The following is a 48,924-nucleotide window of genomic DNA, read 5'->3' as shown; positions in this document are numbered from 1 at the left end:
GAGACCTATAACAACGTCCGGCCGCACCAGGCGCTCGGCTACCTGACTCCGAACGAGTACATCCGCCGCTGGAAGGCGGCGCAGCCTGCCACACGCTCATGAGGAGGCAAAGTCTTTCGGATCTACTGGACCAGTACATGTTATTGACACGCGCTCCGGCCGTTCCTACAATCACAGGGTCGGCGCTCCTCGGTAGCTCAATGGTAGAGCATCCGGCTGTTAACCGGAGGGTTGTAGGTTCGAATCCTACCCGAGGAGCCAATTCTTTGTGGCTTTCATCTTTCCGTTCGCCCGTCTGTCCGTTCTCGCGCCGACCTTCCGCCGCCTCGTTGCATCGACGTTACGAGCCGCTGACAGATCCGTGATGCGGCAGGCGCATCCTGGGTGCGGTAGGGGCGAATCTCTGGGAGGTGGGAGCCGATGGAGCGACGGACGACCGCAGTGCTGGCGGCCGTGGCGGGCCTCGTGCTGCTCGCGGCGGCAATCGGCCCGGCCGCGTTCGGCGCCGCGAACACGGTGGACACCGCGGCGATCATGGTCAAGGGAGTGTCGACGAAGGTCCTGACCGACGCCAAGGGCATGACGCTGTATTACGTGGCGAGCGACACGCCGACGACAAGTTCGTGCACGGACGGCTGCGCGAAGATCTGGCCGCCGCTCCTCAGCACGTCGGCGCCGGCGACCGGGGAGCCGCTTCCCGGCAAGCTTGCGCTCGTCACGACGGCGAACGGCTCGCAGGTGAGCTACAACGGACACCTGCTCTACGTGTACTCGGGCGACAGCGCGCCGCACCAGGCCAACGGCCAGGGCGTCGCCGGGAAGTGGTGGGTAGCGAAGGTCGACCTCAAGCCGGGGGCTGCCGGAGGGTCCGGACAGCCGAAGCCCAGCAACAGCGGGTACGGCAACGGGGGCTGGTAGGCTCGACGCAGCGGCGCGTTAGCGCCGCGGTTTGACCGCCTCGCGCGCGGCCGGGCGCCTGCCGATCGGGAACCCGGCCGCCGCGCAGGCGCCCCGCACGACGGCGAACTCCCGCTCGTCAAGCAGCTGCTTCGTCTCCTCCGCGGCGAGCGCGTACAACTCGAGCGCCGCGCCGCAGGTCTGCTCCAGCGTCTCCGCCTGAACGCCCAGCGCGCGGCGGTGGGCGCGGCGCCACGGCTCGCCCATGCCGGCGACGATCGCCTCGTACAACTGCGAATCACCGTCGTACAATGTGCGGCGGTGCACGGCCAGCACGCGAGGCAGGCGGAGGGCGAGCACCGCGCGCTGGACCGCGGCCGCGCTGTAACGGCTGGCCCGCAGGCTGCCCACCAGCTTGAAGACTTCTTCGGCGTAGTCGGTAATCTGCTCGGCTACCCACGCGTCGGGCCGGGCGCCTAGCGCGTCCCACGCCCACGCGAGCGCCTCACGCTTCAAGCCGGCGGCCTGTTTCTTCGGATCGTGGACGATCACGGCGCGCCGCCAGCCCGGGATCGTGCTGAGGTCGGCCAGGTCCGAGAAGCCGTCGCGGACCTGCGCCGCGGTCCGCCACTGCACCGAGACGACAAAGGGTTCGTGGATCTCGAGCCGGCGGACGGGTCCGCGGCCGAGCGCGATCAGGTCGAGGTCCGAATGGTCGTGGGCGTCGCCGCGCACGCGGCTCCCGACGAGCGCCACGGCCTCGGCCCGCTCCTGCGCGAGGCGCTCCGCGACCTCGCGGGCGGCGCGCACAACGTCCGGCGCCACAGAGTCCGCGCGGCCTGCCGGGAAGGGGCGGGCGGCGGCGCGTCCTGAGGGCGTGGTCCGCGCGCGCACGACCCCGGGTGCGCGCGGACGCGAGGATGGAACCATCGTGACGGAAAGATTCGCCGCCCTGCGGGGAACCCCTCACCGCCGCCGGGGCGGCGGATCGTCGCAGGCGCGGCCGGCTTGGCTACGTGGGGGCGCGATCAGGCCGTCTTCGCGTTGTATCTGCCGGTAAACCGCGTCCAATACCGGCGGACGTCGTGGCCGCCAGCGCGCCGCATGGCGCGCCAAATCTCAGAGCCTTCGCGGTCTTCAACCCGAACAGCCACCAGCGCTTCGCCGGCCCGAATCCGATCTTCGTACCAATATACGTCGTCCGGCGGAGGGCCCTCCGCTTCCATTTCCGGTCGCGGCCCGGCCGCATCGAACAGCCACTCGCCCCACCCTCTGATGCCGCGGGGCGCCGCGGCGTAGGTTTTCACACGGTAGTCGTCGTCACGCAGACCGAGGCTCCGTAGGACGCCGGCCGCCCGCTCTGCCGTCGCTTCGTCGGGAAAGAGACCAAGAACATACTCCACGGTTGGGGCCCTCCGTTACCGGCATGGCCGTGCCGTCAATTGATTTTCCCCAAGGCGCCCGTGGACGTTTCACGTTGCCGGCGTCGACCCGGCGTGGCCAACTTAGATTTTCTCGCTCAGCAGGGCGGCGATCTGCCGCTCCGTCACGTCATACTCGCCTTCGCCGACGTGCGTGTACCGGATCTGCCCGTGCTTGTCGACGAGGTACAAGGCCGGCCAGTAGGCGTTGTGGTAGGCGTTCCAGATGCGGTAGTCGTTGTCCATGACGACCGGGTACGTGATGCCGAGGCGCGCGATTGCCGCGCGCACGTACTCGACCTTGCCTTCGTGAGCGAACTCGGGCGTGTGCACGCCGACGAGCACGAACCCCTGCCCGTGATACTTCGCGTACCACTGCTTCATGTAGGGCAGGACGTTCAGACAGTTTTCGCAGCCGGCCGTCCACATTTCCACGCCGACGACTTTGCCGCGCAGCGACGCGATCGTCACCGGCCGCCCGTCCGTATTGAACCAGGGACCGCCGCCGGCGAGGTCGGGGGCGTTCGCCGCCGCGAGGCCGGGGAGCGCATGAAGGCCCAGCATCCCCGCCGTCAGAACAGCCACGCACGACGAGACCACTAGCAATGTCCGCATGGGTATCCTCCGCGGTGCGTCAGCGATCAACCCCACCCTATCGGGCGGGTGTAAATTTTTGATAAAGCCCAGGGGCGGCGGCGTCCTGCGGCGCTTAGACGAGCCGGTCGATCACCATCGCGGTGAAGAGCAGACCGAGGTACAAGATCGAGTACCCGAAGAGCGCCATCTCGAGGCCGGGCCGGCGGAGGGCCAGGACGGCCCACGCCAGGCCCACGAAGACCGCGTCGAGCGCGACGGCGGCAATGGCGTAGGCCGGTCCGAGCGCGTGGAGCGGCACGTAGAGCGCGAGGGTGGCGGCGGCCAGGACGAGCGAGTAGACGAAGATCTGCCGGCGCGTCTCCGCGTCTCCCCGCACCACCGGCAGCATCGGCACCCCGGCCGCGCGGTAGTCGTCGGCCTTGCCGAGCGCCAGTGCCCAGAAGTGCGGCGGCGTCCACAGAAATACGATGGCGAAGAGCGCCACGGCCGGCGCCTCGATGCGGCCCGTCGCCGCGGCCCAGCCGACCAGCGGCGGGACGGCGCCCGCGGCGCCGCCAATCACGATGTTCTGCGGAGTCGCGCGCTTGAGCCACAGGGTGTACACGCCCACGTAGAACAAGATGCCGGCCGTGGACAGCGCGGCCGCGAGCAGGTTCACGCCGAACGCCATTACCGCCATCGAGAGGCAGCCGGTGACCACCCCGAAGGTCACCGCCTGCGACGGGCGGACGCGGCCGGCCGGCACCGGGCGCAGGCACGTCCGGCGCATGATGGCGTCGATATCCCGGTCGACGTACATGTTGAATGCGTTCGCGGACCCCGCCGCGAGGGTCCCGCCGAGCACCGTCAGGATGAGCGCCGCGAGCGGCAGATGGTGCGGCGAGGCGACGATCATGGTCGTGATCGTCGTGATCAGCAGCAGCAGGATGATCCGCGGCTTCATCAATGCGAGGTAGTCGCGCGCCGTGGCGGCCGCCCGCGCAAGGGGGGTCCGGTTCTCTTCTTCAGCCCAGCCGAGCGCATCGGCGGCGATCGGTTCGTCGATGGACCCGCCGGCGATCGTCGGCATTGGCCGCCGCGCGCCGGCCGGCGAGTGGGAGCGGCGGGACGCGGCGGCCGCGGGCTCCGGTGCCGGCCCGGCGAGCGCCGTGGCGACGACGAGCGCCGCGAACAGCGCGGCCGCGAGCCCGAGGTGTACGCTCTGCACGGCCGGCGCGAGCCGCGTCGCGACGTTCAGCACCCCGGCGGCGATCTGCAGCACGACGCACAGCAGCGCGAGATGCGCCGCGACCACCAGGCGGCGGACGCGCAGCCGCGTCGCCGCGACGGCGGTCCAGACCACGAGCGCGGTCACGACGAGCGCCCAGAATCGGTGCAGCATGTGGATCTGCGAGGGGGCGTCGGGCGGTAGCACGACGCCCCCCCGGCAGAACGGCAGGCTCGGGCATGCCAGCGCGGCGCCGCTCGAGCCGACGTAGCCGCCGATCAAGATCATCACAAAGGTCGCCGCCGCGGCGCCGAGCGCCAGCCGGCGGAATCCGGCCGGTGCGGAGGCGCCGGTGGGGCGCAGCGCGTTGGATGCCTGGGCGAGCAGCCCCGCAAGGAACAGCATCGCCACGCCGAGATGGGTGGCCACGAGGCCCGGCGTGAGCCGCCACTTGACGGTCAGGCCGCCGAGCACGATCTGTACGGCGACCAGCACCAGGACGGTCAGCGCGAGACGCCCGCTTCCCGGTACCGCCCGCCGCACGCGCCACGCCAGCACCGCGGTCAGCAGCACGAGCACGCTCACGGACGCGGCGAGCAGCCGGTGGCCGTACTCGATCAGCACCAGCCCCTCGAGCGGCGGAACGAGGCGGCCGTGGCAGAGCGGCCAGTCGGGACAGGCGAGACCCGCGCCGGTGATCCGCACGAGACCGCCGAGCAGCACGAGCAAATACGCCGCGACGGCCGTCGTCACGGCGAAGGCGCGGAACAACCAGATGGGCGGGGGAGTCGGCTCGATCACGTCGCTCGACGAATCATATCATCAGGCGCAGGGCGCCGGTAGTCCTGCGCCGGGGTCGGCGTCAGGCGGTCAGGTGGCTCCCGTACCAGTCGAGCGACATCTTCCAGGCGTCCTTCGCGGCCTCCGGCGTATAGGCCCGCCGCGTGTCGTCGAAGAAGCCGCGCCCGGCCTTCGGCTCAATCTTGTACGTCCACGGCTCGCCGGATTTTTTCATCGCCGCGTCGAGGTCTTTGAGGTCGTCCGCGTCGTGGCCGTCCCCGTCGCCGTAAATGGCGAGGACCGACGTGCTGATGCGGGGCACCAGTTGGAGGTTCGGCACGCCGCCGTAGCAAATCGTGGCCGCCCGAAGGTCTGAATTGTCCGCCAGCAGGAACCACGAGAAAGCCCCGCCGAGACCGAACGCCATCATGCCCACCCGCGTCTTGGCGACGAGCGGGTGCGTCTCGAGATAGCGTACGGCGCTGTTGGCGTCCTGGATGAACTGCGGGATCAGGATCCTCGCCATCGCGTCGCCGACCTGCGCCGGCGTGCCGGCCTTCGCCGTGCCGCCGGACCGCGACAGGAGGTCCGGCGCGAGGGTGACGTAGCCGATCTTCGCGAAGCGGCGCGCCACGTCGCGCATATGCTCCGACAAGCCGCTGGCGTCGTGCAGTAGCAGGATGGCGGGGTACGTCTCTCCCCCGGCCGGGGTGGCAAGGTATCCCTGGAGCGTCGAGACGAGTCCGGGGAACTCGACCGAGCCGGCGGAGATCGCCGGATCGTCCGGCTTGACCGTGACCCCCGATGTGCCGACTTTGTCCGGAGGCGAACCCGGCGGGGGCGGCGTCTTGGCGGCGGCGGCCCAGGCGTGCGGCGGCCGCACCGCGGTGAGTGCGCCGGCGATCAGGTATCCCAGGAACCGCCGGCGATCCACCCGTGCATTCTTCCCGATCTCACTGCGCATCACTGTCCTCCGGCGACATTGGCGTGTATGCCGCCCATCGAAGTACGCGTCGATTCGACGTCCGGGTTCCGTACACCCGGCGGGTCGGGCGGCAGAAACAGGGCGATCGCGAAAGCGGCGAGCGGCAGCAGCGCTGTGATATCCAGCGCGCGGAGCACTCCCCAGCGATCCGCGACGGCCCCGAGCAGCGTCGTGCCGATGCCGCCGGTGCCGACGGCGAAGCCGATGATCAGTCCCGAAATGAGGCCGATCCGGCCCGGGATGACGGACTGCGCCATGACCATGACGACGGCGAAGGTGCTGACCGCCGCCATCCCCGCAATCAGCGCGGCGATCAGCCCGACGGGCCCCACGGCGCGCGGCATCAGCCACAAAAGCGGCGGCAGGACGAGCATGGAGACGAGCAGCATGCGCCGGCGGCCCCAGCGGTCCGCGGCGACGCCCCCGAGGAGCGTGCCCACCGATCCCGCGCCGAGAAAAAGGCTGATCAAGAGGCCGGCATAGGTCGGGTTCAGGTGATGGACGCCGGTGAGGTACAACGGAATGAAGCTGGACTCGCCGACCGAGACCCAGGAGCGGAGGATCACGAAGCTGACGAGCAGGGTCAACATCGTGCGCGCGGCCATGCCTCCGAACCGCGCCGGCGCCGCGGCCCCGGCCGGCGGGTGGGCCTGGGAATCCGACGAGGCCGTCCGCGAGGTCTCGTGCCATTCGGCTTCGAGCTGGCTTCGCCGCCGGGGCGACGCGACGAACCACAAGATCACGGCCGCCGGGATGCTGAACACCGGCAGGTAGAACAGCCCCCGCGGACCGGCGAGGTGCAGCGCGATGCTCGCGGCGGCGGGTCCGAACCCGAACCCGACGTTGCCGCCGGCGGAAAAATAGGACATTCCCGTGGCGCGCCGTTCGCCGCTCGCAAGGCCGGCGAACTTGTACCCTTCCGGGTGAAACGCGGCCACCCCCACGCCGCACAAGAAAATCATGGCGATCATGACCGCGAAATGGTGGGCGGAGACCGCCAGAATCATGCCGGTTCCGGAAATGAGCGCTCCGGCCGGCATGAGCCAGCGCATCTGGACCCGGTCGCTCAGCACCCCGAATGCGGGTTGAATGACCGAGGAGCTGATATTAGCCATGAGGACCACAAAGCCGACGTCCGTGTAGGATAGATGGTACTGGCTCTTAAACAGCGGCAGGAGCGCCGGCAGCGCGCCCTGCGATAAGTCGGTCGCGAAGTGGCCGTAACTCAACTGGGCGAGAACGCGGCGGTTCACAGACTGAGGTCGTTCGACGGCCGGCTGATGCCGGCCTCCCCCGACGCAGCGCACAGACGAGGTGGGTGGAATGCGAATGAAGCAGATCTCGCGCGCGGCCGGAATTGCCGCCATCGTGCCGGTCGCCGCCGCGCTCACAGCCGCAGCGCCGGGTACGGCGCTTGAACAGGCGGCGCAGCTTTGGTTCGTGCCGCGGGCCCAGGCGGCCGCCCAGCAGACGCCCGTCGCCCGCGTGTCCGGCGAGCGCGCCTACCAGCACGTGCTCGCGCTCTCCCAGAAGATCGGACCGCATCCGGCCGGCTCTGTCCAAGATCGTTCATCGGGCGAGTACATCGCATCACAGCTCACGCGCGACGGCTATGCCGTCGAGTGGCAGCCGTTCACGTTCCCGTACTTCGGCGTGCGCCGGATCGCGCTCACCGTCCCCGACGGCCCGGCGCTGCACCCGCGCGCGATGGAATACTCGCCGTCCACCGCCGACGGCGGACTGACCGCGGAAGTGGCGGACGCGGGGCTCGGGCGTCCAGGCGATTTCGGCGGGCAGACCCCCGCCGGCGCGGCGATGCGCGGCAAGATCGCCCTCGTGCGGCGCGGAGAGTTGATGTTCCGGCAGAAGGCGGAGAACGCCGCCGACGCCGGTGCCGCGGCCCTCATCGTCTACAATTCGCAGCCCAACGACTTCGCCGGCACGCTGGGGCAGGCGGCCCGGATCCCGGTTGTGTCGCTGTCGGGAACCGAGGGGCAGAAGCTTCTCGACCGCGTGCGGAGCGGCCGCACCGTCGCGCACCTCGACGTCCAGACGGTCAACGAGCGCCGCACGACCTGGAACATCGTCGGGACCAAGGCGCCCCCGGCCGGCACGGCCGCGGGAGGCGACGCCGGCAAGATCCTCATCGTGGGCGCGCACCGCGACACCGTGGCCGGCGCGCCGGGCGCCAACGACAACACCTCGGGGGTCGCGACGGCGCTCGAAACCGCCGAGGTGCTGAAGGACGTGCCGCTGGGCGTCACGGTCCGGTTCGTGTTCTTCGGCGCCGAGGAAGACGGCCTCTACGGATCCGCGGAGTACGTCAAGCACCTCGAGCGCGGCCGGATCATCGGCATGATCAATCTCGACATGGAGGGCGTCGGGGAGCGGCTGATCGTCGCCGGCCGGGGCGACGACACGCTTGTGCGCACCGCCGCGCGCCTTGCCGCGGACCTGGGTATCCGCGTCGATGTGCGCGGCGCCGAGGGCGGCAGCGACCACGTCAATTTCGAGAAGGCCGGGGTGCCGGTCGTGTTCCTGTTCCGGCCGGACGATCAGTACTACGACACGCCGCGCGACACGGTGGACCGGGTATCGCCCGCGCTGCTCGAGGCCTCGACGCGCCTCGCGGTCGCGACGGCGCTCGCGGCGGCGCAGACGAAATAGGGCGCCGCGCCTATCGCAGGCTAGTCCCCGCCAGGGGAGTTGGGGCCGAACATCGCGGCCTCGTCGGCGCGTGGGTAGGCGAAGGTCTCGCCCCGTCCGAACCACAGGCCGACTTCGTGCGCGGCTTCCTCGACGGTGCCGGAGGCGTGAATCAGGTTACGGACGGGCCGCTGGGCTTCGTTGGCGACGGTCGGCGCGTCCGTTGCGAAGTCGCCGCGGATGGTGCCGGGGGCCGCGAAGACGGGAAGGGTCGCGCCGACGAGCTTCCGCGTGACGCTGACCGCGTGAACGCCCTCGAACACGGCCGCGATGATCGGCGTCGTCAGCATGAAGTCGATCAGCCATCCGCGGACGCGCCGCCCGATCTCCAGCGCGTCGTCCGTTCCCATGCGCGCGCGCACGTCCCACCCGTAGGTCTCGAAGGCTTCCTTGGTCTTGCCGCCGATCGTCCGCACCCACTCCTCGTCGGACGGGTAGTGGCGCTCGAGCGTCGCCCGCTCGGCCTGCAGCATCCGAAGCCCGACGATCTTGAGTCCCGCGCGCTCCAGCCGCGCCAGTATCTCTCCGGTCAGCGCGCGCTGCACCCCGTCCGGCTTGATGAGAATCAGGGTGCGTTCGTGCCTGACGTCAGCCATGGCCGCCTCCGTAGTGTTAGTAGCCGATCGCGCAGCCGTCGGCGCGGGGGTCCGATCCGCCGGCGTACACGCCGCGCTCCGCGTCTACCTGGATCGCCTGTACGCCGCCGACGCCCGCCCGCGGCGTGAGCACGCGGTGGCCCCGGCGCCGAAGCTCCTCGTAAGTCTCGGCGGGGAAGCCGCCCTCCATCCGCAGCTCGTAGGGCGCGTCGACCGTCTGCGGGTCGGTCGCCGGGAAGCTGAACCAGCGCGGGCGCTCCACCGCGTCCTGAACCTTCAGGCCGTGGGCCGTGATGTTCATCAGCACCTGCAAATCCCACTGCGCCTGCGCGTCCCCGCCGCGCGTCGCCCAGGCCAGCACCGGACGTCCTCCGCGCGTCGCTACGAATGCCATGAGCGTGTGCATCGTGCGTTTCCCCGGGGCGATCAGGTTGGGGTGGTCCGGCACCAGGCTGAAGCCCCGCCCGGCCCGGTTGTTCAATAGAATGCCCGTGCCCTCCACCACCTCGCCGCAGCCGAAGTTCGACGAGATGCTCGTGATCCAAGAAGCCACGTTGCCGTGCCGGTCCGCGACCGCGAACGCCGTCGTATCCCCGGCCGCCTCGGGAAGCGCGCCGGGTGAGGCGGCTTCGACGGCGCGTCCCGGATTGAGCGCGGCGCGCCGCGCTTTCGCGTAGGCCGGATCGAGCAGCCGGTCGAGCGGATTGGCGACGAAGCGCGGATCTCCAACGTAGGCGAGGCGGTCCGCGAAGGCCAGCTTCTTCGCTTCGACCGCGAGATGCACGGCCTCGGCGGAGCCCCACGGCAGCGCGCCGAGATCGTCCCCGGCGAGAATGTTGAGCATCTCGAGCAGCACGAAGCCCTGAGACGGCGGGGGAGTCGTGTGCACGACGAGGTCGCGGTACGGAACCGCGACGGGCTCGGCGATTTCCGACCTGTGCGCGGCGAGATCCGCGTGGGTCACGAGGCCGCCGTGCTCCCGCATGTAGGCCGCGATGCGGTCCGCGAGCGGGCCTTCGTACAGCGCGCGCGGGCCTTCCGCGGCGATCGTCTCGAGCGACCGCGCGAGGTCGCGCTGGACGAGTACCTCGCCCACCGCCGGCGGCCGGCCCTGCGGCAGGTAGACGCGCGCCGACGAAGGATACCGCCGCAGCAGCTCTTCGGACTCGGCGAACCACGACGCCAGCCGCTCGCTCACCGGAAAGCCCGACTGCGCGTAGTGGATCGCCGGCGCGAGGAGGCGGTCGAGGGTGAAGCGTCCGCTGCCCCACCGTGCGAGCGCGGCCGCCATCGCGTCGACGGCGCCCGGGACCGACGGGGAGAGCATGCCCCGCAGCGGCATCATGGTGTGCCCGTGCGCCGCGAACCACGCCGGCGTCGCCGCGTTGGGCGCGGCGCCGCTGCCGAGCAGCGTCGTGACCCCCCGGGATGCGGCGTCATAATACGTGACGAACGTGTCGCCGCCGATCCCGTTCATCATCGGGCACACGACGCCGAGCATGCCGGACACGCACACCGCCGCGTCGGCGGCGTTGCCGTCCTGCTCGAGGACGTGAAGTCCGGCGGCCGACGCGAGAGGGTGGTCGGTGACCACCATGCCCCGCTGCGCCAGCACGACGCTGCGTCCCTGTCCAGCTTCCCTCATCAGCATGGTATTTGACCGGCGCCGTCCGATCACCTCGCTCGCGCGAAGGGAAGGGCCGCGGCAGACGCCAATCCTCTGTGCCGTGCGTTTGTCCGCCGCGATCGCCGCCGTTCTCGCTTCGCTCCTGCCGGTCCTCATGACGCTTGCGGCCCACAGTCCGGCGCCCGCCGGCGCGGCGCCGTCGTTCGTCATCCGCCCGCCCGTGCTGGTCGCGCGCGGAGCGACGAGCGATGCGACGGCCTCCAATAACGAGGTCAAGATGCTGCGCACCCCCGCCGCCCTCGTGGCCGCGTACGCCGGCGGCGCGGCGGACGTGCCTCAGATCCTGCTCGTCGCGTCGCGCGACGGCGGCGCGCACTGGTCGCCGCTCGGACAGGCCAGCGAGGGGCCGGTCGCCTCGCGTCTCGCCGCGCTCGCCGCGGATTCGTCCGGACGCGTGCACGTCGTCTGGACGCGGTACGACGACGGCGTGGGCAAAGTCTACTATCGCGAGTGGGCCCGGCCCGCGCGGGGCGGCGTGGCCGGCGCGTGGACGGCGTCGCAGCGCCGCATTTCGCCCGGAGGCAGCTACGCCGGCTATCCCGCGGTGGCGCTCGACCGCGCGGGCCGTCCCCACGTCGTCTGGTACGGCATTCGCGAAGGCCCGCCGCCGGTTCCGACCAAGCACGGCTCGATCTACGAGATTCTCTACACCGGATACGACGGCCGTGCCTGGTCCCGCCCGTCGCTCATCTCGAGCGGACCGCCCGACTCCATCAACCCCGCGCTCGCCTCCGATTTCACGGGGCGCCTGCACGCGGTGTGGTATCAGTACAACGGCCGCGGTTACGCGGTCCGGTATGCGCAGTACCAGGCCGGGTGGGCGGCGCCCGAGGGCGTCTCGCGCACGTCGAATGACCAGTTCAATCCGGACGTCGCGGCCGACGGACAAGGCCGCCTCTCGCTCGTCTGGGAGGAGCACGACGCCCGCGGCTCGATCATCGACTATGCGCGCCGGACGGGCGGGACCTGGGGGCCGCCCGCCGCGCTGTCGGCGGGCGCCACGCCGGCGTACCACCCCTCGGTCGCGACCGACGCGACCGGAACGATCTGGACCGCGTGGGACGCCCACGACGGGCAGATCTACGCGCGGCGGTTCAAGAACGGCTGGGGGCCGGTGCTGCGGCTCACCGCCGACGGCGGCAACGCGTTCCCCGGCGTGCTGTCCGACGCCGGCGCGCTCGACGTCATGTGGACGCACACCAGCACGGCCGGCGCCTCGGTGTATTTCGCGCGCGTGACCGCGCGCCCGTGACGGCCGCCTCCGTTCGCGCCGCCGCGGGCGCGCTTCCCATCGCCGCCGCGGCCCCGGCCCGCCGCGCGTTCCGGCGGCGGCTCCTCGCCTGGTACCGGCGCCACGGACGCGATCTACCGTGGCGCCGCACCCGCGATCCCTATCGCGTGCTGGTCTCCGAGGTGATGCTGCAGCAGACCCAGGTCGCCCGTGTGATTCCGAAATACCGCGAGTGGCTGCGCCGCTATCCGTCGCTCGGCGCGCTGGCCGCGGCGTCGGCGGGCGAAGTCCGCGAGGCATGGTATCCGCTCGGCTACAACGTCCGTCCGCTGCGGCTCCGGTCGATCGCCCGCACGGCCGTCAGGCGGCACGGCGGCCGGCTGCCGCGCAGCCGCGACGGCCTGCTGGCCCTGAAGGGCATCGGCGCATACACCGCGGGCGCGGTTCTCAGTTTCGCCTTCGGCGAGGACGCGGCGATCCTCGATACGAACGTGCGCCGCGTGCTGCGGCGCGTCTGGGTCGGCGAGGGCCCTCAGGTGCGCGACCGCGCGCTGTGGGAGCTGGCCGAACGGCTGCTCCCGCGCGGCCGGACGTACGACTTCAACCAGGCGTTGATGGACCTCGGGGCCACCGTGTGCACGGCGAGGCGCCCGCGCTGCCGCGCCTGTCCGCTCGCGCGGATGTGCGCGTCCTATCCGCTATAGCCCGGTGGCGTGGTAGCCGTTGTCGACGAACAACACCTCGCCCGTGATGCCGCGCGCCAGCGGACTCGCCAGAAACACCGCGGCGTCGGCGACCTCCTCGGGCTCGGTGTTGCGGCGAAGCGGGGCGCGTTCTTTCATCACGTCGAGGATCCGGCTGAAGCCCTGGATCGCGCGGGCCGACGCGGTCTTGATCGGCCCCGCGGAGATCGCGTTCACCCGGAAGCCGCGCGGACCGAGGTCGGACGCGAGGTAGCGCACGTTCGCCTCGAGCGCCGCCTTGGCGACGCCCATGACGTTGTAGTTCGGCATCACGCGCGTCGAACCGATGTAGGTGAGGGTCATCAAACTCGCCCCCGCCCGCAGCACCGGCAGCAGGTGGTGCGCCACCGCGACGAACGAGTACGCGCTCACGTCGAGCGCGAGGCCGAAGCCCGCGCGCGAGGTGTCCACGAACGCGCCGCCGAGGTCCTCGCGGTTGGCGAAGGCGATGGAGTGCACGACGGCGTCGAGGCCGACCCCGTCCGCGGCGAGCGTCTGCGCCAGCGCCGTGAGGGAGTCGTCCCGCGTCACGTCGCACGGCAGTACGCGGGCCCCCTCGAGCGTCCCGGCCAGCTCGCGGACGTCTTTCTCCTGCCGCTCACCCTGGAACGTGAAGACGAGCCGCGCGTTCTCGCGGGCAAATGCCCGCGCGATCGCCCAGGCGATGCTCCACCGGTTCGCGACGCCCATCACGATCGCCGTCTTGTCCGCGAGCAATCCGCTCATCGTCCCGTCCTCCGAGGTGTCGCAGTGGCCCGCGCGCGCGAGGGTCCCGCGGGCCCCCGCGTCTTCCTGTTGACAGCGGCGGCGGCCCTCGGCCGTCGCGTCTTCCTGTTGACCGCGGTAGCGACGGCCCTTGGCCGTCGCGTCATCCAAGGCGGCGACCCGAGGTAGCGCGCGGACGGACACAGGTCGCGCAGAGGGCACTCCGGGCACCGCGGCCGGACCGCGGTGCAGAGCTCACGGCCGAAGTAGATCAGCCGCAGCGAGAAGTCGCTCCATTCCTCCGGCGGCAGCAGGGCGCCGACGTCCTGTTCAATCTTGTCCGGATCATGGTTCGCAGTCAGCGCGAGCCGGCGGGACAGCCGCAGGACGTGGGTGTCCACGACGATGCCGGGCACGCCCGACGCGCCGAGCACGACGTTGGCCGTCTTGCGGCCGACGCCGGGCAGCGCCACCAGCTCTTCCATCGTCCCCGGCACCTCGCCGCCGTGGCGCTCGAGCAGCGCGCGCGCCATTCCCCGGATCGCGCGCGCCTTGGCGTGAAAAAACCCGGTGCTGTGGATCATCGTTTCCAGTTCGCTCGGCGGGGCGCCCGCGTACTCGGCGGCGGTGCGCCAGCGCGCGAAGAGCGCCGGGGTGACGCGGTTCACCATCGCGTCGGTGCTCTGCGCGGAAAGAATCGTCGCAATCAGCAGTTCGAGCCGGTTGCGGTGGCGGAGCGGGATCTCGACGCGGGGATAACGCTTCGCCAGCCTCGCGGCGATCTGCCGCGCCCGGCGCGCGCGGGCGACGCTGCTCTCTTTCGGCAACGCCGGGGACCTGCTCGTCACGGTCTCGGATGTACCTTAGCGCGGCCGGGTCTGTCAAGGAGGAGGCGGCCGGTCCGTTGAAGCGCGAGCGACGAGGAGGTGGTCCGCGTGGATTTGACCGGACGGCTCGACCGCGTCAGGCGGCTCATGGGAGACCGCCGCATGGACCTCCTCGCGGTCTCGCCGGGCGACGATCTTCGGTATCTGCTCGGGTACTCGCCGCACGCGGACGAGCGGCCGTGCTACCTGCTCGTGACCGGCGGCGCCGCGGCGTTTGTGGTGCCGAGTCTCAACGCCGCACAGGCGGAACAGCACGTGCGGGCGCCGATGTTCGCCTACACGGACGCCGAGGGGCCGGATGCGGCGCTCGCCGCGGCCCGGGCCCGGCTGGGCGGGTCGTCTCCGGGCCGGCTCGGCGTGGACGACGCCATGCGCGCCGACTTCGTGCTCGCGCTGCAGGCGTCGTACCCCGACGCCCGCTTGGCCCTCGGCTCGGAGGTGCTCGCGCCGGTGCGGATGCGCAAAGACGCGGACGAGATCGAGGCGCTTAAGCGCTCGTCCCGGCACGCCGATCAGGCGGTCCGCGACGTCTGGGCCGCGTGCCGGGCCGGTGTCTCGGAACTGCAGCTCGCGGAGGTGGCGGCCGCGTCCTTTCGCCGATCCGGGTCGCAAGAGGTGCTGTTCACGGTCATTGCCTCCGGGCCGAACGGCGCGTTTCCGCACCACACCCCCGGGAACCGGCGGCTCGCCGCGGGCGACTCCGCGGTCATCGATATCGGCGGCCGTTTGGACGGGTATGCCTCGGATATCACACGCGTCGTGACTCTCGGCGCGCCGTCCGCGCGGTACCGCGAGGTCCACGCGATCGTCGACGAGGCGGTGCGGGCCGCGATCGATGCGATCAAGCCGGGCGTGCCGCTCAAGGACGTCGATCTGGCGGCGCGCGGCGTCATCGAGCGCGGCGGCTTCGGGCCGTACTTCGTCCATCGCGTCGGCCACGGGCTCGGCATCTCGGGGCACGAGCCGCCGAGCGTCACGCACGAGAATCCGATGCCGGTCGATGAGGGGTTTGTCTTCTCGGTCGAGCCGGGGGTCTATCTCCCGGGCGAATTCGGGATCCGCCTCGAGGAGATCGTCTACGTCGACCGCGCGGGGGCGCACCGGCTGAGCGCGCTGCCGCGCGACGCGCACATCGCCGCCTGACGCCGCACGAACTTAGGCCTCGCGCTCAGCGCCGTTTGAGCCCGTGTCGCCGCCGATGCGATCCAAGAACTCATGCAGCGTCCGCACGCGAATGATCTTGCTGCCGAGGATGGCGGGATCAAACTGATTGTAGGGCCGATCCATTAGGTAGACGGCGGTCGCGCGCGAGTAGTATTGAGTGAACACGGCGTTGCCGGCTTTGTCGTCCAACAGGGCATCCGCCCGCACGGCCTTGGCGATCTCGCCCTTGGCGTCGGACAGGATGACGGTCGGCGTCGACACCCCGGCCCGCCGGAGCCACGTTTCGGTCTGGGATTTGACACCCACGCCGACCCGGCTGGTCACGAAATAGAGATCGTGGACCGGCGCCGCGGCGGCCAATCGCGCGAACTCCGCGGGCGAGGCGATCGGCGGCAGCTCCTGCCAGAACGTGGCGCTCTGCGTCGCGGCCTCCCACACCCGCGCGTGCTGCGCGTCGGTGAGTCCGTCAAATGCGTCCCAGACTTTTTGCTCCAGCGTTGTGTAGACCGGGCTCCCGAACATCCGGTTCGCCAGGGTTGTAAACCCAAGAATAAAATCGGCCAGCACCCCGTCCACGTCGAGCACCACGCGCATAGGCGGCCGCCTCCTCGAACGTCAAGGGAGGAGAGCTATTCTCAATTCGATCGCCGCATCGACGACGCGGCAATCAGTCGAGTCCGCTCTTGCCGCGGGCGAGGACCCCGACCATCGCGTCGTGGATCACGCCGTTGGTCGCCAGCAGCCGGCCGGCGTCGGGCCCGGGAAGCGGACGCCCCCGAAGGTCGCTGATGCGTCCGCCGGCTTCCTCCACGACCAGCATGCCCGCGCCGAAGTCCCACGCTTTGGGACCGATCTCCCAGTACCCCTCGAGGTAGCCCGCGGCGACCTGCGCCAGCGCCATCGCGGCCGACCCGAGGGCGCGGACAACCGACGCCTCGAGCCGGATGTTGACGAAGTGGTCGATGTTGACGCCCGTGTCGTTGACGTCGTGGGGGAAACCCGTGGCGAACCCGCCGTCCCGCATCGCCGAAACCGCCGACACGCGGAGCCGCCGCCACCGGGCGAGGTCGCCCCACTCCGCCGCGTCCGCCGGCAGGTCGGCGAGCGATGCGGTGTACGCCCCCAGGCCGCGCTCGGCCGCGTACACTTCGCCGATGATCGGGTTGAGGATCACGCCGAGTACGACGCCCGACTCCTGCTCGCGCAGTGCGATGCTGACGCAAAACCACGGAATGCCGCGGGCGTAGTTCGAGGTGCCGTCGAGCGGATCGACGAGCCACGTCCGGGCGGCCTGTCCGCGCAGCCCGCCTTCCTCGCCGAGGATCGCGTGGGCAGGATACGCCTCGCGCAGGACCCGGACGATCGCGTCCTCCGCGCCGCGGTCGGCCTCGGTGACCGGGTCGTTGCGGCCCTTGTACTCGACGCGCTCGAGCCGCCGGAAGAAGCGCCTGTGCACGGCCGCCGCGGCATGCGCGGCACGGAGAGCGGTGACGGCGGTCGGGGAGAGTGCCGGCATAACCATTTCTTTAACTTCGACGTGGAGGAGTGAACTCCGGCACGCCCGAACCACGTCGGGACGTCGAGGGCCGCGGCGTCTGCCGCGGCCGCCCGCCTCCCATTGCCGAGAGTGTGCCCATGCTGTACCTGAGTCAGATCATCGGCAAGCCGGTGTACGACGCGTCCGGCGACGCGTTCGACCGCGTCGCCGACCTCGTCATTTACCACGGCACCGAGAAATTCCCGAAGATTACCGGCATTCTGCTGTCGGGGGATCGCAGCCGCGTGGCGATCATCCCGTGGGAAGCCGTCGCCGAATTTTCCACGGGGGGCGTCCGGCTCCGCGTCGAGCGGCGGCACCTCACGCCCCGGCCGCTTCAGCCCGACGAAGTGCTGCTGCGCGACAATATCTTCGACTCTCAGGTCGTGGACACCGACGACCTGAAGGTCGTGCGCGTCAACGACATCGAGCTGCGGCAGGTCGGCCCGGAGCTCCGCGTCGTCGGCGCGGACGTGGGCACGCGCTCGCTCCTGCGGCGGCTGGGGCTCGAGCCGCTTGTCGCCGGCGCCCTCGAGCGGCTCGGCCGCCCGCTGCCGCAGGGCATGATCCCCTGGAACCTCGTGGCCGTCCTCGGCGGCACGATGACCCCCCTCAAGCTCAGCATCTCGCGCGAGAAATTGAAGGACATTCACCCGGCCGACCTGGCGGATCTGCTCGAGGAGCTCGACCGCGACGAGCGGGTCGAGATGATCACCGCGCTGGGCGACGAGACCGCCGCCGACGTGCTCGAGGAGGCCGAGCCCGACATCCAGACCGCCGTGATTCAGGAACTGCCCAGCGAACGGGCCGCGGACGTGCTCGAGGAGATGGCGCCGGAAGAAGCCGCGGACGTACTCGGGGAGCTGCCGGAGCACCGGGCGGACGAGCTGATCTCGCTTATGGAGGACGAAAAGGCCGAAGAGGTCAGCCGCCTGCTGGAATACCCGCCGGAGACCGCCGCCGGCAAGATGACGACGGAGTTCATCGCCCTGCCGGAGACGATGACGGTCGAGCAGGTGCTTGCGCGGCTCCGCGAGACCAAGCCCGACGACGAGACCATCTATTACCTCTACGTCGTCGACGTGCAGGAACGGCTCGTCGGCGTGCTGTCGATCAGGTCGCTCATCGTGTCGCCGCCCGAAACGCCGATCTCGCAGGTCATGCGCACCGACGTCTTCTACGTACCGCCGGACGCCAGCGTCGAGGACGTCGCCGGCGCGCTGGTCAAGTACGACCTGCTGGCCGTTCCGGTCGTCGAGCCGGGCGGACGGCTCATCGGCATCGTCACGGTGGACCACCTGATCGACATTCTCGTCGAGACGTACGGCCCGCGGAAGCTCGGCGGCGGCGTCGACCTGCTTCGGCGCAAGGCGTTGCGCGAGTCCGCGGGCACGCCGCGCGGGGCGGACAGGCCCGAGCCGCCCGCGTGAAATTCACCCTTCCGATCCTGAGGCGGGCCGGCCGGGCCGCGGCGATGACCCGGCTGGCGATGTTCTTCGCCATCATGGGCCCCGGCATCATCACCCAGAACGTCGACAACGACGCCGGCGGCATTACCACCTACTCGCTCGCCGGCGCCAATTTCGGCTACGCGCTCTTGTGGACGATGATCCCGGTGACGATCGCGCTGTACGTCATCCAGGAGATGGCCTCGCGCCTCGGCGCCGTGACCGGCAAGGGCCTCGCCGACCTGATCCGGGAGCGGTTCGGCCTCCGCACCACGGTCTGGGTCATGCTGGTGCTGCTCGCGGCGGACTTCGGCAATACGCTCGCCGAGTTCTCTGGGCTCGCCGCCGGCGGGGAGATCTTCGGCGTCTCCAAGTACGTGTTCGTGCCGATCGGCGCGCTCACGGTGTGGCTGCTCGTGGTCCGCGGCACCTACCGGTCGGTGGAGCGCATCTTCCTCGGCGCGAGCGCCTTCTACGTCGCCTATGTGATCTCGGGCGTGCTCGCGAAGCCGGACTGGGGCGTCGTGCTCCGCGCGTCGGTCGTGCCCACGTTCAGCTTCCAGGCCGCGTATCTCCTGATGTTCGTCGGCGTGATCGGCACCACGATCGCGCCGTGGATGCAGTTCTACCTGCAGTCGACCGTCGTTGAGAAGGGCATCACGGTCAAGGACTACGGGTACACGCGGACGGACGTGTTCATCGGCTCGTTGATGACCGATATCGTCGCCTGGTTCATCATCGTGGCCTGCGGCGCGACGATCTTCGCGCACCACATCCACGTCGAGACGGTCAAGGACGCGGCGCTTGCGCTTGCCCCGCTCGCCGGCCGGTACGCGACGTTACTGTTCGCGCTCGGGCTCATCAACGCGTCGCTGTTCTCGGCGTCGGTGCTGCCGCTCGCGACGTCGCACTACGTGTGCGAGGCGCTCGGGTTCGAGGCGGGCGTCGACCGGACGATCCGCCAGGCCCCGGTGTTCTACGGCCTCTACATCGCGCTCATCGTCGGGGCGTGCATCATCGTCCTGCTCCCCAACGCCCCGCTGCTGCAGATCCTGTTCCTGTCGCAGGTCGCGAACGGCATCCTGCTGCCGTTCATCCTCGTGTTCATGCTGCTGCTCGTCAACCAGAAGCGCCTGATGGGCGCCTACACCAACTCGGTACCCTTCAACGTCATCGCGTGGGTGACCACGGTCCTGATGATCGTCCTGACGCTGGCGCTGGTCGTGACGCAGATCTTCCCGTTCGGCGGGTAGTCCTGCATCTTTGGCGCGGGACGGGTAGTCCTGCATCCTTGACGCGGGACGGGTAGTCCGGGCACCAAGGGGCCGCCCCGCGCGGCGGCCAACTTACACACATGGCGACCCCGCTCGAGAGCCTGTGGGCCGGTCCGACCCCGACGGTCGAAGACGTCCTCGTCGCGCGCCGGGTGATCGCGCCGCACCTGGACCGGACCCCGCTCGTCCCCGCCCCGGCCCTCGACCGCATTCTCGGCGCGCGGGTCTACGTGAAGTGCGAAAATGTGCTGCCGACGGGCGCGTTCAAGGTACGGGGCGGGATCAACCTCATGAGCCGTCTCACCGCGGACGAGCGCCGGCGCGGCGTCATCACGGCGAGCACCGGCAACCACGGGCAGTCGATCGCGTACGCCGCGCGGCTCTTCGGCGTGCCGGCGATCATCGGCGCGCCGGAAGGCGCGAATCCTCTCAAGGTCGCGGCGATGCGCGCGCTCGGCGCCGAGGTCGCGCTGCACGGCCGGGACTTCGACGAGTCCCGGGAATGGGTCGAGCGAACCGCGGCCGCGGAAGGCTACCGGTACGTCCACTCCGCCAACGAGCCGCTCCTGATCGCCGGCGTCGGGACCCTCAGCCTGGAAGTGATGGAGGATCTGCCGGAGGCCGACGTCATCATCGCGCCGGTCGGCGCCGGCAGCGGCGCCTGCGGACACTGCATCACGGCCAAGACGCTCTCTTCGCGCGTCCGCGTGATCGGCGTCCAGGCGGAGGGCGCGCCGCCGGTCTACCGGACCCTCAAGGAGCGCCGGATGGTGCAGCTCGACCGTATGGAGACGTTCGCGGAGGGCCTCGCCACGCGTATCCCGTTCGCGCTGCCGGTGTCGATTCTGAGCCGGCTGCTCGATGAGATCGTACTCGTGAGCGACGAGGACCTGCGCCGCGCGGTCTTGCTCCTCGGGGAAGCGGTGCGCCAGACCGCGGAAGGCGCCGGCGCGGCCTCCACCGCGGCCGCCCTGCGCCTCGGGGAACGGCTTCGCGGCAAGACGGTGGTGCTGATCCTCAGCGGCGGCAACATCCCGGTGGAGCAGTTGGGCGAGTTCTACGCGGACCGTGCCCGCGTGGCCGCGGTGGCCTCGATGCTGCGCGGCCCGTCGGGAAGGCACATTCGGCAAAGGGGTGGGGAGGCGTGACGCACCGCGAGCGGATCGACTCGGCGATCGCCGGCAAGCGTCCCGACAAGGTGCCGGCGGCGCTGTGGCGCCATTTTCCGGAGCAGGATCAGAAGGCCGAGCGGCTCGCCGAGGCCCACATCGCTTTCTATCGCGCCTACGACCCGGACATCCTGAAGGTCACGCCGGCGAGCGGCTACTACGGCGACGATTGGGGACTCCGCGCCGGTTACAAGCCGAACCGCGAAGGCACGCGCACGATCAGCGACCGTCCGATCAAGAAGGCGGCGGATTGGGGGAAACTGCGGCGGCTCGACACAAGCCACGGCGTGTACGGCCGCGAGGCGCACGCGATCCGCCTCGTCGCCGACGCGGTCGGCCGCGACGTCCACGTGCTGGAGACGGTGTTCAGCCCGCTCAGTATCGCCCGCACGATCGCGGGCGAGCAGGCCACCGTCCGGTACATTCGCGAGAACCCCGAAGCCCTGCACGAGGGGCTCGAGATCATCACGGACGTCCAGATCGCGTTCGTCCGCAACGTGCTGGCGGCGGGCGCCGACGGGGTGTTCTTCTCGAGCCAGATGGCGACGCACGATCTCCTCACCCGCGAAGAGTACGAGGAATTCGGACGGCCCTACGACCTCCGGATGCTGGACGAAGCCGGCGCCGCGCTGGTCTTGCTCCACATCCACGGCGTGAACGTGATGTTCGATCTGTTCGATGACTACCCGGTGCAGATCGTCAACTGGCACGCGCGCGAGACCACCCCGACGATCGCCGACGCCCGCCGGCGCGTCTCGGCGTGCCTGGCCTGCGGCATCGACGCCTGGAACACGCTGGCCAAGCGGACGCCGGACGACGTGGCGGCGGAGGTCCGCGACGCCATCGCGCAGACCGGAGGGCGAGGCCACATCGTCACCACCGGCTGCGTCATGCCCGTCGACACGCCCGAGGCCAACATCCGCGCCGCGATCGCCGCGGCAAGAGAAGCCTGATCCGGGCGGCCCAATTCCGGCGGTAGAGCGCCGGCATATAGCCTATATATAGGAACAGAGACCGCAGGGGAGGCTGGACCAAGGAGCCGGGGCCATGGGCGACAACGTGACGCGGAAGATTCTCGGCGCGCATCTGGTGGACGGCCGGATGGTGCCGGGGGAAGAGATCGGCATCCGGATCGACGAGATCCTCATCCAGGACATCACCGGCACGGCCGCGATGATGCACTTCGAGGCGATGCAGCTCCATCGGGTCCGCTGCAAAGTGGCGTGCTGCTACGGCGATCACAACGTGCTCCAGGTCAGCGAGGAGAACACCGAGGACCACGTCTACCTCGCCTCCGCCGCCCGCAAGTACGGCATTTGGTGGGCCAAGCCCGGCGCCGGCATCGGACATCAGATCCAGCAGGAGCATTTCGCCGTCCCCGGGGACACGGCGCTCGGCGCGGACAGCCATACCCCGCACATCGGTGGCATGGGCGTCTACGCGATGGGGGCGGGCGGCCTGGACGTCGCCGTGGCCATGGGCGGCGGACCCTACTTCCTCGACATGCCGGCCGTCGTGCGCGTGGAGTTGACCGGGCAGCTGCGGCCCTGGTCGACTGCCAAGGACGTGATCCTCGAGATGCTGCGCCGGCTCACCGCCAGCGGCGGATTCGGCAAGGTGTTCGAATACGTGGGGCCCGGCATCCGGACGCTCAACGTCCAGCAGCGCATCACGATCTGCAACATGGGCGCGGAGCTCGGCGCGACAACCTCGATGTTCCCGTCCGACGGCGCGACGCGGGACTACCTGCGCACGATCGGCCGCGGCGACGCGTGGCGCGAGGTGCTGCCCGATCCGGACGCCGCGTACGATGAGTCGATGGCGGTGGATCTCGGCGCGATCGAGCCGCTTGTCGCGATGCCGAGCAACCCCGACAAGGTCGTGCCGGTCGGCCAGGCGGCCGGCATCAAGGTCGACCAAGTGATGGTCGGGTCGTGCACCAACGGCTCCTACACCGACCTCAAAGCCGTCGCGCAGATCGTGAAGGGCCGCCGCGTGCATCCCGACGTCACGTTCTTCGTGCACCCCAGCAGCCGGCTCGACCTCGAGGTGCTGGCGCGCGAAGGCCTGCTCACCGAGATGATCGCCGCCGGCGTGAACGTGGAGGCGGCGACCTGCGGCGCGTGCATCGGGATCGGCCACGTGCCGGCGAAGGGCATGAAGTCGCTGCGCGCGATCAACCGCAACTTCAAAGGCCGGACCGGGCAGAAGGACGACGAAGTGTACCTCTCGTCGAGCGAGGTGGCCGCGGCGTCCGCGGTCGCAGGCGTGATCACGGATCCCCGCACACTCGGCATGGCCGCGCCGGTCCAGGAGATGCCGCGCCGTCTGCCCCAGGACAATACGAGCCTGGTGCCCCCTGCGACGGAAGCGGAAGCCCCGGCGCTCCGGGTCATCAAGGGCGACAACATCGTCGGGATCCCGCTCAAGGGGCCGCTGGCCGCGGCGCTGCGGGCGGAAGTGTTGATCAAGCTGGGCGACGACATCAGCACCGACCACATCATGCCGGCGGGCTCGCAGATCCTCCGGTTCCGCTCCAACATCCCGAAACTGGCGGACTACGTGTTCAACCGCGTGGACCCCGCGTTCGTCGCCCGGGCGAAGGAGCGCGGCGGCGGCTTCATCGTCGGCGGACGCAACTACGGCCAGGGCAGCAGCCGCGAGCACGCCGCGATCGCGCCCATGTACCTCGGGGTCACGGGCGTGATCGTCAAGGCGTTCGCCCGGATCCACCTGGCCAACCTCATCAACTGGGGCATTCTACCGATGACGTTCGCAGATCCGGCGGACTACGAGCGGGTCGCGCAGGGCGACGTGCTGGAGATCGCGGACCTCCGCGCGCAGATCGACGGGGGCGCATCGCAGCTCTCCGTGCGCAACGCGACGAAGGGCGCCGCCTTCACGGTCAACGTCGCGTTGAACCGGCGCGAGCGCGACTACCTCATGGCGGGGGGCAAGCTGGCGCACACGAGGGCGCACCCGGTCGGCTGATCCGCGAACCGGAGCACCCGCGGTCACGTTTCTGTAGCGCAGACCCGGGTGGGGTGGAGGAGTTTCCCGCCGGTCCGCAAAAGCGTACCCCGCCCAAATTGGCGGAGCCCAATCGTGAGGGGGGATGTTTGTGCCTTCTTCGACAGACCCGGCACGGCCAACCAGAAGAGATCTGCTGCGGTGGGGCGCCGCCGCGTCGCTCGGCGCGGGCGCGTTGTCCGCCGCCGATCTGATTCCGGCGTCCGCAGCCCCGGGCGGCTCCGGGATACGGATCGCGCTCGAATCCGATCCGCCGAATATGGACCCGCACCGGTCCACGGCCGCCGTGGACCGCCAGGTGTACCAGAACCTCTACGACAAGCTCGTCGACACGGACGAAAACCTCCGCATCGTGCCGATGTTGGCGACGTCGTGGACGGTCAGCCCGGACGGCAAGACGTACACGTTCAAACTGCAGCAGGGCGTCAAGTTCCACGACGGGACGCCGTTCAACGCGCAGGCCGTCAAGTACAATTTCGACCGGATGCGCGATCCGAAGTTTCCCTCGACCCGGCGCAGCGAGCTCGGGCCGGTGATCGGGGCGGAGGCGGTCGACGCCTACACCGTCAGAGTGACGCTCGAGCGCCCGTACAGCCCGCTCATGTACGTCCTGACCGACCGGGCCGGGATGATGGTCTCGCCGGCCGCGGCGCAGAAGGACGGTCTCAACTTCGCGCTTCACCCGGTAGGGACCGGCCCGTTCCGGTTCGTCGAGAAAATTCCCCAAGATCACATTACGCTCGACCGGAATCCCGACTATTGGGTCAAGGGCCAGCCGTATCTCGGCCGCATCACCTACCGGACGATCGTCGACGACAACGCCCGGGTCGCCAGCCTCAAGTCGGGCGACACCGACATCATCAACGCGCCGCCGCTGCCGCAGATCCCGTCGCTCAAGAAAGAGGCCGCGCAGAGCGGCGCCCGGTTCCGCCTCATCGAGAAAGGGCCGTTCGCCTACAACGGGATCTGGCTCAACGTGACGAAGCCGCCGTTCGACAACAAGCTGCTGCGTCAGGCGTTGAACGCGACGATCGACCGAAACGCTATTGCCAACGTGGTGCTGCAGGGCGCGGCGGACCCCATCTACTCGTTCTTTCCGCCGGGTACGCCGGCATACGATCCGGCCTGGAAGATCCCACCGCGCAACATCCCGCTGGCCAAGGAAAAACTTCAGGCGGCCGGGCACCCGAATGGGTTTACGTTCACGCTGCTCACCGTGCCGATCCCGTTCGTCCAGTCGGTGGCACAGGCGGTGCAGTCCATGGCGTCGGAGGCCGGGATCCAGGCCAAGATTCAGCTCATCGAATTCGGGGCGTTCCTCAGCGTGCTCGACCATCTCCAGCACGAGGCCGGCATCCTCGGCTGGAGCGGGCGGCCCGACCCGGACTTTGACATTTATCCCTTCATCACCAAGTCCGGCCTCGGGTCGTTCAACGATTCGGGGTACGACAATCCCAAGGTCGACGAACTGCTGGACGCCGCGAGGCTCCTGCAGGACATGAACCAGCGCCGGCGCGCGTACAGCGAAGCGACAAAGATCCTTGCCGACGACATGCCGTATGTGTGGCTGTGGGCTTCGAAGGAATACAAACTCGTCTCCGACCGGGTGCGCGGCTTCGTCGACCAGCCGGACGGTATGATGAGGCTCCGAGCGGTCCGGCTCGCCTAGATGGCCCGCGGCCGGCGGCGGAAGGCGCCGCCCGGCCGCCACCGCGTATGCTCCGCTTCATCACGCACCGGCTTCTGCAGATGGTCCCCGTGCTGTTCTTCGTCAGCGTGATCATCTTCACGCTGATCAACCTCATCCCGGGCGACGCGGCGCGCCTCTTTCTCGGCGAGGAGGCCTCGCCGGACGCGCTCGTCGCCCTCCGCCATCAGATGGGCCTCGACCGGCCGCTGCCCGTCCAGTACGCGCGGTGGATCGGCGGCATGCTGCACGGAGACTTCGGGCATTCGTTCAAGGACAACCGCTCGGTGCTCGCGACGGTGGCACAGAAGATTCCGGTGACCGCCGAGCTCTCGTGCATGGCCCTCGTGATCGCGTGGACGATCGCGATCCCGGCCGGCGTGCTGGCCGCCTGGCGCCGGCGCACGGCCGCCGACTACGCGGCGTCGGCCGCAGCGCTCACCGGGCTCAGCATCCCGAACTTCTGGCTCGGGATCATGTTGATCTACCTGTTCGCGGTCAATCTGCACTGGCTGCCGGCGTCGGGCTACGTGCCGCCGACCCAAGATCTCGGCCGCAACCTCCGTACGCTGATCATGCCGGCGTTCGTGCTGGGGATTATTCTGGCCGCGGTCGTGATGCGGCAGCTGCGCAGCAGCATGCTGGAGGTTCTGAGCGCGGACTTCGTGCGCACCGCGAACGCCAAAGGACTGGCCGCCGCGACCGTGCTGGTGCGGCACGCCCTGCGCAACGCCGTGATCCCCGTGATCACGGTGATGGGCATCCAGCTCGGCACGCTGCTCGGCGGCGTCGTCATCACGGAGACGATCTTTTCGGTACCCGGCATGGGGCGGCTCGCCGTGGAGTCGATCTACTCGCGGGACTATCCGATGCTCGAGGGCGTCGTGATGTTCAGCGCGCTGTCTGTGCTCGCGGTCAACCTGGCGGTCGATATCCTCTACTCGGTCATCGATCCGCGGATCACGCTCGAGGGCGGCCGGACGTGAGCACCGTCGCCGGGGCCCTGCCGGCGATTCGCCCCCGCGCCCCTGCGACGCGCGGGGTGCGGCACCTAGCCGGGCGGTTTGCGCGCAACCGGCTCGCGTTGGCCGGCCTACTCGTCTTTGCGCTGGTCGTCGTGATCGCTGCCGCGGCGCCGTGGATCGCTCCGTACTCTCCGATCAAGACCGACTTCACGGCCTACCTCCAGCCGCCCGGCGGCCGCCACCTGCTCGGCACCGACGAGCTGGGCCGCGACGTCGCGAGCCGCATCGTCTTCGGCTCGCGCGCCTCCCTCGCGGCCGGCCTCGTCTCGGTGGGGCTCGGCATCTCCGCGGGCGTGCCGCTCGGGCTCGCGGCCGGATTCTACGGCGACCGGCTCGACAACGTGCTGATGCGGTTGACCGACGCGATGCTCTCGATTCCGAACTTGATCCTGGCGCTGACCGTGGTCGCCGTGCTGGGTCCGGGCTTGAACAAGGCGATGATCGCGATCGCGGCCGGGCTCATGCCGGTGTTCATGCGGATCATGCGGGCGCAGGTGCTCTCCGAGCGCGGCCGCGAGTACATTCAGGCCGCGCGCGCGATGGGGGCGGCGGACCGGCGGATCATCTGGCGGCACCTTCTGCCCAACAGCGTCGCCCCGATCGTCGTGCAGGGTTCGCTCAACGTCGCGGGCGCGATCCTGACCGAGGCGACGCTGAGTTTCCTCGGCTTGGGGACCCAGCCGCCGACCCCGTCGTGGGGCTCGATGCTGAACGCCGCCCAGCAGTACCTGACGCAGGCCCCGTGGCTGTCGATCTGGCCGGGGATCGCGATCGCCATCACCGTCTTCGCGGTGAACGTCGCCGGCGACGGCATCCGCGAGATCTGGGATCCGCGGACGCGCTGAGATGCCGGCGACGATCGACGGCGCCCGTCTGCGCCGCCGCCTCGAAGAGCTGGCGCAGATCGGACGGACGCCCGAGGGCGGCGTGACGCGGCTGTCCTACCGGCCGGAGCACGCGGCCGCCGTCCGGCTCGTCGCTGGGTGGATGCGCGCGGCCGGCGCCGCGGCCGCCGTGGATATCTGGGGCAACCTTCACGGGCTGGTGCCGGGCGCGGAGGCGGGGTTGCCGCCGGTGGCGGCGGGATCGCACCTCGACACCGTGCCGAACGGCGGAATCTTCGACGGCGCGCTCGGCGTGGTCGCGGCGATCGAGGCGGCGCAGGCGCTGCGCGACGCCGGCACGCGTCTTGCGCGTCCGCTGCTGCTGCTCGGATTCGCCGAGGAAGAAGGGACGTCGTTTGGCGTCGGCTGCCTCGGGTCGCTCGGTGTCGTCGGCCGGGCGCCCGCGCCGGAGACGATTCACGCCCGCGACGGCATGACGGCCGCGGCCCTGCTGCGGGCGTTCGATCCCGGGGTTGCCCGCGCGCCGCTGTCGCCCGCCATGGCCGCCTATCTCGAGCTCCACATCGAACAGGGTCCGATCCTGGCCTCCCGCCAGGCAGTACTTGCCGCGGTCGAGGCGATCGTCGGCATAGCCCGCGCGGCCTTCACGTTCCGCGGACAGGCGAACCACGCCGGCACGACGCCGATGGACGCGCGCCGTGACGCGCTGTGGGGGGCCGCCGACCTCGTGGCAGAGGTGCGGGCACTCGCCCGCGATACGGACGGGCGGGCTGTTGCAACCGTCGGGCGTCTCACCGTCGCGCCGGGCGCGACCAACGTCATCCCCGGCGCGGCGGAGATGGCGGTCGAGGTCCGGAGCGCCGAGGCGTCCTTGCTCGCGGGACTGCGCGCCGCCGTCGAGCAGGCCGGCCGGGCGTGTGCCGGCCGCTACGGGCTTGGTCTCGAAATGTCCGATTGGCGGGCCGAACCGCCCCTGCCGCTCGACGCCGGCGTGCGCGCGTCGATTGTGCAGGCCGCAGGCGATCTCGGGTGGCCGATCGCGACGATGCCGAGCTGGGCCGGCCACGACGCTAAAATCCTCTCCCCGCAGGTGCCCGCCGGGATGATCTTCGTGCCGAGCGACCGGGGGATCAGCCATTCCCCCGAGGAACACACGTCTTGGGAGGATGCGGCGCGCGGCGCCCAGGTATTGTGCCGCGCCGTCGAGCGCCTCGCCGCCTGAGGGTGCAACGGTGAGCGAAGAGACACCGCGCCGGGACGCCGGGCCGGACGGCACGACGGCCGCAGAATCCGGATCGGAAACCTCGTCTACGGCCGGTCAAGACGCCGGCCGTCAGGCCGTCCCGCTCGAGGCGATTTCGACGCGGGAACTCCTCGTCTGGATGCTCGGCGTGCTCGGCGCCAAAGCGTGGCAGGGGCTGGGCCTCGTCCCGAATCCAGGGAGCGGAAAGATCGAGAAAGATCTCGGGGATGCAAAAATCGCGATCGACGCGTTTTCGGGGCTGCTCGAGGCGATGCGGCCGCAGCTCGAGGGGCAGGCGCTGCGCGACACCGAGACGCTGTTGACCACGCTGCGCCTGAATTTCGTCGAAAAGAGCAGCGAGACGTAGCCTCGAAGCGACAGACGCGTCTTATCCACACGTTGTTGTCCACATTATCCCGATTTCGCGCGAACGAAGTTTCCCGATTGCGGGAGCGCACCGCGCGTGCTACAAATAGTGCTGGAGGCGCAAGCCCTCCGGCCAGAGTAGCCGACTCAAACGCTCGCGCACGTGGACGCCGAGAGCTGGTCAAGCGTACTTCGGGGGTAACTCCGGAGAACAGCTGGCAGGCGGTAGGCACCGGCGGCGAGAGCTGAAGACGGTGAGACGCCGGGGCGGTGAGCGCCTCCCGTATTTTTCGACGCCCGCGCATACCCCGGGCTAGTCCCGCGCCAGCGGGGCCCGGTATAATCTTCAGTAAGACCCATGCCGAACCGTCTGACCGGCGCCCGCAGCGCCTACCTCGTGTCCGCCGCCCACCAGCCCGTCGACTGGTATCCGTGGAGCGACGCCGCGTTCGACCGCGCGCGCGCCGAGGACAAGCCGATTCTCCTCGATATCGGGGCGGTGTGGTGCCACTGGTGCCACGTGATCGATCGCGAGTCGTACGACGATCCCGAGACCGCGGCGGTCATCAACGCCAATTTCGTCGCCGTGAAGGTCGACCGCGACGAGCGCCCGGACGTGGACGTGCGCTATCAGAACGCGGTCAGCGCGATCACGGGACAGGGCGGGTGGCCGCTCACGGCCTTCTTGACCCCGGACGGCCACGTCTTCTTCGGCGGAACCTACTTCCCGCCCGACGGCGCGCACGGCCGTCCCGGATTCAAACAGGTGCTCCGGTCGGTCGCGGAGTTCTACCGCACGCGGCGGGACCAAGCGCACGGCTATGCCGGCGAGCTCCATCAGGCGCTGCACCGTCTCGGCGACGTCCGCGACACCGGCGAGGTCCTGACGCCGGCGCTGGTCGCGGCCGCGGTCGCCGATATCACGCGGCAGTTCGACGCGGTTCACGGCGGCTTCGGGGGCGCGCCGAAGTTTCCGCACTCGAGCGCCATCGAGCTGCTGCTGCGGCGCCACGACCGCACCGGCGACCCCGAACTGCTCTCGGTCGCCGCGCGGACGCTCGAGAAGATGGCGCGCGGCGGCGTGTACGATCAGCTCGGCGGGGGGTTCCACCGGTACTCCGTGGACGCGGCGTGGATCGTCCCGCACTTCGAGAAGATGCTGTACGACAACGCCGGCCTGCTGGCCAACTACGCCGGCGCGTTCCGCGCGACCGGCCGGCCGGTGTTTCGGGACGCCGCCGCCGGCATCATCGCCTACGTGCGCGGCACGCTCATGGACAGACCGGAGGGCGGCTTCTACACGAGCCAGGACGCCGACATCTCGCTCGACGACGACGGCGACTACTACACGTGGACGCGCGAGGAGGCGGCGGCCGCGCTGAACCCCGACGAGCTCGCCGCGGCCGCGCTGCGGTACCATCTCGACGGCCCCGGCGAGATGCCCCACGATCCCCGGCGGCACGTGCTGTATCTCGACAAAGACCCCGATGCCGTCGCGGCGCTGCTCAACCGTCCGCCCGACGACGTCCAGGTACTGCTGGCGCGGGCGCAGGAGCGCCTCCTCGCGGCGCGGGCCGGCCGGACCGCGCCGTTCGTCGACCGCACGATCTACGCCGGATGGAACGGCATGATGATCTCGGCGTTCTTTGCGGCCGCCCGCGTGCCGGGCCTCGCCGGAGCGGCCGACGACGCGCTCCGGGCGCTCGAGCGCGTCCTTCGCGACGCGGCGGGGCACACGGCGGGCGGCCGCGGCTTCCGGCACGTCGTCGGCGCGCCGGAGAGCATCGGCGGACTCCTCGACGATCAGGTCCAGCTGGCGGGCGCGCTGCTCGACGCCTTCGAGCATACCGGCGAGCCGCGATTCCTTCGTCTCGCAGCCGAGACCGCGGAGTACGTCCTCGAAGAGTTTCGCGCGCCGTCCGGCGCGTTCTACGACGTCGCGGCGACAGGCCGGGAATCGAGGCCGGGCGGGCTCGGGCTGCCGTACGTCCCCGTCCAAGACGCGCCCACGCCCTCAGGCAACGGCGTGGCCGTTCTGGTGCTCGAGCGGCTCGCCGCGCTGACGGGCGACGAACGGTATCGCGCCGAGGCGGAGCGGGCGCTGCGGGCGTGCGCGCCGGGCCGCGTCGAGCAGGGGCTGTTCACCGCGACGCTCGGCCTGGCGCTGGAAACGCATCTCGCGCCGCCGCTGCACGTCGTGATCGTCGGGCCGCGCGCGCATCCCAACACCCTCGCGCTGCGTGCGGCGGCGTTGGGGACCTACCGCCACGGACTCGTCGTGCAGACCTACGATCCGGAGGCGGCCGGCGGCGAGGCGGGCCGGCTTCCGGCCGTGGTGACCGCCGGCGCCGCGGCCGGCGTCGATTTCATGGTTGCCGGCCGCGGGTCGGCCGGCACGCGTGAAGGGCCGCGCGCGTACGCGTGCACCGCGACGGAGTGCGCGGCGCCGGCCGTTTCCGCGCAGGCGCTGACGGAGACCATCCGGACGTTCGGACGCGCCGCGCCTTGAGCTACGTTCGGCTCAAGCACGCGCTCTCCGCCATCGCGCTCGAATCGCTCCGCCAGCCCGACGCCGCGCTCGTCGCCTCCGCGATGGCCGCGTACGCCCGAACCGGCACCGGCGGCGCCGTCCCGGTCGAGGCGCTGGCGCGCGACGTCGCCGCGCTGTCCCCGCGTGGGGAGGACCAGGACGCGGTCCGCCGTGCGCTGCTCGAGACCGGCCTGTTCGTCGAGGAATCGGGCGGCATCGCGCTGGCCCCGGCGTACCGTTCCCACGGCGCCTACTTTTACCGCCAGGCGACGAGGCTCTCCGACGCGCTGCGTCTTGTCGCGCAGCCGCCGGCTCCCGGCGTTCCGGCGGACGTCCACCGGGGCGCCGCGCTGTTCGACGCGGGGCTGTTCTTCGAGGCGCACGAGTATTGGGAGGACGTGTGGCGGGCGAGCCGCCCGCCCGAGCGCACGTTCTACCATGGGCTCGTTCAGGCGGCGGCCGGCTGCTATCACGCGGAGAAGGGCAACGCTCACGGCGCGGACGTGCTGCTGGCGAAGGCGCGCGCCAAGCTGCAGGCGTTCGCCCCGCGGTATCTCGGCGTCGACGTCGCGGCGCTCCTCCGGTCGCTGGAGGCGGTCCGCGCCGGCGCGGCCCCGCGGGAGGCCGCGGCCGTTCCGGGAATCTTTCGCCGCCCCGTGCGGCCTGCGCGATGATGCCGGACGTCGACCAGCTCTCGCTGCTGCCGCCGGCCCCTGCAGCGCCGGTGGGCGGCCGCATCTACGTCGGGACGTGCTCGTGGGCGGAGAAGTCGTTCGTGAAGAGCGATTTTTATCCGTCGGGAGTGCGCGGCGCCTCCGACCGGCTGCGGTACTACGCCGGCCGGTTCCCCACGGTTGAGGTCGACGCATCGTACTTCGCGCTGCTGCCGCCGGCCTACAGTCGCCGCTGGGCGGAAGAGACGCCGCCGGGGTTCGTCATGAACGCGAAGGCGTTCGGGCTGTTCACCGGGCACGGCGCCGCGGTCAAGCGGCTCCCCGCGGGCTTCGCCGGGTTGCTGCCCGCGCGCCTCCGGGACGCGGCCGAAGTGAAGCTGCCCGACGTGCCGGAGGAGTTTCGGAACGCGTGCTGGGACGCGTACCGCGAATTTCTCGCGCCGCTCGGGGACGCGGGTAAGCTCGGCTACGTGCTGTTCCAGCTGCCGCCCGGAACGCGCTACGCGCCGGCGGTCGTCGACGAGATGGCGCGCTGGCGCGAGGAGCTCGCCGGGCGGCGGATCGCCGTGGAATTCCGGCACCGCAGCTGGTCGCATCACCCGGAGGTGCTCGACGAGCTGGCGCGGCTCGGACTTGCCTACGTCATGGTGGATCTGCCCGACCTGCCGTGGCTGATGCCGCCGGTCGAGGCGGTGACCTCCAAGATCGCGGTGATCCGCTTCCACGGACGAAACCGCGAAGGCTGGGCCCGCGCGGGCGCGTCGACCGATCAGCGCTACGACTACGCCTATTCCGGCGAGGAACTGCGGCAGTGGGCGGGCGTCGCGCGGCGGCTGGCGGAGCGCGCGGACAGACTCTACGCGATGTTCAACAACCACGTCGGCGGCGCCATGGCGCGCGACGCGCGGACCTTGGCCGATCTGCTCGAGGGACGAGGCTGAGCGGCCTTCATCGCGAGGGGCGCATGATCCTCGTCACGTCGGCCCATCCGTACGCGACTTCCTCGAGGCCCGCTCCGCCGATCTCGATTCGCGTGACCTCGATCCGTGTGCCTCCCAACGCCTCGTAGAAACGGCATGCCGGGTTATCCGCAAGCACCCACACCAGCATTGAACGGATGCCGTGCTCGACGAACCAGGCCACGACGTTCAGGACCAGATCCCGCCCGAGGCCCCGCCCCTGAAATGCTTCGACGATGTAAATCGCGGACAATCGGCCTTCGTACGCTAGGTGCGGAGTTTGTGGCCGCGCGCCGTCCGCAAAGCCGACGATGCCCTGCGCGCCGGCCTCGGCCACGAACACCCCGTGGCGTTCGGGCGGGCCGTTGAGGACGCGATGCCAGAGTGCTTCACGATCCCGATAGGACAGCCCGTCCAGAAATGCTTGCGGGACGATGCCGCGGTACGTTGACCGCCAGGCGTCGACGTGTACGCGGGCGATGGCGGCGACATCCGCCGTCGTGGCGGCTCTCACCGCCGGCCGGGCATCGCCGGGGTGACTGCGCGACTTACCGCCGCCGCGCGGCGTAGAAGATCCGCTGCGCGTCCGGCGTCACCTCGTCGAACGTTTCGCTGCTCCAACGCCCGAGGATGGTGAACGCGGCGCCCGTCAGGGCCGCGTCGATCGCGGGAACCGGGTACCCCCGTTCGCGGTGCACTTCCTTGACCCGCTCGTAGAGGTCGCCCTGCCGGTGCAGGAAGGCGTTTACGCGGAGGGTGGCGATTCCGGAATCGTAATCGAATTCACTTTGGTTGGCTTCGAACGCGTCGTCGGAGTCCTGGATGATCCACACCCGGTTGCCCCATCGCGTCGCCAGGCCGCGCACCGTTGCCATGTCGAAGAGGAAGAGTCCGCCGGGGCGGAGCGACTCCGCGACCGCGCTCATCGCCCGGCGAAGTTCGCCCTCGTCGACCAAAAAGTTGAGGCTGTCGTAGAGACAGGTCGCGGCATCCACCGGCGCGGGAAGACGCAGCTCGCGCATGTCCTGCTCGAGCCAGGTGATGCGGACGCCGCTTCGATCGGCGGCCGCGCTCGCGAGCGCGAGCATCTCCGGCGACTGGTCGATCCCGGTCACGGCGAGCCCCTTTCGGGCCATCGCCACCGCGAACTCCCCCGCGCCGCATGCCACGTCCGCCAGCGTGCGCGTCCCGCTGCCGTGGCGTTCGAGCACGGCCGCCACCCAGGGTACGAGCTGTAGGCTGAACCGTCCCTGACCGGCTTTGGCGTAGGCTTCCGCGTACCGGCGGTAGATGCTCACGGGGCCGTCTGTTCGGCCGGCGCCGCCGGCGTTCCTGTGAAGGCCGCGCTGGGCAAAATGGCCACGAAGGGAGGCGGCAACTATGCTGCAGGCCATTTTGACTGCCATTCTGTTGATCCTCGACGCGGCGATCGTTCTCGCGAACCCGTCGGCGTTCCAGGGTTCGCTGAGTCTCCGCATGCCCGGAGCGGCGGACCAATTCGTCGTTTTGACGATTCAGGACTTGATGGTGGCCGCCGGGGCCGCACTTGTGCTCGCCTGGATCGCGTCGCTGCTCGACCACGGCGCGCTCGACCGCCGTGTGCAGCAGTACGAGCGGACGATGCGCGTGATGGGCGACGAGATGCTCCGGGTGAAGGCCAAAGCGTATGACGAGGAACGGCAGCCGCTCGAGGACATCCGCGTCAGGCTCGATACGCTCGACCGCGACATCCGCGGCCTGCGGGCGCGCATCGACCGCGAACCGCTGCCGAGGCCGGTCGATACGACCCGCGTGACGATGAACAACCCGACCTAGGCCGGACGGCGCGCGAATCGGCGATCGCGACCGATTGCCAAGTCGATAGATGACCCGGGCCGGGCCGCCTCCGGCGGCCCGGCCCGGCGTGTCCACTTGCGTCCGCACGTACGTTTGTGCGCCGATGGGCGGGAGCAGGGAACCCGCCGGGCGGCGCGGCAGTGTTCTCCATGCCCACGAAGATCGTCGACGTCGTCGTGCGCGACGTCCGGTTTCCCACCTCCCGCGCGCGCGACGGCTCGGACGCGATGAACCCCGACCCCGATTACTCCGCCGCCTACGTGGTGCTCAAGACCGATCATCCCGCGGGGATCGAGGGCCACGGCCTCACCTTCACGATCGGCCGCGGCAACGACGTCTGCGTCGCGGCGATTCGCGCGCTCGCGCCGCTGGTCCGGGGCCGGACCCTGGAATCGTGTACCGGCGCCATGGGCCAGCTCTACCGGACGATCACCGGAGACAGCCAGCTCCGGTGGATCGGGCCGGAAAAGGGCGCGATCCACCTCGCGACGGCCGCGGTCGTGAACGCGATGTGGGACCTGTACGCGAAGGCGGAGGGGAAGCCCCTTTGGAAGCTGCTGAGCGATCTGTCTCCCGAGGCGCTGGTGGCCGCGATCGACTTTCGCTACATGAACGACGCGCTGACGGCCGACGAGGCGCTGGACTTGTTGCAGCGGCGGCAGGCGGGCCGCGCCGGCCGCGAGGCGGAGATGCGGCGCGACGGATTTCCGGCCTACACGACCTCCGCGGGCTGGCTCGGCTACCCGGACGAGAAGGTCCGGCGCCTGTGCCGGGAGGCGGTCGCGGCGGGCTGGACCCATATCAAGATGAAGGTCGGCGTCAACCCCGACGACGACCGGCGCCGCGCCGCCCTGATCCGTGAGGAGATCGGACCCGACCGCGCGTTGATGATGGACGCGAACCAGTACTGGGACGTCCCCACGGCGATCGAGCGGATGGCCGCTCTCGTCGGCTTCCGGCCGTTGTGGATCGAGGAGCCGACGAGCCCCGACGACATCCTCGGTCACGCCGCGATCGCGCGGGCGGTGGCGCCGGTCGGGGTGGCGACCGGCGAGCACGTGCACAACCGGGTGATGTTCAAGCAGTACTTTCAGGCGAACGCAATCGCGTTCTGCCAGGCGGACGTGGCGCGGCTCGGCGGGGTCAACGAGATGCTGGCGGTACTTCTGCTGGCGGCGAAGTTCGGGATCCCGGTGTGCCCGCACGCCGGCGGGGTCGGCCTGTGCGAGTACGAACAGCACATCTCGCTGTTCGACTACATCGCGGTGTCGGGCTCGCTCGAGCGCCGCGTGCTCGAGTACGTGGATCACCTGCACGAGCATTTCATCGATCCCGTCGTGATCCGGCGAGGACGGTACATGCCGCCGCTCCGGCCGGGTTTCAGCGTGACGATGCGGCCGGAGTCGCTGGACGCGTACGAGTTTCCGCGCGGCCGCATGTGGCAGGAGGCCGCTGGATAGCGGCCGGAGGTCCTGCGGAGACGGGGCAGGAGGCCGCTGCAGGATGACGCCGGCGGGCGGCGCGGCGATGCGGTTCGCCCGGGTGTGGATCCCGGGGCGGGGGCCGTCCCTGGGAGTGTGCGAGGGGGCGGACGTCCGGTTGCTCGCGACGGCGGCCGGCGCGGCCGTGGACTCGCTCGAGGCGCTGCTCGAGGAAGCGGCGCGGACCGGCGCCGGCATCAGGGAGGCCGCCCGCGGCATGCTGGGTCGCGGCGGCGTCCATGCGTACCGCGATCTCGACCGCCCGCCCGATTCCGGACGTCCGCACTTCCTGGCGCCCGTGGCCGCGCCGGAAGTATGGGCCGCCGGCGTGACCTACGAGCGAAGCCGCGAGGCGCGCCTCGCCGAGACCACGACCGTCGGGATCTACGATAAAGTCTACGACGCGGAGCGGCCGGAGGTGTTCTTCAAGGCGACCGCCTCGCGATGCGTCGGCCCGAACGCCGCGGTCGGGGTCCGCGCCGACTCCCGCTGGACGGTGCCGGAGGCCGAACTGGCCGTGGTGCTTGACGGAGCCGGCGCGATCGTCGGCTACACGCTCGGCAATGACATGAGCGCCCGCGACATCGAGGGCGAGAATCCGCTGTATTTGCCGCAGGCCAAGATTTATCGGGCGTGCTGCGCGCTCGGGCCGGTCGTACTGGTGAGCGACGCGCCCGTGCAGCGGGCCCTCACGCTGTGGTGCCGGATCTCGCGCGGCGGGCGCGAGGTGTTTCGCGGCGAGGTATCGACCGCGCGCCTCCACCGGCCGCTCGCCGACCTTATCGCCTGTCTCAAGCGGTCCAACGACGTGCCGGCGATGACCGTGCTGCTGACCGGCACCGGCATCGTGCCGCCCGACGAGTTTGCCTGCGAGGCGGGCGATCTGATCGAGATCGGGGCCGACGAGATCGGCGTGCTGCGGAACCCGGCGGTGCGCGTGGCCTAGCGCGGGGACGCCCGGCGGGTATCACCGGACGCGCGTTGAATCTAGCGCCACCGGCAGTGAATCCCACGGCGTGAAGGAAAGGGCTCGATGACGGGACAATTTGGCCTGACTTTGCCTAATCGCGGCGTCCTGCTCGACGCCGTCACGGCGGACGAGTTACTGGACCTCGGGGAAGCCGCCGACCGGTCCGGCGCATTCCAGTCGATCTGGGTCGGCGACAGCCTCCTCGCGAAGCCGCGCGTCGAGTCGGTGGTGCTGTTGGGGGCGCTCGCCGGCCGGACGCGGCGCACGCGGCTCGGCGTGGCGTGCATGGCGTCCTTCCCCCAGCGGCATCCGGTGCTGCTCGCGGTGCAGTGGGCCAGTCTCGACGTCCTCTCGAACGGACGGGCGCTGTTGATCGCCTGTCTCGGCGGGGCCGACGAGATGAGCGCGGCCCAGGCCCTCGAGCATCGGACGATGGGCATCGCCTCGAAGGAGCGGATCGGCCGCCTCGAAGAGGGCATCGTGCTGCTGCGCCGGCTGTTTACAGAGGAGCAGGTGATCCACCACGGCCGCTTCTACGACACCGACGGTGTGACGGTCGAGCCGAAGCCGGTGCAGAAGCCTCTGCCGATCTGGATCGCAAGCAACCCCACAACCGTGACGTACAAGGTCGGGCAGGCGATCGATGCCCGCAACGTGGAGCGCGCGTTCCGGCGGGTGGCGCATTTGGCGGACGGATGGATGACCAACAAGATCGCTCCCCGCGTCTTCGCCGAACAATGGAACACCATCCGCGGCATGGCGGCCGAGGAGGGACGCGATCCCGGCGCGCTCGGCAACGTCCTGTATCACAACATTAATATCAACCCCGACCGCAAGCACGCGCTCGAAGAGAGCACGCGGTTCCTCAATGCGTACTACACGGCCAACTTCACGCCGGCGTTTGTGGAAGCCTGGACCGCGATGGGGACCCCGGCGCAGTGCATCGAGCAGTTCCATGCGTACTTCGAGGCGGGCGTGCAGGAGATCGCGATCCGGCTGACCTCCTGGCAGCAGCGGCGCCAGCTCGAGCTGTTCCTGAACGAGGTCGCGCCCGCGTTCGCGGTCAATTCAAGCCTGGCACCATGACTTCGGTGCTGACAACTCTCGCCGACGTGCTGTCTCCCCGACGGTGCGCCCTGCTCGCGATCGATCTCCAGCGCGACTTTGTCGACGCCCGCGGCTGGGCGGCGCGGCGGGGATCGGGCGGCGCCCGGCTGCGTCGCGTCATTCCCGTGATCAACGGCCTGATCGCGGCGGCCCGCCGGGCCGGCGTCCCCGTCTGCTACGTGACGATGGAGCACGGCCGGGACGTCGACGCGCCCAACTACCAGGCCCGCTACGCGGCGCGGGGCATGCACGAGGAGATCCTCTGCGCGACCGGCGGGTGGGGCGCGACCCTCGACGATGAGCTCGACGCGCCCCGCTCGGGCGATCACCGCATCGTGCGTCATTCCTATGACGGGTTCGCCGGAACGGCGCTCGACGAATTGCTGCGCCGGCGCGGCGTCGAGACCGTGGTCGCATCCGGCGTCGTCACCAATCTCTGTGTGCAGACGACGGTCCAACATGCGTTCTCGCTCGGCTATTACGTCGTCGTCGCGGAGGACGGCACGGCCGCCGCCGACGAGACGGTGCAGGCCGTAACGTTGGAGAACTTTCGCCGCTACTTCGGCTACGTCGTTCCGTCCCAGACGATCGCGGCCCGCTGGGGCGACGCGCAGCCGTAGTCCATGCGCCGTTACGTGATCGGCCGGGTGGCCGGCGTGGTGCCGCTACTCCTCGGCATCTCGGTCATGCTGTTCGTGATCCTGAGCATCGCGCCCGGCGATCCGGTGGACTTCTTGCTCGCCAATAATCCCGATGTGACGCCGGGTGATATCGTCCGGCTCAAGCATCTCTACGGGCTCGACCGTCCCGTGTACGTGCGCTACGGGCGGTGGCTTGCGCAGGTCGCGCACGGCGATCTCGGATGGTCGGTCAATTACAAGCTGCCCGTGCGCCAGATGTTGGCGGAACGGCTGCCGATGAGCCTGGTCTTGATGTCGGCCGGGCTGGCGGCGTCGATTCTTGTCGCGATCCCGGCCGGCGTCTACTCGGCGCTGCATCAATACTCCGTGTTCGACTACGGCGCGACCGTCGGATCGTTTCTGGGCTTCAGCATTCCGCTGTTCTGGCTGGGGCTCATCATGATCTACATCTTCGCGGTCAAGCTTCACGTGCTGCCGCCCGGCGGCGTGCACGCCCCGGACGCGGGGACCGGATGGTCCGCGACGGTCGATTTTCTGCGCCATCTGATTCTGCCGGCCGCGGTCATCGCGCTGTACAACATGGCCAGCCTCGCCCGCTATACGCGTTCGAGCATCCTCGAGGTCAGCCGGCAGGACTACGTTCGGACCGCGCGGGCCAAGGGGCTCACCCGCTGGCGCGTGATGACGCGCCACGTCATGCGCAACGGCATGATCCCGATCGTGACGGTGCTGGCGCTTACCCTGCCGGTGCTCTTCGGCGGCGCGCCGGTGACGGAGACGGTCTTCGGGTGGCCGGGCGTGGGACAGCTGCTGATCCAGTCCGTGATCATCGGCGATTACGTCGTCGCGGTCGCGATTGTCATGTGCATCGCCGTGCTGGTGGTTGGATGCAACCTCGCCGCGGACGTGCTGTACGGCGTGCTCGATCCCCGCGTGCGCTACGAATGATCAACTACTGGCACATGGTGTGGGGCCGCTTCACCCGCCACCGGCTGGCGATGGCCGGCGGCGCGGCGGCGCTCGCGCTGGTGCTGAGCGCGCTGCTCGCGCCCTATGTGACGCCGTACCGTTTCGAGCAGATCAGTCTCGGCGGATTGTTCCGGCCGCCGAGCCCGGCGCATTTGTTCGGGACCGACGAGCTCGGACACGACGTCTTCACCCGGATTATCTACGCCGGTCGCATCAGCCTCAGCGTCGGCATCGCCGCGGCCGCCGTGTCCAGCGTGATCGGGACGGCCGTGGGGCTGCTCGCGGGATACCACGGAGGCTTGGTCGGCAGCGGCCTCATGCGGCTTACCGACATCTTCATCAGCGTGCCGCCGATCGTGGTGATGTTCGTGCTCGCGAAGGCGTTCGGGCCGGGCCTCCGCAGCATTGTGATCGTGCTCTGTCTGCTTGGGTGGATGGGGGCGGCCAGGCTTGTCCGGGCCGACGTCCTCCGCGCGCGCGGCCAGGACTACGCTGAAGCGGCCCGGGCGCTGGGCGCCTCCGAGGTCCGTGTGATGGTTCGGCACGTCCTGCCGAATTCGCTCGCGTCGGTGATCGTGGCGGCAACGCTGTTTGCCGGCCAGGCGATTCTCGCGGAGAGCACCATCAGCTACTTCGGCCTCGGAATTCAGCCGCCGCTGCCTTCGTGGGGCAACATGCTGCAGAATGCCCAAGAGTATCTCTGGACGACGCCGTGGCTGGCGGTCTATCCCGGCATCTTCATCTTCATCACGGTGCTGGCGTTCAATTTCCTTGGCGACGGACTCCGCGATGCGATTGATCCGCGTCTGAGGCTCTAAACTCCATGGGTGGGGGGGACACGATGATTCGCAAGGGACTGATGTACCTGCTGGCCGGCGCGATCCTGGTCTCGCTCGGCGTGCCGCGCGCCGGTGAAGGCGCGCCGGCGAGACGGGACATCGTCGTGGGAATGTACGCGGAGCCCGACACGCTGAATCCGCTCGTCACGAGCACCAACGGGGCGGAGATCATCAACGAGACCTTCCTCGATCCGCTGGTCGAGTACGACCGGGACAGCCGGCTGCAGCCCGTTCTCGTCGAGTCGATCCCCACGCTGCAGAACGGCGGGATCAAGCTTCGGCCGGACGGGAAGATGGACGTGACGTGGCGGCTGCGCGCCGGCGCCGCCTGGCAGGACGGACAGCCGGTCACGTCGGCCGACGCCCTGTTCACCGACGAGGTCGCGTCCAGTCCCAAGGTGCCTCTCGGCACCTATTCCTGCGGCGTCAAGAACCTCATCGACCGCGTTCAGGCGCCCGACGCGCGGACGTTTGTCGTGACGTTCAAGGCGCAGTACGCCTTCGCCACGGAGTGCGCGGTGGAGGGGGCCAAGCACGGGCTGCTGCCGCGGCACGTCTTCGAGCCCGTGTACCGGCGGGATCCCGCGAAGATCAAGGACATGCCGTACGGACAGGATCCGTCGGTCACGATCGGCGACGGGCCGTTCCGCTTCGTCCGGAGGGCGCAGGGCAGCGAGATCGTCGTCGAGGCGAACCCCTCCTATTGGCGGGGCCGGCCGGAGGTGGACCGCATCGTCTTCAGGTTCTTTCCGGATGCCAACGCCATCGTCGCCAACCTCCTGAGCGGCGCGATCGACGTCGCGGCGCCCCAGCCGGTCGGCATCAACTTCGCGCAGGCGCTGCAGATCGACGAGTTGATCCAGCGCGGCCAGGCGAAGGGTATCGCGGTCCGCTATAAGCCGGTCGCGATTCACGAAGCGTTGTTCTTCAATCAGGCGAACCCGCTCTTGCGGGACCTGCGGGTCCGTCAGGCGCTGGCGTACGCGACCGACCGTCAGGCGATCAGCGAGGCGCTGTTCCGCGGCAAGCAGCCCGCCACCGACCTCTTCCTTCCGCCGAACACGCCGATGGTCGACACGCAGATCCGGACGTACCCGCACGACGCCGCCAAGGCGCGCGGCCTCCTCGGAGAGGCGGGATGGCGTCCCGGCGGCGACGGGATCATGGTGAACGGCGCGGGGCAGCGGCTGCAGCTCGTCATCACGGCCACGTCCGGCAACCGCGACCGCGAACGCATCGAGCAGATTTTGCAGCAGCAATGGAAGGACGCGGGCGTGGACCTGGTGGTGGAGAATGCGCCGGCGCGGATCGTCTACGGGGAGCTGTTCTACCAGCGCCGCTATAAGGGCGTGCTGCTCGGCAGCGACGCGTTCGCGACGCCGCTCCATCCGCGCCTCGATGTGTACTATTCCCGGGAGATCAAGGACGTCGGCGTGGTCTCCCGCAACGAGCTCGGCTGGTCGACGCCGCAGACCGACACGATCATCACCGCATATCTTCGAGAGCCCGACGTGAACAAGCGAAAGGCCCTGGTCTCTCAGTTCCAGCGGATCTGGGCCGACGAGGTGCCGCTCTTGCCGCTGTACTGGTGGGTGTCGGTCTGGGCCTATAACGAGAAGCTCCAGGGCATCGATCCCGTGGGCACGGCGATCGATCCGAGTCCCTTTGTGTGGAACGCGCGTCTGTGGCGGTGGGCGCAGTAAGAGGCGATTCCGTCGCGAGCGATCTGGCGGAGGGGGTGGGATTCGAACCCACGGACCCCGGTTAAGAGGTCACGGTTTAGCAAACCGTTGCCTTGGACCACTCGGCCACCCCTCCGGGCGTTCTCTATCGTACCTTCCTTGGGTCCCGTCCGCAAGGGACGAGGGGAAAATAGGTATCGCAGGCGCGATCGTAGGCAGGGAAGGAGAATGATGCGGCGGCCCTCGTTGGCAGTGGCGGTATGTCTTTCCCTGGCAGTGGCGCTGGGCGGAATCGCGCGGGCGTCGGTGCCGGGCGGCACGTTCGTGACCGTGATCACGGAAAATCCGGACAACCTGAACCCGTACCTGCACGGGCTCCTGGCTTCCGGCAGCGTCTACCGGTACGTCTTCGACAGCCCGTTCACGGTCGATTGGACCGGCACGTGGAAGCCCGCGCTCGCGACCGCGGACACGGTCAGTGCCGACGGCAAGACCTGGACGCTCACGCTGCGGCCGGGCGTACGCTGGTCCGACGGCCAGCCGTTCACGTCCGCGGACGTGAAGTACACTTGGCAGCTGGCGACCAACAAGGACGTCCACGTCACGTACGCGACCGGCTTCGATAAGATCGCGTCGGTCGACACCCCGAGCGCGACGAAGGTCGTCTACCATCTAAAGGAAGCCTACGCGCCGTTCAAAGAGCAGGTGATGGGCGCGCCGATCGTGCCGCAGCACATCCTCGGGCCGCTGTCCGCCGACCAGATCAACCGGGCGCCGTTCAATCAGAAGCCGGTCGGCACCGGGCCCTTCACCGTCACGGAGTTCGTGACGGACGATCACGTGACCCTGACCGCGAACCCGTCGTACTGGGGCCCGAAGCCCAAGCTTCAGCGGATCGTGGTGCGGATCGTGCCGGACCAGAACACGCAGGTCAATCTCATGAAGGCCGGCGACCTGAGCGTTCTCACCGGCGTGCCGCCCGCGCGCCTCGAGGAGATGCGCCGGAGTCCCGGCGTCGTGATCAAACGGTACCTCGCGCCGGTCTACCAGCTCATCCAGCTGGACGAGTACGAATTCCTGAAAGACGTCACCGTCCGTCAGGCACTCGACTTCGCGACCCCCAAGACCTCCATCATCAAGAACGTGATGAAGGGGCAGGCCGAGCCGGCGGTGAGCGACATGGTGCCGAACGGGCCGTGGGCCAACAAGCAGATCACGCCGCGCCCGTACGATCTGGACCGCGCGCGCGCACTCTTGTTGAAGGACGGCTTCGCGCCCGGCCCGGGCGGTGTGCTGGCGAAGAACGGCCGGCGCCTCGAGATTCCGCTGTGGACGCTCTCCGGCCGGCAGACCGACGCGCAGATGCTGGAGGTGATCGCGCAGTCGTGGCGCGCGCTCGGGGTGGCGACCGACACGCACGTCGCAAGCGCCGCGGCGCTGTTCGGGCAGAACGGGCCGCAGTGGAACGGCAAAGACGCGGCCTTGCTCTACAGTTGGGGGCAGGGGACGTTTCCGGAGAACAAAATCAACTGGCATTCTTCCTACATCCCCAAGGACGCCAACTCGCCGGGCGAGAACGCGGAACGGTACAGCAACCCGGAGATGGACCGGCTGCTCGACCAGGCGGACCGGGCGGTCGGCGACGCGAAGCGCCGCGCGATCTACGCCAGGATCCAGGAGCTGGAACAGCGGGACGTGCCGGTCATCTTCGTCTTCTGGTTCGTCAACAACAATGCGGTGGCCGCCAACGTTCAGGGGTACGATGTCTCCACATTCGGCGAGACGCCGCCGGAAGGATGGAGCACGCGTTAGCCGCCCACCCGCGCGCGCGACCTCGCGCGGGGCCCCGGCGGTGACGGCCTGATGTCGTCGTACGTCGCCCGCCGGATCGTCCAGGCGGTCCTGCTGCTGATCGCGGTGTCGTTTGTCAGCTACGGGATCATGAACGTGGCGCCCGGCGGCCCGCTCGCGGTCTATCTGCATAACCCCCAGGTGACCCCCGACAAGATCGATCTGCTGCGGCATCAGTTGGGACTCGACCGCCCGTGGTACGCGCGGTACGTGAGCTGGCTCGGCGGCCTGGTGCAGGGTCATTGGGGCTACTCCTATTACACGGGCCGTCCGGTGCTGGCCATGATCGGCGAGCGCCTGCCCGCGACGTTCACGCTCATGCTCGGCGCGTTCGCCCTTGCGATCGGGCTGTCGTTTCCGATCGGCCTTTACGCCGCCACGCACAAGTACCGGTGGGGCGACAACCTGCTCTCGTTCGGGTCGTTCTTCGCCTGGGCGATGCCGACGTTCTGGTTCGGCCTGATGCTGCAGCTCCTGCTCGGTGTGCAGCTGCGGCTCCTCCCGCTTGCCGGCATGCACGAGATCGGCCTGACCTCCGCCGGTGACTTGGCCCGCCATTTGGTCATGCCGGCGATGGTGCTCGGCCTCGGCTCGATCGCGAGTTGGAGCCGGTACCTGCGCAGCAGCCTCCTCGATACGCTGAATCAGGATTACGTCCGGACGGCGCACGCGAAGGGGCTGTTCGCACGGCACGTCCTGCGCCGGCACGTGCTGCGCAACTCGCTCATTCCGATCGTCACGCTGATGGGGCTCGACCTGCCGGCGCTCTTCAGCGGGGCCGTCGTCACCGAATCGATCTTCGGATGGCCCGGGATGGGCCGGCTCTTCCTCTCCGCGCTCAACAACCGCGACTATCCGCTGCAGATGGCCGGTCTGATGATCAGCGCGGCGCTACTCATCGCCGGCAACCTGCTGGCCGATCTGACCTACGCGGCGCTCGACCCCAGGATCAGATATGAGTGAGCCTGGCGAGAGCGGAATCCGCGCGGCGCCCGCGGCTGGAACCGGTGCCGCCCGGAGTGGAGTCCGCCCGCGCGCCGGCGGGCTCTGGGCGCTCGCGTGGGCCCGATTCCGGCGGCACCGCATGGCGTTGGCCGGCGTCGCGGTGCTCGCCGTCGTCGTAGGAGCCGTCGTGCTCGCGCCGCTCGTGACGCGGTATGATCCGACGGCGCTCGATCCCGACCACAGTCTCGCCGGCCCGACGTCCGCGCACCTGCTCGGTACCGACGATCTCGGGCGGGACGAATTCGCGCGCCTCCTGTACGGCGGCCGGATCAGCCTCCTGGTCGGCACCACCGCCATGTTGTTGGGGACGGCGATCGGGGTCACCTTCGGATCAATCGCGGGATACATGGGCGGGTGGATCGACACCGCCGTCATGCGGCTCGTGGACCTCATCTTGAGCTTTCCGGCCATCTTCCTTCTATTAATATTGCTGAACTGGACGGCGGGGCGGGCCCCGGTCATCATGATGGTCGCCTACCTGGGACTGTTCGGCTGGACCGGTCTCGCGCGGATCGTGCGGGCCGAGTACCTGTCGCTGCGCTCGCGAGAGTTCGTCGAGGACGCCCGCGCCGCCGGCGCCGGGACCCTCCGCATCATCTTCCGCCACATTCTGCCGAACGCGATGGGCCCGATCCTGGTGCAGGCGGCGTTCGCCGTGGCGGGTGCGATGCTCGCCGAGGCGGCGCTCGACTTCCTGGGGTTCGGCCTGCCGCCCGGCATTCCGACGTGGGGAAATCTTCTGACACAGGCCCAAAACTACATGACGAGCAACCCGGTGCTCGTGATCGCGCCGGGGCTCGTGGTGACGCTGACCGTGGTGGCGGTGTTCTTCATCGGAGACGCGCTGCGGGACGCGCTCGACGTCCGGTCCCGGTGATCCGCCTCGGGCGCCGGCCGGTTTCGGAGGGGGTCGTGTACTGTCGATTCCGGGGTTTGCCAAACGACTATTCTGTGAAAAGGCAAATTGAGGCTAGAACGGGAGGCTGACATGGCGACCAGGACCGAATACCAGCACGGCGAGTTCTCGTGGGTGACTCTCTCGACCTCCGATGTGGCGGCCGCGAAGCGGTTCTACGGCGGTTTGTTTGGGTGGCAGTTCAACGACATGCCCGCGGGCCCGGGCCAGACTTACACGTTCTGCGAACTGAACCATAAGAGTGTGGGCGGCCTCTCCGCGCTCACCCCGGAGATGGGGAACGCGCCCCCGCACTGGATGCCCTTCGTCAACGTGCGAAGCGCCGACGAAATCGGCAAGCGGGTGGCGAAGAACGGCGGGAAGGTGCTGTACGGCCCGGAGGACGTGCTGGACGTGGGCCGGATGGGCGCGTTCGCCGACCCCACCGGCGCGCGCCTGGCGTTCTGGGAGCCGAAGCGGCACAAAGGCGCGGCGCTGGTGGGTGAGACGGGCGCGATATGCTGGAACGAGGTGCTGACGCCCGATATCGAGGCCGCCGGCCGGTTCTATCGCGCCGTGTACGACTGGAGCAGCGACCTCGTCGATACGAGCGAGGACAGCTCCTACACGATCTTCAAGGCCGGCAACAACATGATCGCCGGCATGATGGCGAGACCGGCGCGCCTCAAGGATGTCCCGCCGAACTGGCTCACGTACTTCGGCACCGACGACGTCGACGCATCGGCCGCGAAGGTTCGGGAACTCGGCGGGAAAGTGATGCAGCCGCCCACGGACATTCCCGGCATCGGCCGCTTCGCAGTCTGTCAGGACGGTCAGGGCGCGGTGTTCGCCATCGCGAAGTTCATCCCGCCGGCTCAGTAGTTAGCGGCAGGGTGATGATGGGTGGTGGGCCGGCGCAGCCGGCCCACCACTGTTTGGAGGAGGGCGCGCCGACGCGCGGAACTGGAGTGTCCTCGGCCGCGGCACCGCCGAAGGAGGCCTCCCCGTGACGACGCACTACCTACCGCAAGACCGGGTGCACTTCACTTGGGACGTCCGGCACGAACCGGTTGTCAACGCGAGCAGCGGGGACGTGCTGGTCGTCCACACCCGCGACGTGAGTGACAACCAGATCACGCCGGCATCGACCGCCGCTGTCCTCGCGTCGTTGGACTGGAAGCGCGTTTATCCCCTGGCCGGGCCAGTGCGCGTCAAGGACGCGCGCCCGGGCGACACCCTGGCGGTCGAAATCTTAGATCTGCACACCCAGGGGTGGGGGTGGACGGCCATCATCCCGGGCTTCGGGCTCCTGGCCGACGATTTCCAGGAGCCGGCGCTGCGGATCTTCGATCTCACGGACGGCGACGCCGCCCACTTCCGGCGCGACATCGCGATCCCCATCGAGCCGTTCTTCGGGACGATGGGCGTGTGTCCGGCCGGCGCGGGCGAGCAGGCCGTGATGCCGCCGGGTACGTTCGGCGGCAACATGGACACGCGTCAGCTGACGCGCGGCGCCACGCTCTACCTGCCCGTGCAGGTCGAGGGCGCGTTGTTCAGCTGCGGCGATGCTCACGCGGCGCAGGGCGACGGCGAGGTATGTGTCACCGGCATCGAAGCGCCGATGTACGCGACGCTGCGCCTCACGCTCCAGAAGAGGCGCACGATTCCCGCGCCGCAGTTTGCGCACCCCGGACCGCTTGTGTCGCGGGTAAACCACGGCGGCTGGTACGGGACGACGGGCGTCGGGCCGGATGTGCATCGGGCGGCTCAAGACGCGGTGCGGGCGATGATCGCTCATCTATCGGAGACGCGAGGCCTCTCGGCCGAAGACGCCTACATGCTGGCGAGCCTCTGCGTAGACTTGAAGATCTCGGAGATCGTCGACGCCGGGCAGTTCATCGTGAGCGCGCTGCTGCCGATGGCGGTGTTTCACGATGCCGCGGCTTGAACGCGTCTCCGAGGTCCGGTACACTATGTGGTGCCGGGGTTGACAACGACCGCCGGCGACGCGCGCCCGTAGCTCAGCGGATAGAGCGCCGGACTACGAATCCGTAGGTCGGGGGTTCAAATCCCTCCGGGCGCGCCATTTTACCAAGGTCCAGCCCGGAGACATGGGTAACACTTCGTACTTAAGACATAGGTAACACTTTCGGCCCAAACGGATTGTCGAGCGGTTCGAGCACGCGCGTCTCGAGATCAAAGTAGCCCAAGTCATAGTCCATAAAGCTGACCAGCCAGATATCGTCGTGCACTTC

General features: G+C 69.5%; 47 protein-coding genes and 3 tRNA genes. 34 read left to right on the top strand and 16 right to left on the bottom strand.

What is annotated here, in order from left to right:
* From VKT83_11905 to VKT83_11895, 3 genes are all read left to right on the top strand, one after another.
* Positions 1-102: integrase core domain-containing protein (locus tag VKT83_11905; GenBank protein ID HLY23157.1), on the top strand; the 102-nt coding region annotated here is incomplete at its 5' end.
* A gap of 84 nt (positions 103-186) precedes the next feature.
* A tRNA-Asn gene (locus VKT83_11900) sits at positions 187-261 on the top strand.
* Positions 262-420: 159 nt separating this feature from the next.
* Positions 421-918: a hypothetical protein gene (locus tag VKT83_11895; protein HLY23156.1), complete on the top strand. Its 498-nt coding sequence runs from the start codon at positions 421-423 to the stop codon at positions 916-918.
* A gap of 18 nt (positions 919-936) precedes the next feature.
* Here the strand turns inward: VKT83_11895 and VKT83_11890 are convergent, their stop codons facing one another.
* The 6 genes from VKT83_11890 to VKT83_11865 form a co-directional block, all read right to left on the bottom strand.
* Positions 937-1,722: a nucleotidyltransferase domain-containing protein gene (locus tag VKT83_11890; protein ID HLY23155.1), complete on the bottom strand. Its 786-nt coding sequence runs from the start codon at positions 1,720-1,722 to the stop codon at positions 937-939.
* Between the two features lie 203 nt (positions 1,723-1,925).
* Entirely contained in the window at positions 1,926-2,300 is a 375-nt protein-coding gene (locus tag VKT83_11885) for a hypothetical protein (protein HLY23154.1), read from the bottom strand.
* A gap of 102 nt (positions 2,301-2,402) precedes the next feature.
* On the bottom strand, positions 2,403-2,933 hold the full coding sequence (locus VKT83_11880) for a redoxin family protein (GenBank protein HLY23153.1): 531 nt from the start codon (positions 2,931-2,933) through the stop codon (positions 2,403-2,405).
* A 94-nt stretch (positions 2,934-3,027) separates the two neighbouring features.
* Positions 3,028-4,923, bottom strand: coding sequence for a heme o synthase (locus VKT83_11875; protein ID HLY23152.1), 1,896 nt, complete (start codon positions 4,921-4,923; stop codon positions 3,028-3,030).
* Between the two features lie 61 nt (positions 4,924-4,984).
* Entirely contained in the window at positions 4,985-5,866 is an 882-nt protein-coding gene (locus VKT83_11870) for a dienelactone hydrolase family protein (GenBank protein ID HLY23151.1), read from the bottom strand.
* The gene (locus VKT83_11865; protein HLY23150.1) at positions 5,866-7,140 is read right to left on the bottom strand and encodes an MFS transporter; all 1,275 of its coding nucleotides are present in this window, start codon (positions 7,138-7,140) and stop codon (positions 5,866-5,868) included. The genes VKT83_11870 and VKT83_11865 overlap by 1 nt, the downstream gene beginning before the upstream one ends.
* Positions 7,141-7,216: 76 nt before the next feature.
* Between VKT83_11865 and VKT83_11860 the strand changes: the two genes are divergently transcribed.
* A complete protein-coding gene (locus tag VKT83_11860; protein HLY23149.1) occupies positions 7,217-8,554 on the top strand; it encodes a M20/M25/M40 family metallo-hydrolase in 1,338 nt (445 codons plus the stop codon).
* A 20-nt stretch (positions 8,555-8,574) separates the two neighbouring features.
* Here the strand turns inward: VKT83_11860 and VKT83_11855 are convergent, their stop codons facing one another.
* Complete coding sequence (locus tag VKT83_11855) at positions 8,575-9,189, bottom strand: nucleoside-diphosphate kinase (protein HLY23148.1); 615 nt, start codon at positions 9,187-9,189, stop codon at positions 8,575-8,577.
* 16 nt (positions 9,190-9,205) lie between these two features.
* Complete coding sequence (ggt, locus tag VKT83_11850; protein ID HLY23147.1) at positions 9,206-10,804, bottom strand: gamma-glutamyltransferase; 1,599 nt, start codon at positions 10,802-10,804, stop codon at positions 9,206-9,208.
* On the opposite strand from ggt, the gene VKT83_11845 reads away from it, so the two are divergent.
* Positions 10,776-12,128, top strand: a complete 1,353-nt coding sequence (locus tag VKT83_11845; GenBank protein HLY23146.1) for a hypothetical protein — start codon at positions 10,776-10,778, stop codon at positions 12,126-12,128. The genes ggt and VKT83_11845 overlap by 29 nt on opposite strands.
* Positions 12,125-12,811 carry an A/G-specific adenine glycosylase gene (locus VKT83_11840; GenBank protein ID HLY23145.1) on the top strand — a complete coding sequence of 229 codons (687 nt, stop codon included), beginning with the start codon at positions 12,125-12,127 and terminating at the stop codon, positions 12,809-12,811. Before VKT83_11845 ends, VKT83_11840 begins: the two co-directional genes overlap by 4 nt.
* Here VKT83_11840 and VKT83_11835 read toward each other — a convergent pair.
* On the bottom strand, positions 12,806-13,576 hold the full coding sequence (locus VKT83_11835; protein ID HLY23144.1) for an enoyl-ACP reductase: 771 nt from the start codon (positions 13,574-13,576) through the stop codon (positions 12,806-12,808). The genes VKT83_11840 and VKT83_11835 overlap by 6 nt on opposite strands.
* Positions 13,573-14,403, bottom strand: a complete 831-nt coding sequence (gene nth / locus VKT83_11830; GenBank protein ID HLY23143.1) for an endonuclease III — start codon at positions 14,401-14,403, stop codon at positions 13,573-13,575. Before nth ends, VKT83_11835 begins: the two co-directional genes overlap by 4 nt.
* Positions 14,404-14,490: 87 nt before the next feature.
* Between nth and VKT83_11825 the strand changes: the two genes are divergently transcribed.
* On the top strand, positions 14,491-15,585 hold the full coding sequence (locus VKT83_11825) for a Xaa-Pro peptidase family protein (GenBank protein HLY23142.1): 1,095 nt from the start codon (positions 14,491-14,493) through the stop codon (positions 15,583-15,585).
* Between the two features lie 12 nt (positions 15,586-15,597).
* Here the strand turns inward: VKT83_11825 and VKT83_11820 are convergent, their stop codons facing one another.
* On the bottom strand, positions 15,598-16,200 hold the full coding sequence (locus VKT83_11820) for a hypothetical protein (protein HLY23141.1): 603 nt from the start codon (positions 16,198-16,200) through the stop codon (positions 15,598-15,600).
* A gap of 73 nt (positions 16,201-16,273) precedes the next feature.
* Positions 16,274-17,128 carry an inositol monophosphatase family protein gene (locus VKT83_11815; GenBank protein ID HLY23140.1) on the bottom strand — a complete coding sequence of 285 codons (855 nt, stop codon included), beginning with the start codon at positions 17,126-17,128 and terminating at the stop codon, positions 16,274-16,276.
* Between the two features lie 113 nt (positions 17,129-17,241).
* On the opposite strand from VKT83_11815, the gene VKT83_11810 reads away from it, so the two are divergent.
* The 13 genes from VKT83_11810 to VKT83_11750 all read left to right on the top strand — a co-directional run bounded on the left by VKT83_11810 (position 17,242) and on the right by VKT83_11750 (position 33,375).
* A complete protein-coding gene (locus VKT83_11810; protein HLY23139.1) occupies positions 17,242-18,573 on the top strand; it encodes a CBS domain-containing protein in 1,332 nt (443 codons plus the stop codon).
* Positions 18,570-19,844 (top strand): Nramp family divalent metal transporter, encoded by a 1,275-nt coding sequence (locus VKT83_11805; protein ID HLY23138.1) that lies wholly within the window; start codon positions 18,570-18,572, stop codon positions 19,842-19,844. Before VKT83_11810 ends, VKT83_11805 begins: the two co-directional genes overlap by 4 nt.
* 101 nt (positions 19,845-19,945) lie before the next feature.
* On the top strand, positions 19,946-21,013 hold the full coding sequence (locus VKT83_11800) for a threonine/serine dehydratase (GenBank protein HLY23137.1): 1,068 nt from the start codon (positions 19,946-19,948) through the stop codon (positions 21,011-21,013).
* Positions 21,010-21,987 (top strand): uroporphyrinogen decarboxylase family protein, encoded by a 978-nt coding sequence (locus VKT83_11795; protein ID HLY23136.1) that lies wholly within the window; start codon positions 21,010-21,012, stop codon positions 21,985-21,987. The genes VKT83_11800 and VKT83_11795 overlap by 4 nt, the downstream gene beginning before the upstream one ends.
* Before the next feature lie 94 nt (positions 21,988-22,081).
* Complete coding sequence (locus VKT83_11790; GenBank protein ID HLY23135.1) at positions 22,082-24,025, top strand: aconitate hydratase; 1,944 nt, start codon at positions 22,082-22,084, stop codon at positions 24,023-24,025.
* A gap of 130 nt (positions 24,026-24,155) precedes the next feature.
* Entirely contained in the window at positions 24,156-25,733 is a 1,578-nt protein-coding gene (locus VKT83_11785) for an ABC transporter substrate-binding protein (protein HLY23134.1), read from the top strand.
* Positions 25,734-25,780: 47 nt separating this feature from the next.
* Positions 25,781-26,737 carry an ABC transporter permease gene (locus VKT83_11780; GenBank protein ID HLY23133.1) on the top strand — a complete coding sequence of 319 codons (957 nt, stop codon included), beginning with the start codon at positions 25,781-25,783 and terminating at the stop codon, positions 26,735-26,737.
* On the top strand, positions 26,734-27,621 hold the full coding sequence (locus tag VKT83_11775) for an ABC transporter permease (protein ID HLY23132.1): 888 nt from the start codon (positions 26,734-26,736) through the stop codon (positions 27,619-27,621). Before VKT83_11780 ends, VKT83_11775 begins: the two co-directional genes overlap by 4 nt.
* A gap of 1 nt (position 27,622) precedes the next feature.
* Positions 27,623-28,843 carry a Zn-dependent hydrolase gene (locus VKT83_11770; GenBank protein ID HLY23131.1) on the top strand — a complete coding sequence of 407 codons (1,221 nt, stop codon included), beginning with the start codon at positions 27,623-27,625 and terminating at the stop codon, positions 28,841-28,843.
* Positions 28,844-28,853: 10 nt separating this feature from the next.
* Positions 28,854-29,231 carry a DUF1844 domain-containing protein gene (locus tag VKT83_11765; GenBank protein ID HLY23130.1) on the top strand — a complete coding sequence of 126 codons (378 nt, stop codon included), beginning with the start codon at positions 28,854-28,856 and terminating at the stop codon, positions 29,229-29,231.
* A 357-nt stretch (positions 29,232-29,588) separates the two neighbouring features.
* Positions 29,589-31,739: a thioredoxin domain-containing protein gene (locus VKT83_11760; GenBank protein HLY23129.1), complete on the top strand. Its 2,151-nt coding sequence runs from the start codon at positions 29,589-29,591 to the stop codon at positions 31,737-31,739.
* Positions 31,736-32,434 carry a DUF309 domain-containing protein gene (locus VKT83_11755; protein ID HLY23128.1) on the top strand — a complete coding sequence of 233 codons (699 nt, stop codon included), beginning with the start codon at positions 31,736-31,738 and terminating at the stop codon, positions 32,432-32,434. The genes VKT83_11760 and VKT83_11755 overlap by 4 nt, the downstream gene beginning before the upstream one ends.
* A complete protein-coding gene (locus tag VKT83_11750; GenBank protein ID HLY23127.1) occupies positions 32,431-33,375 on the top strand; it encodes a DUF72 domain-containing protein in 945 nt (314 codons plus the stop codon). Before VKT83_11755 ends, VKT83_11750 begins: the two co-directional genes overlap by 4 nt.
* A 7-nt stretch (positions 33,376-33,382) precedes the next feature.
* Here the strand turns inward: VKT83_11750 and VKT83_11745 are convergent, their stop codons facing one another.
* On the bottom strand, positions 33,383-33,907 hold the full coding sequence (locus tag VKT83_11745; GenBank protein HLY23126.1) for a GNAT family N-acetyltransferase: 525 nt from the start codon (positions 33,905-33,907) through the stop codon (positions 33,383-33,385).
* Between the two features lie 34 nt (positions 33,908-33,941).
* Positions 33,942-34,691: a class I SAM-dependent methyltransferase gene (locus tag VKT83_11740; GenBank protein HLY23125.1), complete on the bottom strand. Its 750-nt coding sequence runs from the start codon at positions 34,689-34,691 to the stop codon at positions 33,942-33,944.
* An 82-nt stretch (positions 34,692-34,773) separates the two neighbouring features.
* Between VKT83_11740 and VKT83_11735 the strand changes: the two genes are divergently transcribed.
* The 8 genes from VKT83_11735 (at position 34,774) to VKT83_11700 (ending at position 42,939) form a co-directional block, all read left to right on the top strand.
* Positions 34,774-35,208 (top strand): hypothetical protein, encoded by a 435-nt coding sequence (locus VKT83_11735; GenBank protein HLY23124.1) that lies wholly within the window; start codon positions 34,774-34,776, stop codon positions 35,206-35,208.
* A 170-nt stretch (positions 35,209-35,378) separates the two neighbouring features.
* On the top strand, positions 35,379-36,689 hold the full coding sequence (locus VKT83_11730; protein HLY23123.1) for an L-fuconate dehydratase: 1,311 nt from the start codon (positions 35,379-35,381) through the stop codon (positions 36,687-36,689).
* Positions 36,690-36,732: 43 nt separating this feature from the next.
* On the top strand, positions 36,733-37,656 hold the full coding sequence (locus tag VKT83_11725) for a fumarylacetoacetate hydrolase family protein (GenBank protein HLY23122.1): 924 nt from the start codon (positions 36,733-36,735) through the stop codon (positions 37,654-37,656).
* A gap of 87 nt (positions 37,657-37,743) precedes the next feature.
* Positions 37,744-38,766 carry an LLM class flavin-dependent oxidoreductase gene (locus VKT83_11720; GenBank protein ID HLY23121.1) on the top strand — a complete coding sequence of 341 codons (1,023 nt, stop codon included), beginning with the start codon at positions 37,744-37,746 and terminating at the stop codon, positions 38,764-38,766.
* Positions 38,763-39,407, top strand: coding sequence for an isochorismatase family cysteine hydrolase (locus tag VKT83_11715; GenBank protein ID HLY23120.1), 645 nt, complete (start codon positions 38,763-38,765; stop codon positions 39,405-39,407). The genes VKT83_11720 and VKT83_11715 overlap by 4 nt, the downstream gene beginning before the upstream one ends.
* A 3-nt stretch (positions 39,408-39,410) precedes the next feature.
* Positions 39,411-40,376: an ABC transporter permease gene (locus tag VKT83_11710; GenBank protein HLY23119.1), complete on the top strand. Its 966-nt coding sequence runs from the start codon at positions 39,411-39,413 to the stop codon at positions 40,374-40,376.
* Positions 40,373-41,215 (top strand): ABC transporter permease, encoded by an 843-nt coding sequence (locus tag VKT83_11705; protein ID HLY23118.1) that lies wholly within the window; start codon positions 40,373-40,375, stop codon positions 41,213-41,215. The genes VKT83_11710 and VKT83_11705 overlap by 4 nt, the downstream gene beginning before the upstream one ends.
* A 23-nt stretch (positions 41,216-41,238) precedes the next feature.
* The gene (locus VKT83_11700) at positions 41,239-42,939 is read left to right on the top strand and encodes a peptide ABC transporter substrate-binding protein (GenBank protein ID HLY23117.1); all 1,701 of its coding nucleotides are present in this window, start codon (positions 41,239-41,241) and stop codon (positions 42,937-42,939) included.
* A gap of 24 nt (positions 42,940-42,963) precedes the next feature.
* Here VKT83_11700 and VKT83_11695 read toward each other — a convergent pair.
* Positions 42,964-43,054 (bottom strand) — tRNA-Ser (locus tag VKT83_11695).
* Positions 43,055-43,170: 116 nt separating this feature from the next.
* Here VKT83_11695 and VKT83_11690 point away from each other — a divergent pair.
* The 6 genes from VKT83_11690 (at position 43,171) to VKT83_11665 (ending at position 48,755) form a co-directional block, all read left to right on the top strand.
* Complete coding sequence (locus tag VKT83_11690) at positions 43,171-44,730, top strand: peptide ABC transporter substrate-binding protein (protein ID HLY23116.1); 1,560 nt, start codon at positions 43,171-43,173, stop codon at positions 44,728-44,730.
* 51 nt (positions 44,731-44,781) lie between these two features.
* On the top strand, positions 44,782-45,732 hold the full coding sequence (locus VKT83_11685) for an ABC transporter permease (protein ID HLY23115.1): 951 nt from the start codon (positions 44,782-44,784) through the stop codon (positions 45,730-45,732).
* On the top strand, positions 45,725-46,651 hold the full coding sequence (locus VKT83_11680) for an ABC transporter permease (GenBank protein HLY23114.1): 927 nt from the start codon (positions 45,725-45,727) through the stop codon (positions 46,649-46,651). Before VKT83_11685 ends, VKT83_11680 begins: the two co-directional genes overlap by 8 nt.
* A 111-nt stretch (positions 46,652-46,762) precedes the next feature.
* Positions 46,763-47,551, top strand: a complete 789-nt coding sequence (locus VKT83_11675) for a VOC family protein (GenBank protein HLY23113.1) — start codon at positions 46,763-46,765, stop codon at positions 47,549-47,551.
* A gap of 124 nt (positions 47,552-47,675) precedes the next feature.
* Positions 47,676-48,617 (top strand): acetamidase/formamidase family protein, encoded by a 942-nt coding sequence (locus VKT83_11670; GenBank protein HLY23112.1) that lies wholly within the window; start codon positions 47,676-47,678, stop codon positions 48,615-48,617.
* 62 nt (positions 48,618-48,679) lie between these two features.
* Positions 48,680-48,755, top strand: a tRNA-Arg gene (locus tag VKT83_11665).
* 43 nt (positions 48,756-48,798) lie between these two features.
* Here the strand turns inward: VKT83_11665 and VKT83_11660 are convergent.
* Positions 48,799-48,924 (bottom strand): integrase (locus VKT83_11660; protein HLY23111.1); only part of this gene is annotated, 126 nt, incomplete at its 5' end.

Source organism: bacterium (genome assembly GCA_035308905.1).
In the GTDB taxonomy this organism is placed as follows: domain Bacteria; phylum Sysuimicrobiota; class Sysuimicrobiia; order Sysuimicrobiales; family Segetimicrobiaceae; genus DASSJF01.
This window is presented reverse-complemented; position numbering and strand designations above follow the sequence as displayed.

Coding starts and splice junctions, on each gene's coding strand:
- VKT83_11735 (HLY23124.1), top strand. CDS start 34,774: ATGCTGCAGGCCATTTTGACTGCCATTCTGTTGATCCTCGACGCGGCG.
- VKT83_11710 (HLY23119.1), top strand. CDS start 39,411: ATGCGCCGTTACGTGATCGGCCGGGTGGCCGGCGTGGTGCCGCTACTC.
- VKT83_11705 (HLY23118.1), top strand. CDS start 40,373: ATGATCAACTACTGGCACATGGTGTGGGGCCGCTTCACCCGCCACCGG.
- VKT83_11770 (HLY23131.1), top strand. CDS start 27,623: ATGCCGGCGACGATCGACGGCGCCCGTCTGCGCCGCCGCCTCGAAGAG.
- VKT83_11725 (HLY23122.1), top strand. CDS start 36,733: ATGACGCCGGCGGGCGGCGCGGCGATGCGGTTCGCCCGGGTGTGGATC.
- VKT83_11815 (HLY23140.1), bottom strand. CDS start 17,128: ATGGTTATGCCGGCACTCTCCCCGACCGCCGTCACCGCTCTCCGTGCC.
- VKT83_11720 (HLY23121.1), top strand. CDS start 37,744: ATGACGGGACAATTTGGCCTGACTTTGCCTAATCGCGGCGTCCTGCTC.
- VKT83_11780 (HLY23133.1), top strand. CDS start 25,781: ATGCTCCGCTTCATCACGCACCGGCTTCTGCAGATGGTCCCCGTGCTG.
- VKT83_11820 (HLY23141.1), bottom strand. CDS start 16,200: ATGCGCGTGGTGCTCGACGTGGACGGGGTGCTGGCCGATTTTATTCTT.
- VKT83_11870 (HLY23151.1), bottom strand. CDS start 5,866: ATGCGCAGTGAGATCGGGAAGAATGCACGGGTGGATCGCCGGCGGTTC.
- VKT83_11835 (HLY23144.1), bottom strand. CDS start 13,576: ATGAGCGGATTGCTCGCGGACAAGACGGCGATCGTGATGGGCGTCGCG.
- VKT83_11730 (HLY23123.1), top strand. CDS start 35,379: ATGCCCACGAAGATCGTCGACGTCGTCGTGCGCGACGTCCGGTTTCCC.
- VKT83_11855 (HLY23148.1), bottom strand. CDS start 9,189: ATGGCTGACGTCAGGCACGAACGCACCCTGATTCTCATCAAGCCGGAC.
- VKT83_11860 (HLY23149.1), top strand. CDS start 7,217: ATGAAGCAGATCTCGCGCGCGGCCGGAATTGCCGCCATCGTGCCGGTC.
- VKT83_11750 (HLY23127.1), top strand. CDS start 32,431: ATGATGCCGGACGTCGACCAGCTCTCGCTGCTGCCGCCGGCCCCTGCA.
- VKT83_11700 (HLY23117.1), top strand. CDS start 41,239: ATGATTCGCAAGGGACTGATGTACCTGCTGGCCGGCGCGATCCTGGTC.
- VKT83_11685 (HLY23115.1), top strand. CDS start 44,782: ATGTCGTCGTACGTCGCCCGCCGGATCGTCCAGGCGGTCCTGCTGCTG.
- VKT83_11800 (HLY23137.1), top strand. CDS start 19,946: ATGGCGACCCCGCTCGAGAGCCTGTGGGCCGGTCCGACCCCGACGGTC.
- VKT83_11715 (HLY23120.1), top strand. CDS start 38,763: ATGACTTCGGTGCTGACAACTCTCGCCGACGTGCTGTCTCCCCGACGG.
- VKT83_11680 (HLY23114.1), top strand. CDS start 45,725: ATGAGTGAGCCTGGCGAGAGCGGAATCCGCGCGGCGCCCGCGGCTGGA.
- VKT83_11760 (HLY23129.1), top strand. CDS start 29,589: ATGCCGAACCGTCTGACCGGCGCCCGCAGCGCCTACCTCGTGTCCGCC.
- VKT83_11880 (HLY23153.1), bottom strand. CDS start 2,933: ATGCGGACATTGCTAGTGGTCTCGTCGTGCGTGGCTGTTCTGACGGCG.
- VKT83_11790 (HLY23135.1), top strand. CDS start 22,082: ATGGGCGACAACGTGACGCGGAAGATTCTCGGCGCGCATCTGGTGGAC.
- VKT83_11675 (HLY23113.1), top strand. CDS start 46,763: ATGGCGACCAGGACCGAATACCAGCACGGCGAGTTCTCGTGGGTGACT.
- VKT83_11895 (HLY23156.1), top strand. CDS start 421: ATGGAGCGACGGACGACCGCAGTGCTGGCGGCCGTGGCGGGCCTCGTG.
- VKT83_11810 (HLY23139.1), top strand. CDS start 17,242: ATGCTGTACCTGAGTCAGATCATCGGCAAGCCGGTGTACGACGCGTCC.